A 53,045-nucleotide genomic window follows, 5' to 3' on the forward strand; every position below is an offset into this window, starting at 1 on the left:
GCGTGGGGCCCCCGCCCCAGAAAACGCTCAACAACGGGGGGGTTGGGGCCGGGGGGGGGGGGGGGGGGGCCGCCCCGCGGGGGGGGGGGGGCCCCCGCCCCCGGGGGGGGCGCCCCCCCCCCCCCGGGGCCCCACGCCTGCTCAGAGCCTGTCTTTGAACCCCCGTCGTCCGCCCGGAGGGCGCAGCCACCCGTCCTGTGCACACCGCACGCGTGCGTGCCGGGTGTCGGGGCGCAGACGGGGTGCAAGGGCGGGCTTTCACGTCCCGGTGGCCGCCGTCGCTCGGCAGACGGGGCAGCGGTCCCTGCCGTCCCACCCGCGCCAGCCGAAGTCGGCGGGGGAGAGGGACTGGCCCTCCAACCCCTCGCGCACGGCGACCCGGTAGGCCCACTCACGCGGGGCGGCCCGGGTGGCGGCCTCCAGATCGGGCTCCGGCCCGGCGGTCTGCGCGAGGTGACGCATCTGTGTGAAGCACGCCTCGGCGGCGGAGACGAACTCCAGATACACCGCCCGCCGCCGCGCTCCCACCCCCCGCTCGCCCTCCCGGCGGAGCCGCAGGGAGTCCGCGAGCAGCGTCCCGGAAATCGCGATCGACCCACCGCTGAGCGTCGCGACGAGCGTGCCCCAGTCCACCTCGGCCCCCCGCCTCCGCCTGCGCGCCCGCCCTTTCTCAGGCACCCGTGGCCGCGTGGTACTGCTCCGCCGTGAGGAGTTCCCGCGTCGACTCGCCCTCGGCGGGGGAGAGTTTGAAGAGCCAGACGCCGTACGGGTCGGTGTTGACCGTCTGCGGGGTGGCGACCGCGTCCGCGTTGGTCTCCACGATCTCGCCGGCCAGGGGCGCGTAGATGTCGTTCGCGGCCTTCACCGACTCCACCGTGCCGACCGCCTCCTTGCGGGAGACGCTCTTTCCGGCGTCGGGCAGGTCGAGGAACTCGATGTCGCCGAGGGCCTGGCGGGCATAGTCGGTGAGGCCCACCGCGAACACGCCGTCGCCCTCATCTCGGACCCACTGGTGGAACAGGGTGTAGCGCAGGTCGGCGGGGATGTTCGACATGCTCGGGCTCCATTCGGCACACACGGCACATGTAGGTGTCGTCCGCTGCGGACGATCACTGAGAAGCTTGCCGGGCCGGTGGCCCGGAGGAGACGCTTTTGAGACACCGGATTGCACCGCGTCCACACGCGGGGGTGCCCGGCGCGGAGGACCGCACCGGACACCGTCGCGTCAACCGCGCTGTGCTCAGCAGGTCCCCAGGTCCTGCCAGACACCCCACTCACCGGTGGTGCCGGGCTCCTCGCCCTGGGTCCACCACTTGGCCTTCCAGGTGTGGCCCTTGTGCGACACCTGCGTACCGCCGGTGTACACGGAGGTGCGGTTCCACGGCGTCGCCGTGCACTGCTGGCCGCTGCCGCCGGTGATGGTCAGGGTGTACGTCGCCGAGTGGCTCGCGGAGGCGTTGGAGCCGGTCACCGTGAGGGTGTACGTGCCCGAGACGGCCGCCGAGGTCGTGGTCACGGTCAGGGTGGAGGAGCCGCCCGCCGTCACCGAGGTGGGGCTGAGCGAGGCCGTCACCCCGGCCGGGGCGCCGCTGACGCCGAGGTTCACCGACTGCGCCTGACCGGCCGTCACCGCGGTCTTGACCGTCGTCGTGGCCGAACCGCCGGCCGTCACCGACCCGGTGGCGGGCGAGGCCGTCACCGAGAAGTCGTTGGCGGGAGCGGTGCTGCCCGAGGTGAAGGGCTCGAAGATGTGGCTGAAGTCCCAGGTGTTCTGCTGGATGCCGGAGCAGTTGTCCGCGGCGGCGCCGCCGGGGCAGCCGCCGTTGTCGCGCTGGAGCGCCCAGAAGGAGAGGGTGTTGATGCCTTTGGAGACCGCCCAGTTGTACACCTGGGTGGCGTTGGCGAGTGTGAACGTCTCGGCGGGGCCGAAGTCGTCGACGCCCGGCATCTCGGTGACGCCGATCATGCCCCACAGCTGGGCCGGGGTCTTGCCCGGGTAGAGCTGGGCGAGCTGGTTGTACAGCCCCTGGGCCGCCGTCTGCGTGTCGTTGGCCATGTTGTGGGCGGCGTTGTCGTAGTAGTCGAACGTCATGAGGTTGACGACGTCCACACGCGCCCCGTTGCTCACCGCGTTGCGCAGCACGGCGAGGCCGCTGGGGGCCAGGCCCGAGGTGGTGGTGGGGAGGGTGTAGGAGATCTCCACCTTGCGGCCGCCCGCCGCCGCCCAGTCCTGGACCTGCTTGATCGCCTTGTTGCGCCGGTCGATGCCCGCGCTGTTGTCCAGCGAGTCGACCTCGATGTCCATGTCGAGCCGGGAGACGTCGTAGGTCGTGATGACCTTCTCGTACGCGGCGGCGATCTGGTTGACGTCGGTGCAGCTGTCGGCGATCTCGGTGCCGGTGGTGTCCGCGGTGTAGCCGCCGAACGAAGGGATGACGTCCCCGCCGCGCGACTGGATGGTCTTGATGTCGGCGCCGAACGTGGAGGAGGCGATCGGCATACCGCTGTCGCCGTTCCAGTACGGCGTGCAGGAGCCCTTGGACGCCGTCTGGATGAACGCCATCGTCAGGTGCTTCGCGCCGGACTGGGCGGCCAGGGCGGCGGGGCTCTCGCCGGTCCAGGCCTCGAAGTAGGGAGCGAAGACATGGGCCGGCAGGGGGGTGGCGGCCTGGGCGGAGCCGCCGCCGAGCACGGCGAGGCCCGCCGTGGCCACGGCGGTGACGGTCGCGGTGACAACCGCGCGGAGGGTACGCATGCGTCTCATGTCTGTCCAAGGTGTGAGGGGAGGGCCCGCCAATTCCCGTGGGGCGCAGCGGTGTTGGGTATGGGATATCCCCGTGATCAGAGGCATGTCAATGGACTGGACCAAAACAGGACTAGACCAATTGTGGGCAGAGGGCGGGTACGGCATGGGTCACCGGGGGTGGTGCGCACTGGACCACTGCCCCGGGAAAATCGCGGGGCGTGAGCGGTCCCGCGCCCGGCGCCGAGACCGGCACCGCCCCGAAGCGGCTCGCCCCATCACCCGGACGGTCCATGCCGTTCGCGGCCCTCCACGGTCCTGGTTACGTTCGGAGCGTCGTTCGTTCCCCCGCCCCGCCCGCCCGAGGAGAAGCGCCCATGGCCGGTCTCGTACGCAAGAGTTTCGAAGCGCCGGAAGAGGTCCGTCCGTTCGAGGACGGCAAGGGGCGTCTGGAGCTGATCAACCTCGGCGGGGGACAGGTCGGCAGGGCGACGTTCGAGCCGGGCTGGCGCTGGTCCGAACACGTCAAGCCGATCGCGCAGACGGACAGCTGCCTGGTCGCCCACGCGGGGTATGTGATCTCCGGACGGATGAAGGTCGTCATGAACGACGGCCAGGAGGAGGACTTCGGCCCCGGCGACTACCTGAACGCCGCGCCCGGCCACGACGCCTGGGTCCTCGGCGACGAGCGGTGCGTCATCGTGGACTGGATGGGCTACTCGGACTACGCGCAGCGGTAGCCGTACGCACCGTCCTCCCCGCAAACGCGGACGCACCGTGCCCCCTCCAGCGGGGAGGGGGCACGGTGCGCCGCCGCGGCCGTTCGGTGAACGGCCTGATTCCATCGTTCCGTTACCCCACGGACTCGCGGCGGAAGAGCGCCGTCCACAGGTACGGCTCACCGAATCGGGGTGAGTCCGAAGGCTCGTCGCGCATACGGCGCAGTTCGACCTCCGCGAGGTCGGAGAAGATCCAGCGCAGGGACTGCGGGGTGTACGCGAGGCCGCCGTGGAGCCCGTTCTGGCGGTAGAAGTCGCCGTCGGGCAGCTCGGAGCCCATTTCGCCGGACGCGAAACACGTGAGCGAGAGGTGGCCGCCGGGCGCCAGTACCCGGTCGAGCAGGTCGAGGTAGCTGATACGGCGGTGCGGTGGCAGATGGTGGAAGCAACCGGAGTCGTGGATCAGGTCGTACGGACCGCTCAGCGCCGTGTCGGCGAGCGTGAACGCGTCACCGCGGTGGAAGCGGATGTCGGCCCCCGCCTCCTTGGCCCGCTCCTCGGCCCACTCGATGGCCCCGGGGGAGAGGTCGACGGCGTCCACCTCGAACCCCAGCGAGGCGAGGTGCAGCGCGTTGCGCCCCGGCCCGCACCCCAGATCGAGCGCCCGGCCCGGGCTGATCAGACCGCGGTCGAGATACGTGACGAGGTTCTCGTCGGGCTTGGCCACGAAGAACGGCACCGGTTTGGTGTGGTCCGCGTAGAACTCGTCCCACCAGGACGCCGCACCGGCGGTCCAGCGGTCGGCACCGGGTGCGAACAGGCCGTCCATGAGCCCCAGCACGTCGTCGATGGTGCGGATGTTCCGGTCCATCCGGTCCCCCCTCTGCCTGTCCTGTGATCGTAGGTTTGAACAGCATGAAAGGCCAGATCAGACAGGGTGCGGGGAGGCCGTGGACGGCCGCTTGGGAGCCTTGGGCGGTGGGGGCGGGGACTCCACCCCGGGGTGGGGGCGCGCTGCCGTCCCGCCCCCCGCCCGCGGTCGTCACGGGGGCGGGTGACAGGGAGTTGGAGAGGATTTCTCGACGAAATTGACGAGGTTTACGGGCTTGCGCCCCCGCCCCGGGCTCCGGGGCGCGGCAGGGCTGTTTCAGCGGGTCAGCGGACGGGTCCGGTGGCCCGTCGCCTCGTCGATCTCGGTGTGCGCCTTCTGGAGCAGTTGGGACGCCAGGTCCATCAGGACCCGGGAACCGGCGATCTCCTCCCCGACCCGCACCTGCTCGGGGTCCAGGGGGTGGCGCATGGCGTAGCCGCGCCCCTTCAGCTCGGTGCGGTCGGCGAGTCTGAGCAGGCCCACGGCGCTGGTGCGGTTCCCCACCTCGGAGAACTCCAGCTCCACATGCCACCCGGCGGATGCGGTCATGGCGGTCACCTCCAGGGCTCGCCCACGTACTCCCAGGGTCCCTCCCCGGCGACCCGGAAGCGAGCGGTGACGGCGTGCGGCCGGTCCCGGGCGTTCCTACCCTGGAGGACGCAGCAGCCGCCCCGACGGAGGACGCGATGACCACCGAGCCCGACCCGCATCTGGCCATGATCCGCGACGTGCAGCCCCGCACCCCGGAGGGATGCGAGGACTGTCTGCGCGAGGGATCGCCCTGGGTCCATCTGCGGCTCTGCCTCGTCTGCGGCCACGTCGGCTGCTGCGACTCCTCCCCTCGGCGCCACGCCCGCGCGCACGCCGCGACCGAGGAGCACCCCGTCATGCGCTCCTTCGAACCGGGCGAGGACTGGCGGTGGTGCTTCGTCCATGACGCCCTGGTCTGACCGCCGACCGACCGGGCTGTCCGACCGCCCACCGCCCGGCTCGATGCCGGCCGTCCCACCACGTGGAGAACGGCCGCCGCACGTACCCCCGCCGCCCGGAGGCGGCGAAACCGACTGGCCCGGGCCGTGTTTCCATGACGCGGTGAGAGAAGAGAGCCCCGCCCCGTCCCACGGCCACCCGTGCGTCCGCCCCCGGACCGACCGCGACCTGGACGCGTGTGTCCGGGCGCTCGCCGCCGTCCACGAGCGCGACGGCTACCCCGTCGACTGGCCCGAGCGCCCCGCCGACTGGCTCGCCCAGCCCTCGCTCTCGGCCTGGGTGGCCGAACTGGACGGCCGGGTGGCCGGGCATGTGGGTCTGTCGCTCGGCGGTACGGGCGATGTGGCACCCGGTCTGTGGAGCGCCCGCGCGGGTGCGGACCCCGACGCGACCGCCGTGGTCGGCCGGCTCTTCGTCGCTCCCGGGGCGCGTGGCCACGGCATCGGACGGCTGCTGCTGACCCGCGCGGTGGACGAGGCCCGGGCGCGCGGCCTGCATCCGGTGCTCGACGTGGTGGCCTCGGACACCGCGGCGATCGCCCTGTACGAGCGGATGGGCTGGGAGCTGCTGGCCGAGGTCGAGCAGGAGTGGGGGCCCCGGCGGGCCGTGGTCGTCCGCTGTTACGCGGCGAACCGCTGACGGCGCCGGGGCCCCCGGACCCCGTACGTGCTCAGACCGCCGGGTGCGTCTCCCGCAGGAAGCCGACGAGCAGGGAGTTCACCTCGTCGGGGCGCTCCAGGCTGGGCAGATGGCCCGCCCAGGGCAGCGCGACGTGGCGGGCGTCGGCCAGCAGACCGGTGAGGCGGACGGCGATGTCGTGGAAGTCCGCGAAGTCGTGGTCGCCGGAGACCAGCAGGGCCGGGGCCTTGATCGAGGCGGGGTCGGTCTCCACCCTGATCTGGCCGAACTCCTCCTCGGCGGCGAGCTGGACGTCGAAGGCGTTGCGCTGCATCAGGCGCACCTGCTCGCGGACCGCCGCGTCGGCCTCCGGACCCACCCAGGCGTCCACGTTGAGGTCGGTCGCCCCGGCTATGTCACCCGCCTCGATCAGCGTGTCCTCGCGCTCGCCGAACGCCCGCAGCTCGGCGCCGGGTTCGTGCCCGGCGAGCGCGGTGCAGAGCAGCGCGAGGGAGGCGACCCGCTCGGGCCGGCGGGCCGCGATCTCCAGCGCGACCCGGCCGCCGCCGGAGGACCCGACCAGCGCCGTGCGTTCGATACCGAGGGTGTCCAGGAGGGCGACGACGTCCTCCGCGTTGCTGTACTGCCGGTCGGGCATGGGGGTCTCGCCGAAGCCCCGCAGGTCGCAGCGGACCACCTGGTAGCCGGCGTCGACGAGCGCGGGCACGTTGGGCTCCCACATCCGCCGGTCGCAGACCGTCGAGTGGAGCAGGAGAACCGCCGGGCCGCTTCCGGCCACATCATGGGAAAGAGTCACCGCGCCACAGTAGAGGCCTGTTCCGTTTTACGCATCACCGTTTTCCCGCTGCCAGCGAGTCGGCCGGGTGCTGCGCCTCGGCCCCGTCACCGGCCGCGGGCAGCGTGGCCACCGGCCACCAGAAGTCGTCCAGGATGCCGTCCTCGGTGGCTGCGTCGGTCTCCGGCCGTTCGCCGGTCGGGCGTCGAGTCAGTCGAGTCATACCGGCAAGTGTGCTTCCTGGAGGGGGCGTTGGGGAGTCGATTTCTAGAACAGTCTTCTACAGGTCGGTGGAGATCGCTGCGCTAGGGTTGCCGCCATGGCAGACAGCGTCGCGACCGGTGCCCCCTGGCGCACCCCAAGTGCCCGAGCACGACGGAACGGGCCCGGCGGGCACCGCGCGGAGTGCGGCCGTGTCGCCTAGGCAGCAGCGGGGCGAGGCCACGATCGACCGTCTGCTGACCGCGGCGCTGCGGGTGTTCGCCGAGTCGGGACAGCAGGGGTTCACCGTCAGCGCCGTCACCCGCGCCAGCGGAGTCAGCCTCGGGAGCCTCTACCACCACTTCGGCAGCTTCGACGGCCTCGCCGCCGCCCTCTACACCCGCTGCATGGAGCAGCTGTTCGACGAGATGACCGCCGTGCTCATGCGGGCCCGCACCGCCCGCACCGGCATCCGCGCGCTCGTCCAGTGCTATCTGCGCTTCACCGAGGAGCACCCCGACGTGGCGCTCTTCCTGCACGCCTCCGCCTACTCCGGCTATCTCGCCGCCCACGCCGACGAGATCCGCCGGGTCAAGGCGGACAAGCTGGCCGCGATCGCCGCCTGGCTCGGGCCCCGTATCGAGGCCGGCGAGATCGCGCCGCTGCCGTCGCCCCTCATCGACGTCCTCGTCCTCGGCCCCCCGGCCGAAACCGCTCGCCGGTGGCTGTCGAGTACGTACGACATCGACCTCGCCCAGGCCTACCGGCTCCTGCCGGACCGGGTGTGGCGCTCGCTTCAGCCGGACTGACCGGACGGGACGGTGACCGGGGCCGGGCGGGCGGACACCGCTCGGTGCGCGCCCCGGCGGGCCGCGGGTCCCATCGCGTACGACGCCACCAGGATCAGCGCACCGAGAACGAGCCAGCCGGGGCCGCCCCAGTCCACCAGCAGGGCGGTCAGCAGGAGCGGGCCGAGGGTGCGGGCGATGGTGACGCCGGTGCCGAACAGGCCCTGGTACTCGCCGATCCGGTCGGCGGGGGCCAGGTCGAAGCCGATCTGCCAGGAGCCCGCCGAGTGCAGCATCTCGGCGACGACCAGGAGCACCGAACCGGCGACGAGCGCCGCAGCGGCGGTCCACGGCTTCTCGCCCGTGGCCGACAGGGCGAAGACCGCGCAGGCCGCGAGCATCACCGCGCCGGAGCGGCGCACCGCACGCACGGCGGTCGCGAGGCCCGAGACCCCCCGGGCCGTCCGCACCTGAAAGAGCATCACCGCACCGGTGTTGAGCACGAAGAGCGCCGAGACCAGCCAGGCCGGCGCGGTCGTGCGCTGGGTGATCCACAGCGGGATCCCCAGGCTGAGCAGCGGCATCCGCAGCAGCAGCACCGTGTTCAGAAGGGTGACGACGACGTACGGCCGGTCGCCGAGGACCGACGGGCCGCGCCGCGCGCCCCTGGGCGGCGGCACGGGTACGACGCGGGGCAGGCGGGTCAGCAGCAGCGCGCAGAGGAGGAAGCTCGCCGCGTCCAGGGCGAAGACCGTCAGATACGCACCGGTCGTGCCCGCGTGCAGGGCAAGCCCGCCGAGCGCCGCGCCCACGGCGAGTCCCGCGTTGAGCGTGGCCTGGAGGCGGGCCAGGGTCGCCGTCCGCTCGGCCTCGGCCACCAGGCCCGCGAGCAGCGACTGGCGGGCCGCCGCGAGCCCGGACTGGGCAGTGGCGTAGAGGCAGGCGGCCAGGAGGAACGGGACGAAGGAGCGGACCACCAGGAACGACGCCACCGAGGCGCTGGTCGCCAGGGCCAGCAGCACCGCCGTCCCCCGGGGCCCGCGCCGGTCCGCGAGCCGGCCGAGCGGTACGCCCGCCACCGAGCCGACGGCCCAGGCGAGGGTGAGCCCCAGACCGATCCGCGCCGGGGCAAGCCCGACGACGCGGGTGAAGTACAGGGCGGAGGTCACGAGGTAGGCGCCGTCGCCGACGGAGTTGGTCAGTTGGGCCAGCCCCAGAAGACGGCGGGGGCCCGCGGGGGACACCTGGTGGGTCGTCATGAACAGGACACTATGGCCCGGGTGGCCCCTTGCTCTGGTCCATTTCGCAGGCCGTGGAGTGGGCCATTCGCGGGCCTCCCGCAGGGCGGTGACCACGATGGCCCAGCCAGGAGGTTTTCGATCCGAGGAGCCAGGTAAACGTGTGGTTATGGTGCAAATCGGCTACACGATGATGACCGAGCAGACCGGCCCCCGCGCTCTCGTCTCCGACCTGGTCGCCGCGGAACGTGCCGGCTTCGACTTCTCCGTCACCTCCGACCACTACTTCCCCTGGCTGGAGTCCCAGGGCCACGCCTCGTACGCCTGGAGCGTGCTCGGGGCGGCCGCCCAGGCCACCACGCGCATCCCGCTGATGACGTACGTCACCTGCCCAACGGTCCGCTACCACCCCGTCGTCGTGGCGCAGAAGGCCGCGACGATGCAGCTGCTGTCCGAGGGGCGGTTCCGGCTCGGCCTCGGCTCCGGCGAGAACCTCAACGAACACGTGGTGGGCACCGGATGGCCCTCGCCCCAGGTCCGCCTCGACATGCTGGACGAGGCCGTCGACATCATCCGCGCCCTCTTCGAAGGCGGCAACGTCAACCACCAGGGCACCCACTTCGACGTGTCCAACGCCCGGCTGTGGGACCTGCCGGACGAGCCGCCGCCCATCGGCATCGCCGTCTCGGGCGAGGTCTCCTGCGCGCTGGCGGGCCGGTCCGCCGACCTCGTCATCGCCACCGAACCCAAGGCGGAGCTGCTCCAGTCCTTCGACCGGCACGGCGGCAGCGGCAAGCCCCGGGTGGGGCAGCTGCCGGTCTGCTACGACCCCGACCGGGACGCGGCGATCGCCCGCGCCCACGACCAGTTCCGGTGGTTCGCCTCCGGCTGGCCGGTGAACTCCGAGCTCCCCGGCCCGTCCGGCTTCGAGGGCGCCACCCAGTTCGTCACCCCTCAGGACGTGGCGGAGTCCATCCCGTGCGGCGACGACGTCGACGCCTTCGTGGACGCGGTACGGCCGTACGTCGAGGCGGGGTTCACCGAGGTCGCCCTCGTCCAGATCGGCGGCGAACACCAGCTGCCCTTCATCCAGTGGGCGGAGACGAAACTGCTGCCCGCCCTGCGTGAACTGTGACACCGCCCTCCCCTCCCGGACACCACCCCCTCCCGTGGGTGCGCGGTGGCGCCCGCGCTGCCTGAAGGGCGCGGAGGGCGCGGAGGGCCCGGCTGCCGGCGAACCACAGGACCGGGGGTGGGGCGCTGCTGGGCGTGGTCGGCACCGCCCCGGCCGCCGTCCCGGCGCCGTCCCGGTGGCCATGGCCATCGGCATCGTCCTGGACGAGCGTGTCTTCTCCAGGACTTCTCCGGGACGGACTCGTCCTGGCGTACCGGTCGTACACCGTACGACCGGTACGCCAGCGAGCCCTACCTGGATGCCGACGGCGGGGGAGCCGTCGGGGCGAACGGGGGGCGCGGCGCGGGGCGGCCGAGGGCCAGATAGCGCTCGGCGGCGTGCACGGCCTCGCGTGCGGTGCGCTCGCCCATGAGCACACAGAGCGTGTAGGCGGTGTCCTCGAAGCGTCTGCGCAGGGCAGGCTCATGGGGCTGGACGAGGACCGCGCGTTCGTGCGCCCGGTAGTGCGAGAGCAGCCGCGCGAGGGTCTCCTTGTCGGGCAGCAGCATCATGTCCTCCTGAACATGGGGCGGGCCCAGCCCACCCATCCTGACCGGGTTCGGCGAACCGCGCGAGCCGTAGGGCTGCTCTGTGTGACCGGCCATGGGAACGGGGCCCCGCGAAGTGGCCTTCGCGGGGCCCCGCAGGACCGGGAGCCGGTTACTTCTTGAAAGCGTCCTTCGCCTTCTCCTTGGCCTGCCGGAGGTCACCCTTGGACTTCTCCGTGCGGCCCTCGGCGGTCTTGCTCTCGTTTCCGACCGCGCGGGCCACGGTCTCCTTGACCTTTCCCTTGGCCTGCTCGGCCTTCGCCTTGGCCTTCTCGTTCTTTGCGGTCACGGTACTCACACCCCGATCTCGTGGAATTCGGCGGTCACGTACGAGTGGCCGTGCGGCCGTCCTCGAACGCGTACAGCAACAACGTCTGTCTCACTTCGTCCGTCGCGCCTCGCTGACTGCTCCGGAGTCGTGTCACCACCGGTACCAGCGGCCCCGGCGCCCACGGCCGCCACCGGCGGGACGTGCGACAAAGCCGACGAGCCACAGGACGAGGACGACGAGGGCGACCCACCACAGGACCTGGAGTGCGAAGCCGGCGCCGAAGAGAAGCAGCGCGAGGAGCAGAACGACAAGAAGGGGAACCATGCCATGCACCTCCTTCCCCCCGGGTGCCCCTGCCCGGCGGTGTCATGCACAGCGAATTACGGATTGAATTGCGGACAGGGGCTTTTCCAACGCGTCGCCGCTGGGCGAATGCGCCGCCGGAGAAGGCCGGTTCAGGCGATACGGTCGCCCCGCGCCCGGGCGTTGGCCGTCGGCGCGTCCGTCACGTCGAGGAAGACCTGGTCGGCGTCCGGCCAGATATGGGCCACCGAGGCCTTGATGCGCTCGCTGACCAGTTCGATCTCCTCGCTCTCCATCCCCGGCATCAGGTCCACCCGCGCCGCCACGAGGGCGGAGTCGGTGCCCAGCCGCATGGTGAGCAGCGCCTCCACGCTGTCGATCTCGGGCTGGGCCTCCAGCAGCGCCTGGATGCGGTCGCGCATCTCGGGGTCGACCGCCTCACCGATGAGCTGGTCGCGGGCCTCCTTGCCGAGCCGGTACGCCACGTATCCCAGGAGCAGGCCGATGGCCAGCGAGGCCGAGCCCTCCCAGACCGACTGGCCGGTCGCCATGTGCAGGGCCATCCCGATCATCGCGAGGACGACGCCGAGCACGGCCGTGCCGTCCTCCGCGACCACCGTGCGCAGCGCCGGATCGCTCCCGATCCCGCCCGGCTGTGTCCGCACCTGGTGCAGGGCCCGCCACAGGGACGCGCCCTCGGCGACCAGGGCCACCGCGAGGACGACGAGCCCGGCGATGTAACCGGAGTGCGTCTCGTGGGCGCCCGAGCGCAGGGCCTCGATGCCCTGGAAGACGGAGAAGCAGCCGCCCATCACGAAGATGCCCACCGCCGCGAGCAGGGACCAGAAGAAGCGTTCCTTGCCGTAGCCGAAGGGGTGGCGGCGGTCCGGCGGGCGGCGGCTGCGGCGCAGCGCGGCCAGCAGGAACACCTCGTTCAGGCTGTCCGCCATGGAGTGCGCCGCCTCCGAGAGCAGCGCGGGGGAGCCGGCGAGGACACCGCCCGCCGCCTTCGCCGCCGCGATGAGCAGGTTCGCGCCGAGCGCGACGAAGACCGTGAGCCGGGTACCGGAGTCCTTGCTCCCGCCCGGTCCGGCCGCCCTGCCGTCACCGTTCTCGCTCACCGCCCGCCCTCCTCGTGTCCGCCGTCGCCGGCGGCGGGCTCCACGGGCAGCAGCGGGCCGAGCGGACCCAGGTCGATGTTGAGGTCCTCCGGCCGCAGCCCGAACTTCGACCTGAGCTCGCCCATGCGGTCCTCAAGCAGCATCAGTGTCAGGCCGATGCGCTCCTCCTGGTCCTCCGTGAGCTCACCGGTCTCCACCCGCCGCAGCGCCTGGCGCTCCATCAGCTGGCGGAGCAGCTCGACCACGGTCAGGACCAGCCGCGCCAGATCGCGCTCCACGGTGTCCGGGTCCAGCTCGACCCGCCTGGGCCCGCTCACGCGTCCTCCCCGGGCAGGGGGCGGACACCGGCCGGTGACGGCAGCGCGGACGCGTCGCTTCCGTCACCCTCCTCGAACGGCGAGGGGACCCGCGCGCTCACCGAACTGATCAGGGCGTTCAGGTCGATCCGGACGAGATCCACGTCCGCGATGCGCAGGGTGAGGTCGCCCGCGAGGACCACGCCCCCCGCGAGCAGCCGGTCGAGCAGGTCGACCAGGGCGACCTGCCGCTCGGCGGGTACGCCCTCAGGCGGTACCGTCCGGGTCACCAGTTCCTCCTTCCGCGTCCAGGTCACCCGCGAACGAGTACGGCGCCCAGGGCCCCGTCACCTCGACACGCACGCCCTCGACCCGCGTCTTGTGCCGCTCCACCAGAGCGATGAACTCCGCACTGCGCTCGCGCGGTACCAGATAGGCGGCGTTGAGCACGTTCTCGCCCGGCTGCCCCGACACCTTCGCGCTCTGCGGCCGGTGCAGCCGCTGCGCCTCGGCGTACCCGGACAGCTCCTGGTGCAGCTCGTGGGAGACGATGCCCGCCTGGCGCCAGGTGTCGTCCCGGGCCTGGCGCTGGCCGAGCCTGCGGCGAAGATAGTCCCGCCCAGTCGTGGGCCTGCCCGAGGGTGCCGCCGCGGGTTCGGGGCTCCGGGCGTCCGCGTACACCTTGACCCCCCACTCGACCCGCCCTTCCAGCCGGTCCAGGGCGGCGGTGAAGCTGTCGTACCCGGAGTCGAGGAGCCGGCGCACCCCGCTGGTGTCACGGCACACCGTCGCCAGCCGCAGTGGGACCGCGCACGTCACCGAGGACAGCGCGGCCACCACCGCCTGATGGGTGCGGGCGGTGCCGGAGAGCCAGTCCAGGTCCTCCAGACGCCGACGCAGCGGCGCCGCGTCGAACTCCTCGGCGGGCACCGGGCTCGCCGCGGCGCACAGCCCGCGGTGGTCGATCAGCCGTGGCGGCTCCCCGTCCAGGGCGCGCACGCCGTCGGGCAGCACCCCCTCGAAGGGGCGCACCACCGCGTACACGTACCACAGTGGCTCACTCATCACGCACCGCCTCCGCCCGGTCCTCCCGGGAGCTCTCGCGGCTCTCCAGCTCCGCCACGCGGGCCTGCAACTGCTCGTTCTGCCGGGCGAGTTCGCTGCGGCGGGCGGCGCCGGAGAGCGCCGGGTCGTCCTCCCACCAGTCGATGCCCATCTCCTTCGCCTTGTCGAGGGAGGCCACGATGAGGCGGAGCTTGATGGTGAGCAGCTCGATGTCGAGCAGGTTGATGCGGATGTCCCCGGCTATGACGATTCCCTTGTCGAGAACGCGTTCGAGGATATCGGCGAGGTTCGCGCCGCCGCCGTCCGACGCATACGGATCGGAGAGCCGTCCCGGGGTCGTCATCAGCGCCTCCGCGAACCGGACTTGGCGGGCCGCCGCCCGGATTCCTCGGGCTCGGGCTCGGGTTCTTCGGCCTCGTCCTCGTCGTACTCGTCGGCGTACTCGACGGCGTCGTCCTCGGGAGCCTCCTCGCGGGCGTCCTCCGGAAGGTCCTCGTCCTCCTCGATCTCCTCGGGCTCCTCCGTCTCCTCGTCGTACTCGCCCTCCAGCGGCTCCTCGTCGTCATAGGCCTCCTCGTACTCGTCCTGCGAGGCCTTGCCGCCGCCGTCCGCGTCCTGCTCGCGCGCGTCCCCCTCGTGCGAGGACTCGCGACCCTCCTCCTCGCGCTCCAGAGCGTCCTCGTGGCTCAGGACGACCTCGCCGTCGCGGATCTCACCGCGCCAGCCGTCCGGGGCCTCGCCGCGCAGGGCGATGTGGCGGGCGAAGTTCTTCAGGTCCAGACGGGCCCGGCGGCCCTGGGCGCGCCAGATGTTGCCGGTCTTCTCGACCAGGCCCTTGGGGTAGTACTCGATCACCAGCAGCACCCGGGTGAGCGAGGCGCCCAGCGGGTGGAAGGTGACCACACCCTTGAGGGTGCCCTTGGCGCCCTCCGAGGTCCACGCGATCCGCGAGTCCGGTATCTGCTCGGTGGTGTGCGCCTTCCAGCTGCGGGTGGACCAGAAGACCTTCAGCTTCCAGTCGGTGGTGGTGTCGTCCGTGCTCTCCGCGCTGCGCACGCCCTTGGCGAAGTGGGAGAACTCCTGGTACTGCGTCCACTGGTCGTAGGCGTCGCGGACCGGCACGCCGACGTCCACCGACTCCATGATGACCGTCGGCTTGCGGCCGCCGCCGCCGCTCTTGCCGCTCTTGCCGCGCTTGCCGCCCAGGTTCTTGAACGCGTCCGTGACATTCTCCTTGAGGTGGTCGGCGCCCAGCTCCAGGGCGGCGCGCATCGGCTTCTTTCCCTCCGTGAGCTTGCGCCCGCCCTTCAGGGCCAGCTCGGCGAAGCCGGTGCTGCGCCCCTCGGCGATGTCGTTCAGCTTCACCGTGGACTCGCCGAGCTTGCGCCCGATGCCGACCAGGGCCCGTTCCAGCTGGGCGAGCGCCAGGGACTGCAGTTCGGCCTTGAGGCGGTCGGTGACCTCGCTGTCCACCAGGCCCGTCCCCTGCTTCTTGGCGTTCTCAGTCACGGTCGCGGCCCTCCTTCGCCTCGGCGCGCTCCGAGGAGCGGGACTTGGTGCCCGAGGTCCGGCGAGCCGCGGTCTTCTTCGCGCCGACGGCGCGGCGGGCCGGCTCGGACTTCTTCGCCGTCGACTCCGCCTTCTTCGCGGGTGCGGACCGCTTCGCCCGGTCGGCGGTCTTCCTGGCGGGGGCGGAGGCCTTATCGGCCTTGTCCGCCCCGTCCTCCGCCGCCCCGGAGATACGGTCCTGGACGTCGAGGGTGCGGTCGTGCAGCCGGTCCGCGAGCCCCTCCAGACGCCGGTTCACCATGGCACCGGTCGCCGCCTTGCCCACTCCGCGCAGATCCTGGCGCAGTTGGTCGCCGATCTCCTTGAACTGGGGGTTGTTCTCCAGTTGCCCGGCCGCGAACTGTGCGAGCGCCCCGGGGCTGAGCTTGAGGCGCTTGCCGAGCACCATCGTGCCGATGCCGAAAGCGAGCTTGGCCTTCTTGGTGCGACCGAGCACATAGCCCGCGCCTACCGCGAGCCCTACTGCCAGCCGGTTGTTCATCGTGAGGGATTCCTGTTCTCCAGCCGGTCGAGGAGCTCGTCCTCGCGGCGGTCGAACTCGGCCTCGTCGATCTCACCCGCCATCAACTTCTCTTCCAAGGCGGCGAGTTCGTTACGTATGGCCGAGGGGTCGTAGTACTGCTGCTCCGCCTGCGCCACCACCTGCTCCAGCACCCAGAAGGTGCCGCGCACGGGTGCCGCGGGGAGCAGCAGCAGCTCTTTGATCAGGCCCACGCGGGCCTCCCGTCGGTCGGCTCGTCACTCCGTGAAGCTGTACGGGGGCAGCGGGCCGTGTACCTGGACGACGAGGTGCGGCGCCTCCTTGCGGAGCGTCTCCACCGCCGCGACGAACTCGTCGGCGCGATCACGGGCGACCAGGAACGAGAGATTGGCCAGCCAGCCGGTGGACTGCGGGCCGGGCCGGTGCTCCTCGGCGGCGCCCTCCAGGGCCTGCTGGAGCAGGGTGGCGTCGCGGGACTCGCGCTGCTGGACGGCCGCGGCGATGCGCTCGCCCAACTGCAGCTTCTGCTCGTAGGTGCCGCCGCCCGCCTTGCGGTTGGCCTCGCTCATGGCGCGCAGCTCGGGACTGTCCGCGAGCACCTGGTGCAGCACGGCCTCTTCGTCGTGGGCGGCCTTGACGTTGTACTCGACCTTGCCCTCCAGGGCCTTCAGGCGCTCCAGATACCGCTCACCGTGCTCGGCGAGCGCGGCCCGTACGGCCTCGTCGTCGGGCGAGACGCCGCCGAAGCGCATCGGCAGGACCGCGCCGCCCGCGCCCGCCTCGGCGAGCACGTTCTGATGGGCCATCAGGTCACGTCGCTTGGGCCGCAGGTCCTCGGGCGCGTCGCTCACCAGGGCCACCAGCTCGCCCTCGGCCACGGTCCGCACCGGGCGCGGCGGGTCCCCGACACCGCCCATATCCTCGGGCAGCCGCGTGTGCGTGCGGTGGGCGATCCCGTAGACGTACGTGGTCATTCCTGCTCCTCCTTACGGCGCGCGGCGGTCCGCCGGCTGCGGGGTCGCTGTTCCGGCTCGGCTTCCTCACGCGCCTGCTGGAAGGCGTCGGAGATGGTCTGCGCGGCGCCCGAGAGCGCGCCCTTGGACTTGCCGCGTGCGCCGGATTCGGTGATCTCGCCGACCAGGTCGGGCAGACCCGGGCTCTTGCGCGGGCCGGCCTCCAGGTCGAGGCGGTTGCACGCTTCCGCGAAGCGCAGATAGGTGTCGACGCTCGCCACGACCACGCGGACGTCGATCTTGAGTATCTCGATGCCGACCAGGGAGACGCGCACGAACGCGTCGATCACGAGCCCTCGGTCCAGTACCAGTTCAAGGACGTCGTAGAGACCACTGGTCCCGCCGCTGCCGCCCTGTTGTGCCGGGACAACCGTCATGGTGTCCGGTCCTCCTTCGCTCTCAGTGGTGTGCGGTCGGATGGAGCCGTGCGGCCCCGGGAGAAGGCGTTCCGCCCGGGATCACGTGTTGCGGTCGGCCCGTCCCCGCTCGTACCGGCGCAGTCGCCGGTATCCGGTCAACTCGCCCTGCGGGTCCAGCTCCACCTCGTACGAGGCGAGCAGGCTCATGGTGTCCGGGACCCGGGCGAGTTCCAGGACCTCGACGCGCAACAGCCAGCCGTCCTCGGAGCGCTCGAAGGAGGAGACCGACTCCGCCTCCATGCCGGTGAGTTCGGCGAGCTGGGCCCGGGCGCCGCGCAGCACGTCCATCGCGCCGGGCAGGTCCTCCTGGGCCTTGCGCTTGTTTCCGGAATGGTTCTCTGATGTGTTCGCCATGGCTCCTCGCGTGTGATGCCTTTCGGGTTGCCGCGCAACAGCGGAGCAAACCCGCCGATCAGCTCGTGACGACGCGTTCGTACAGCACGCGGACCGTCGCGGTGACGGAGGCCGCGTCGATGCCGGCCTCGGCCAGCTGCTCCTCGGGGGTGGCGGAGCCCGGCATGTTCTCGACGGCGAGCCGGACGAGCCGGGGCATGGGGCGGCCGTCGGCGAAGCACTCCGCGACCGCGTCGCCGATGCCGCCCTGGGAGTGGTGGTCCTCGACGGTGACCAGACACCCCGTCAGGGCGGCCGCCTCCTGGAGCACCTGCTCGTCGACCGGCTTGACCGAGTACAGGTCGATCACCCGTACCGGGATACCGCCCGCCTCCAGCGCGTCCGCGGCCTCCAGCGCCTCGTGGACGGTGGCGCCCGCCGCGACCAGGGTCACCTTGTCGTGCGGGGAGGCACGCAGCACCTTGGCGCCGCCGACCGGGAACTCCTCGTCGGGCCCGTAGATGACCGGGCTGTCGCCCCGGGTGGTGCGCAGATAGCGGATGCCCTCGCCGTCCGCCGTCGCCGCCACCAGCTTCGCCGTCTGGTTGGCGTCGCACGGGTAGAGCACCGTACTGCCGTGCACCGCACGGAACATCGCCAGGTCCTCCAGGCCCATCTGCGAGGGCCCGTCCTGGCCGATGGCGACCCCGGCGTGCGAGCCCGCCACGGTCAGCGAGGCCCGGCTGATCGCGGCCATCCGCAGGAAGTCGTGGCCGCGCGTCAGGAACGCGGCGAAGGTGCACGCGTACGGCCGCCAGCCACGCCTCGCCATGCCCACGGCCGCCGCCAGCATCTGCTGCTCCGCGATGTAGCACTCGAAGTACCGCTCCGGGTGCTCCTTGGCGAAGAGCTCCGCCTTGGTCGAGTCGCCCACCTCGCCGTCGAGCACCACCACGTCGCCGCGGGCCGTGCCCAGCGCGGTGAGCGCCTGCCCGTACGCCGTGCGGGTGGCGACCTTCTCGCCCACCTCGTAGCGGGGCAGCTCCAGCCGGCCGGAGGAGGGCCGGGGCGCGCGGGCGGAGGGCGGGGCCTGGACGTCCACGCGGATGAAGCGGGGGCCGCCCAGCTCCTCGACGGCCGCCACGGCGTCCGGCAGCGGCTTGCCGTGCAGACCCTCGCGGTCCTCGACGGAGGCGACGCCCTTGCCCTTCACGGTGCCCGCGAGGATCGCGGTGGGCCTGCGCGACGTCTGCGCCGCCTCCCGGTACGCCGCGTCGACCGCCTCCACGTCGTGGCCGTCCACCTCGATGGTGTGCCAGTCGAAGGCGCGGAACCTGCGCGCGTACGCGGCGAGATCGCGCTGGTGGCGGGTCGGGCCGCGCTGGCCCAGCCGGTTGACGTCGACGACCAGCGTCAGATTGTCCAGGTGCTGGTCCCCGGCGTGCTCGGCCGCCTCCCACACCGCCCCCTCCGCCAGCTCGCTGTCGCCGCACAGCACCCAGACGCGATATGGGAGGCGGTCGAGGTGCTTGCCCGCCAGCGCCATCCCGACGCCGACCGGCAGGCCTTGGCCGAGTGAGCCGGTGGCCACGTCCACCCACGGCAGGCGCGGCGTGGGATGCCCTTCCAGCCGGCTGCCCAGCTTGCGGAAGGTCAGCAGCTCCTCGTCGTCCACGACGCCGACCGCGCGGTACATCGCGTACAGCAGCGGGGAGGCGTGGCCCTTGGAGAGGATCAGCCGGTCGTTGGCGGGATGCTCGGGCTTGTCGAAGTCGTAGCGCAGATGACCCGACAGGAGCACGGCCGCCAGATCGGCCGCGGACATCGAGGAGGTGGGGTGGCCGGAGCCGGCGGCGTCGGCGGCGCGGACCGCGTCGACCCGCAACTGCTGTCCCAGCTCGGCGAGTCGGTCCCGGTCTGCCCTGCGGTCGCTCTTCATGGTCAGTCCTTTCGGGTCGTGGGTGCGGGGCCGCCCGGGACACGGGCCAGCTCCGGCGTCTCCGTGTCCAGCGGGACCGACCAGGACCGCACGAGGCCCAGCTGGACGCCCTGGCGGGGGAGTACGGCGTCCAGCAGCCAGTCGGCCGCGACGCGCACCCGGTTGCCGGGCATGGCGGCGAGGTGGTAGCCGCGGGTGACGGCACCGGCGAGCGGGCCCGACAGCGGCACGCCGAGCGGGTTGGCCGCGGCCTGCACCCCGCCGAGGTCCACCACGAACCCCAAGTCGTTGTGCTTGTACGGCTGTTGCTCGCCGTGTCCCAGCGAGGCGGCCACGTTGAGTGCGGCCCTCTTGCCCTGCCGGGCGGCGTGCTGCGCGGTCATCGGGGTGAACTCGCCCGGCCGGGTCAGATCGGGCACGGCCGCCGCGTCCCCGCAGGCGAACACCTCGGGCCGGCCCGGTACGCTCAGCTGCGGCTCCACGAGCAGCCGTCCGCGCTCCACGGACAGTCCGAGCTCGGAGACCAGCGGATCGGGCCGCACGCCCACGCACCAGATCAGGGTGCGGGTCGGGATGAACTCCCCGTCGTCCAGCAGCACCCCGTCCTCGGTCGCCTCCTTGACGGAGGTCCCGGTGCGGACGTCGACACCCCGGCGGTGCAGCACCCGCTCCGCGGTGGTGGACATCCTGCGGTCGAGTTCGGGCAGCAGCCGGTCGGCGATGTCGAGCAGGACCCAGCGGGCCGGCAGGCGCCGGTCGAGCGCGTCGGTGAACAGCTTCCCCTGCGCGGCCACCTCGGTGCCGGTGTAGCCCCCGCCGACCACGACGAAGGTACGCCGCGCGCCCTGCTCCTGCGGGGTGTCGGTGCCCTGCGCGGCCAACTCCATCTGCCGGGTGATGTGGTCGCGCAGGTAGAGCGCCTCCGGCATCCCGCGGAAGCCGTGCGCGTGCTCGGTGACGCCGGGCACCGGCAGCAGCTTGTTGACACTGCCGACGGCGAGCACCAGCCGGTCGTACTCCAGCTCGCCCGGCTCGCCCTCGGGCCCGGTGTAGTGCACGGTCGAGGCGTCCAGGTCGACACGCCCGGCCTCGCCGAGGACGAGCCGTACGCCCGGCAGGGTGCCGCTGAGCGAGACGGTGACGCGGCGCGGCTCCAGGATCCCGGCGGAGACCTGGGGGAGCAGCGGGAGGTAGAGGAAGTAGTCCGTGGGGTTGAGCAGGGTGATCCGGGCACGGCCGCGCATGCGGCGGGAGAGGGTGCGAGCGGCCTGGTACCCGGCGAACCCGGCCCCGACGATGAGGATGCGGGGGCGGTCCGGCGTAGGGGTGGTCACGTTCGGCTCCCGTGGGCTGGGTGCGGGCGGACAGGGTTCCCGCGTGCCCGGGGTGGGCGGCGCCAAACGCCGTGCGGTGTGCGCCGCGTCACGGGAAGGCCGCCGCACCGGAGAAGGGCCGGAAGCCGTCTGAGCGGAGAAGGGCCGGAAGCCGCCTCATGGGGGAAGCGCGGAGGGCCCCCTCACCGGAGAAGTCCCGGCCGATCCTTTCCCCGCGCCTGGCCGAATCTCCGTGCCCGGCCGATCTCTTCCCCGCCTGGGGTCCGCTCCGGGGCCGGACCCCGGATCAGAAGGCCGAGTTGGTGAACCAGCGCCGGAGCAGTTCCTCGTTCCCACCGGTCCGCACCGATCCGGCCGAGCGGTCGAGACGGCCGTAGACGAGGAGCAGCAGGTCGGCGGCGCGGGCCCGGACGGTGGCGTCGGCGGACGCGCCGTCCTGGCTCGGAGCGTCCGGGGCGTCCACGACACCGAAGCCGTCGGGCCGCAGCCGGACGAGCCAGTCGTCGCCCGTGTCCGTACTGGTGAACCGGATGTGCTGGACGGCCCCCGGCGAGCGCAACTCGGCGACCCCGGGCGCGAAGAACGCGGCGAAGGGGAGGTTGACCAGGAACTCGTCGACGCCGTCCCGGGCGAGCGCCGGGTCGATCTCCGAAGTCAGCCCGAGGGTCCGTTCCGCGTCTACGCGGTGCACCAGCGTTTCGAAGAGCATCCGGCGCACCCAGAAGCGGGCGTGGCCGTCCGCGCCCCAGACCCACATCGGCGCGCCCGGGTCGGTGCTGGCGAACACCCGCTCCGCCTCGCCCGCGCCCGCGGTCAGCCAGTCGGCCCAGCCGTCCTCCCGCTTCGGCGGCCGCAGCTCTTCGGGGCGGCTCGCGGGCCGCTCCTGGACGAGGGCGCGCACCAGCGCGGTGAACATGCGCTGCGCGCCCCCGGTGTGCTTCACGAGGTCGGCCAGGGTCCAGCCCGGGCAGGTGGGCACGGCGAGCGACAGGTCGGCGCCCTGGAGCAGGCCCGCGAACCGGGTGGTCTCCGCGGCGACGGCCGCGCGGTGGTCGAGCGGTTCGGCTGTGTTCATGGTGTCGCGCCTCCTGGCGGTCCCGGTGCTCCTCCGGGGCAGCCTGTCACAGCCGCCGGGTCCGGCGGCGGGCGGAGTCGCTGCCGTACGGTGTGGCTCCCGTACGGAGTCGCTACCGTACGGCGGCGTCGGCCAGCACCGCGTCCACCTCGCGGCTCTCGGGCGACTCGGGTGCTTCGGTGATACCGAGGAGGAAGGCCGACCTGTCCCGGTCGCGCGCGACGATGGTCAGGCGCAGCCGTCCCGCCCTGCCGTTCTCGTCCTGGGTGCGCAGCAGCACCGTGTGGGCGGGACGGCCGCTGACCTTCGTGGCCCGGGACTCCTCCACGCTGGACCTGCCGTCCGGGTAGAAGAACTCCGCGTTGGACCGGGCCGCGGTCTCGGTGCGCGCCCGGAGGGCGGACTCGTCGAGGGGAGCGCCCCGTCCGGCGAGCACGGCGGCCCCGCCGTGGCCGTCGGCGCCCTTGGTGGTGATCGAGGAGGTGAAGGCCTGGATCAGGTCCTTGCCCTCGTTGCTCTTCCAGCCTTCGGGCACGGCGTACGAGAGTCCGGCCGCGGTGTCGGTGACGCGCGGCCGCCCGGCCAGCGGCGAGTCGTCCGCGTCCCGCGTCAGCCACCACGCCGCCCCGGCGGCGAGCGCCAGGACCAGCGCGCAGGCGGCGCCGATGATCCAGGCACGCCGGGTGCGCGACCGTCCGGGCGGGAGGGGGAGCGGGGACGCGGGGGGCAGGTGCGGCGGGCTGACGAAGGGCGGCGTTGTCATGGCCCCAGCCTGCCTCCCCGGCCGCGCGCGGACCTGAGCGGTCGTACTCACTTCCGTACTCAGATACTCACCGGGCCGGTTGCTCACCGGATCGTGCCGTGCCGCACGGCGCGGAGGGGACCGAGGCCGTGGCGGCCGTGGCGGCCGTGGCGGCCACCGAGCCGCGGAACTGGCGGCGGGCCGCCGCGGACTGCGGCCGGGCCCGCTGCCGGGGGGTGGGCTGACGCGGTGACGGCGCGGCTTCTGTTTCCATAGAGGCTGATCATCGGAGCTGTCTGCGAGGAGTTGGCCCTGAACACCTGGGGTGCGGAGGTTGTGTCGGCCGGGCTGCTGCTGGCGGTCCTGGTGTGTGCGGTGGTACGGCCGTGGGGCTGGCCCGAAGCGGTCGTGGCGGTCCCGGCCGCGGGGGTGGTCATCGCCTGCGGGGCGATCTCCTGGGGGCACGCGCAGGCCGAGGCCGCCCGGCTCGGTCCCGTCGTCGGCTTCCTGGCGGCGGTGCTGGTCCTCGCCCAGCTCTGCGACGACGAGGGGCTGTTCCAGGCCTGCGGGGCCTGGATGGCCCGGACCGCCGCCGGGAAACCGCGCAGACTCCTCGCGCAGGTGTTCGCCGTCGCCTCGGTCATCACGGCGGTGCTCAGCCTGGACGCCACCGTGGTGCTGCTCACCCCGGTGGTCTTCGCCACCGCCGCGCGGCTCGGGGTCCGTCCCAAGCCCCATGTCTACGCCTGCACCCACCTGTCGAACACGGCGTCACTGCTGCTGCCCGTCTCCAACCTCACCAATCTGCTCGCCTTCACCGCCAGCGGACTGAGCTTCACCCGGTTCGCCGCGCTCATGACGCTGCCGTGGCTGGCGGCCATCGGGGTCGAGTACGTGGTGCTGCGGCGGTTCTTCGCCACCGATCTGGACGCCGGGGCGCCGGTCCCGTCCGGGGGCGAGCCGCCCGAACTGCCGCTGTTCGCCCTCCTGACCGTGGTGGGCACCCTGGCCGGGTTCGTCCTCACCTCGGCGGTCGGGATCGACCCGGCCTGGGCGGCGGCGGCCGGGGCGCTCGTCCTGGCGACGCGTGCGCTGGTACGCCGCCGCACCACGCCCGGCGCGCTCGTCTCGGCCGCGGCACTGCCGTTCCTCGCCTTCGTCCTCGCCCTGGGCGTCGTGGTACGCGCCGTCGTCGACAACGGCCTCGCCTCGGGCCTGGCCCATCTGGTCCCCGGCGGCACCGGCCTGCTCGCGCTGCTGGGCGTCGCGGCGCTGGCCGCGGTCCTGGCCAACGTCATCAACAACCTGCCCGCCGTCCTGGTCCTGCTGCCGCTGACCGCGCCGACCGGCCCCGGCGCCGTGCTCGCGGTGCTCCTCGGGGTGAACATCGGGCCCAACCTCACCTACGCCGGGTCGCTGGCGACCCTGCTGTGGCGGCGGATCGTCCGGGAGCACGACAGCGACGTCGACCTCAGGGAGTTCACCCTGCTCGGCCTTCTCGTCGTGCCCCTCGCGCTGGCGCTCGCCGTACTGGCACTGTGGGGGTCGCTGCACGTGCTCGGAGGCTGATGCACCATGACCGTCGTCGTCTGGATCACCGAGGGTTCCTGGCCCGCGTGCGTCGACGCCGCTCGCGCCCACACGGGCGACGGCGCCGACGTGGTGCTCCTCCACGTCACCGGACACGACGTCCCCGGCGTGGCCCACGGCGCCTTCGCCGGGCTCCTCGGCCGCGGCCACCGCGAGCGCGACCCCGGCACCCGTCTGGAACACCTCGCGGACGCCTCCGCGCACGACCTCCTGGACGCCGCCGCCGAGCGGTTCGGCCTACCGTGCCGGCGCGAGGAGCGCGCCGGGCGCGTGGAGCGGGAGGTCGTGGCCGCCGCCGACGGCGCCGACCTGCTGGTCTTCGCCCGCGACGGCGACCGCTCCCGGCTCGGGCCGAGAAGTCTGGGCCCCGCCTCCCGCTTCGTCCTCGACCACGCCCCCTGCCCGGTCCTGCTCGTCTGGCCCGGATCCGCCCCCGGGGTCACGACGCTCCCCCCGGAACCACCGGTCTGACGGACCCGGCACCTCAGCCTCCGTACACCTCGAACTCGTACAGCGAGTACCCGACGAGGTGCCCCGCTGGGTGCCGTACAGCCGGATGTGGCGTCCGGTCCCGGAGAGCCCCGTGAGGTTCTGGACACTGCCGCCGGCGCTCGTGGTGGAGTACAGCGTGCGCCAGGCGGTGGTGGGGCGGTCGCGGGCGAGGTTGCCGGGCTGGGGCAGGCCCGGCCAGGTGGGGTTGTGGCCGACGGCGGCGACGATCGGGGTGAACGCGGCGTAGGAGGCCACCGGCCTGGGGGAGCCCCAGGTCTGCTGGGCGAGGCCGCGCAGCGGGTACATGACGCCCCCCGCGATCTGGTCCTCCGTCTCCGCGCCGGGGTTGTCGCACCACACGTGGATCAGCGAGCCGGGGTTGCGGCCGGGGTCGCTCAGGGTGGTGCCGCCCTGGAAGAGGTCCGGGGTCCACGTCTCGTACATCCACCGGGTGTCCGGCTTGGCGCCGCCGAGGACGTAGTAGGTGGGCGTCCAGGATTCGTTCGTCACGGTGTGCCCGGCCGCCGCCAGCTGCTGGGCGTGAGGCCGTAGGTGTACCAGTACTCGACGACGATGTCCGCGTTCGGGGTGACGGTGCCGTCGCCGGACTTGATGCCGTCGTTCCACATCCGGGTGGTCTTTCCGGCCGCGCGCACCAGGGCGTCGGCCCAGTTGACGTATCCGTAGTAGGTGTCCTTGGCGGCGGCGCCCGGTCCGAAGTGGGCGCGGGCGTAGGTGAGGAGCTGGGGGTAGCGGCCGTAGTCGGTGACGTATTCGTCCGCGCCGATGTGCCAGTAGCGGGCGGGGAAGAGCGGCAGGTACTCGTCCACCAGGTCCTTGATCAGGGTGTACGAGCCGGGCAGGGAGAGGTCGATGAACTCGGCGCTCGCCGTTCCGGAGCTGTTCTTGAGCCTGAGGTCGGGGTGGGCCGCCAGGATCGCGTTCATGTGCCCGGGGGTGTCGATCTCCGGGACGACGGTGACGTGGTACCGCTGCCCCAGCGCCACCAGAGCGGCGATGTCCTGCTTGGTGTAGTGGTCGGCGGAGACGATCTGCGGATGGGTGGAGCTCTCCAGTCGGAAGCCGAAGGTGTCCGACAGGTGGAAGTGGAAGTAGTTGAGTTTGAGGTAGGCGAGTTCCTTGATGTGCTGCCTGATCCAGGCGACGGTGAAGAACTTCCGCCCCTGGTCGATCATGAGCCCGCGCTCGGGCTTGGTGGGCCAGTCCACCGCCGTCCCGGCGGGTACCGAGGCGGACTGGTGCAGCAGTTGCAGGAGCGTGCGGGTGCCGTGGAAGGCGCCGGTGTCGGTCCCGGCGCGGATGGTGACGGCCGCGCCCATGGCATCCGGCTCGAAAGGCCGCTGTGGCGAACGCGATCGCGCAGCCGGTGCCGCCCCGCCGCTGCCGGGTCGTGCGGCTCAGGTCCGCGCGGGTGTGAACACCCCCGCGCGTGCGGCGGCGGCCGCCGCCTCGGCGGCGCGGTCGGCGGCCGCCTCTTCCAGGGGGGCGGCGGTGGTCAGGAGGCGGTAGTAGAGGGGGGCCGAGACGGCGCGGATCACCTCGCGTGTGTCGGTACCTTCTGCCAACTCGCCCCGTTCGACGGCCTGTTGGACACACGGAGCCCACTCCTCGACGCGTGTCTCGTAGAAGCGGTGCAGGGCGGCGGCCGTCTGCTCGTCCCAGGTCGCCGCGGCGATCACCGCCTTGAAGAGGGCCCCTTGGCGGGCGTCGGCCAGGGTGCGCTGGACGAGCCTGGCGTTGGCGCGCAGATCCCCCAGGAGCGTCCCCGTCTCCGTACGCGGCAGCGACTGCTCGGCCATCTCCGCGAGCAGGTCCGCGACGAGACCGGCCGGAGTGCCCCAGCGCCGGTAGACCGTGGTCTTGCCGACCGCGGCGCGGCGGGCCACATCGGCGAGGTCCAGACGGGCGAGGCCGCCCTGGGCCAGCGCGTCACCGGCGGCGCCGAGGACCGCCGCCCGGACGCGGGCGGTCCGGCCGCCGGGTCGGACGGTCCCTGGGTCCGCGTCTGCTGAGGATGTCATAACGGGACTCCTGTTCCATTAACTGGTCATGCTCTGCTACGGTGAAGGCACATCCTAACGGAACAGCAGAACCGTTAGTGGCTGCCGACCGGTGGCCGCGCCGGTGTGCACGGAGAGGAATCTGTCATGGAGTACAGGAGGCTGGGCGCGTCGGGAATGCTGGTTCCGGCACTGAGCTTCGGCGCCGGGACGTTCGGCGGCCGGGGCGAGCTCTTCGGCGCCTGGGGCGACACCGACGCGGAGCAGGCCCGCCGACTGGTGGACATCTGCCTGGAGGCCGGAGTCACCATGTTCGACACCGCCGACGTCTACTCCGCCGGTGCCTCCGAGGAGGTGCTGGGCGCCGCGATCAAGGGGCGGCGCGACGAGGTGATCATCTCCACCAAGGCCGGACTGCCGATGGGCGAGGGGCCGGGCGACGCCGGTACCTCGCGCTCACGCCTCATCCGCGGCGTCGAGGACGCGCTGCGCCGTCTTGGCACGGACCACATCGACCTCTTCCAGCTGCACGCCTTCGACGCGGGAACGCCGGTCGAGGAGGTCCTGTCCACCTTGGACGACCTCGTACGGGCCGGAAAGATCCGCTACACCGGAGTCTCCAACTTCTCCGGCTGGCAGCTGATGAAGTCACAGGCCACGGCCGACCGGTACGGCTACCCGCGGTACGCGGCCCACCAGGTCTACTACTCCCTGGTGGGCCGGGACTACGAATGGGAGCTGATGCCGCTCGCCGCCGACCAGGGCGTCGGCGCGGTGGTGTGGAGCCCGCTCGGCTGGGGCCGGCTCACCGGCAGAATCCGCCGCGGGCAGCCGCTGCCGGAGCAGAGCCGGCTCCACACCACCGCGGACTACGGCCCGCCCGTCGAGGACGAGCTGCTGTACCGGGTGGTCGACACGCTCGACGAGCTGGCCGCGGAGACCGGCAGGACGATCCCGCAGATCGCCCTCAACTGGCTGCTGCGCCGCCCCACCGTCTCCTCCGTCATCATCGGCGCCCGCAACGAGGAGCAGCTCCGGCAGAACCTCGGCGCGCTCGGCTGGAGCCTGACCGACGACCAGGTCGCCCGCCTCGACGCGGCGAGCGCCCGGACCGCGCCCTACCCGTACTTCCCCTACGAGCGCCAGGAGGGTTTCGCCCGGCTCAACCCTCCGCTGACCGGCCGGGCACCGGGCGGGCAGGCGTAGGCGGCCGGGCCGGGTCAGACGGCGTACTCGGGGATGTTCGCCCCCGCCCAGGCGGCGAGGACCCGGGCGCACTCCGCCACCGACTCGCGCCACGTCCTGGCCGCGCCCGCGCCCGCCTCGTCGCTGACGTGCTTGACCATCTGGAGGGGGAGTCCGGCCCGCTGGGCGACCGAGGCCAGTGCGTAGCCCTCCATGTCGACGAGATGGGCGCGCAGCGCCAGCCGGGCGCGCGTCTGCTCGTCCGCGATGAAGGTGTCGCCGGTCGCCAGCGTCGGGCCGCCCGGCTCGGACCCGTCGAGAGGCGGGCCGTACAGCTCGCCGGTCAGCGCGGCCAGTACGTCACTGTCCAGGTCGTGCTGGAGCACCGAGCCTATGACGTGGGTGCCGGTCCACCCCGGGCGCAGCGCCCCGGCCGTGCCCAGGTTGACGATGCGGGAGGGGTGCGGGCCGCGTGCCAGGACGGTCGCCAGCGCGCTCGCCGCGTTCACCTTGCCGATGCCGGTGAGGAGGACGGGCAGATCCGTGTCGAGGAACTGCGCCTCTTCCTTGACGGCCAGCACGAGCAGCGGGCGATCGGTGGCGATGTGTCCTGAGAGCTCCATGGGGACCAGGGTATTTCCGCGGGCTCCGGGCCCGGGCGGCGGGGGCGGGCGTGCATGGCGGATGTGCACGGGTGGGACAGGCGGTGCGTCGTTCGATGGGGGCCGTCGGCCTTCGCCCGGTTTGATCCTCGCGTTTCAAGGAAGGCGCAGCGATGGGACGGCACAACACGCCTCCCGCACACCTCCCGCACACCGGGACCAGTATTTGAGGAATGGAGAACGCCATGGCTGCCGTGAAGAGCTCGCTGCCGGATGCCGACCTGAAGGTCGTGGGGAACGCGCTGCAGGGCGCCCTGGTGGATCTGGTGGATCTGTCGCTGGCTGCCAAGCAGGTCCACTGGAACGTGGTGGGCCCCCGCTTCCGCTCGGTCCACCTCCAGCTCGACGAGGTGGTCACCACGGCGCGTACGCACTCCGACATCGTGGCCGAGCGCGCCTCCGCACTCGGCATCGCCCCGGACGGCCGGGTCGCCACCGTCGCGGAGACCTCCGCGATCAGCACCGTCCCCGTGGGCTGGATCAAGGACAACGAGGCCGTGCAGGTGCTGGTGGACGCCCTCGGCAGGGTCGTCGAGCGCATGCGCGAGCGGATCGCCGCGACCGAGAAGCCGGACCCCGTCACCCAGGACCTGCTCATCTCCCTCACGGGGGAGCTGGAGAAGCACGCCTGGATGTTCCAGGCGGAGAACGCCTGACACCGGCACCCCGGCGGCCGCGCGGGCCGTTGGATGTTCTAGATGTGGTGGTCGTGCTCCGGGGCGTCCGGTCCCTGCGGATGCCCCGGAGGCGCCTCGCCGTCCGGGGTCTGCCAGGAGTCCGAGCGCGGCTGGGGCTCCTGCGGGGGCGCCGGACGTCGCGATGCCCGGCGGCTGCCGTACCAGAAGGCCCCGAGCAGGACGGCCACGATGAGGACGCCCACGATCACGAACAGCCAGGACGACGAGGTGTTGGCGGCGAGGGTCTGGGACAGCGTGACGGTGTTCATGGGTGGCTCCTAAACGTGCGGGTGGTCCTGGGCGGCCCCGGCGTACTACGCCAGTCGCGGCAGGACCTCGGTGCGGTAGAAGTCGAAGAAGCCGCGTTGCTCCTTGCCGATCTGGTTGACGTACACGGTGTCGAAGCCGGCGTCGGCGTACTCGCGCACCGCGGCGACATGCTGGTCCACGTCGTTCCCGCAGGTCACATTGGCGGCCACCCGTTCGGGCGTCACCAGCTCCGACGCCTGCTCGAAGTGGCGGGGCGTCGGCAGTACCTGCGGCAGCTCGCCCGGCAGCTGCTCGTTGGCCCACAGCCGGTGCGCCTCGCGGACCGCCTCCTCGCGGTCGGGGCCCCAGCACACCTTCAGCCCGGCGGACACCGGCTTGCCGCCGCCTCCGGCGCGCCGGAAGCGCTCGATCAGCGCGGTGTCCGGTGCCATGGCGACCAGCCCGTCCCCGGCGCGGCCCGCCAGCTCCCCGGCCAGCGGGCCGAAGGCGGACACGTCGATGGGCACGGGCTCGTCCGGGACGGTGTACAGCCGGGCGTTCTCCACGGTGTAGTGCTTGCCCCGATGGCTGACCTGGTCACCCGTGAACAGCAGGCGCATCACCTGGATGGCCTCCTCCAGCATCTCCAGGCGCACCGCGGCCCGAGGCCAGACGTCGCCGAGGATGTGCTCGTTGAGGGCCTCACCCGATCCCACCCCGAGCCGGAAGCGGCCACCGAGCTGTACGGCGCTGGTGGCTGCGGCCTGCGCCACGACCGCCGGGTGCGTCCGCACGGTCGGGCATGTCACCGCGGTCCCGACCGGCAGGGACACGGCCTGCGACAGCGCCCCCACCACCGACCAGACGAACGGGGCCTGGCCCTGGCTGTCGTTCCAGGGGTGGTAGTGGTCGGATATCCACAGTGAGGTGAATCCCGCCTGCTCGGCCATCCGGGCCTGCTCGACCAGCTCGGCGGGTGTGTGCTCCTCGCTCGACAGGAAGTAGCCGTACTCGGTCATCGCCGCTCCTCGGGGACGCGCTCGTGCACGCCGGGTGACCGGTGAGCGGGAAAGGAAACCTCGCCCGGGCACCCGTGTGAGGCGTCCTCGCGGGGGTACCGGGCCAACGCGCCCGGTCGGGCCCACGGCGGCCGGGCCGGTGCCGAGAGGTGTCGACGGAGAGGGTGTGCCATGGGCGCGACCGGCGGGACGGCTCCACGCGACGGTCAACGGCGCGAAGAACGCCCCTTGCCGGAGCGGGCGCTGCGCGACCGGGTGGACGCCGAGGTCCGCCCCGACGCGGGCAGCCGCGCGGCCCACGCCACCGACGGGTCGACTTCCGTTTCTCCACCCCGAAAGGTCATCCCATGTCGATGAAAGTCTCCGACTACGTGCTTCAGCGGCTGCGGCAGTGGGAGGTCGAGCACGTCTTCGCCTACGCGGGCGACGGCATCAACGGCCTGCTCGCCGCGTGGGGCCGGGCCGACGACGAGCCCCGGTTCATCCAGGCGCGGCACGAGGAGATGGCCGCGTTCGAGGCGGTGGGCTACGCCAAGTTCTCCGGGAAGGTGGGGGTGTGCGCGGCCACCTCCGGCCCCGGCGCGATCCACCTGCTCAACGGCCTCTATGACGCCAAGCTCGACCATGTGCCGATCGTGGCGATCGTCGGGCAGACCAACCGCAGCGCCATGGGCGGCTCCTACCAGCAGGAGGTCGACCTGCTGAGTCTGTACAAGGACGTGGCGTCCGAGTACTGCGAGATGGTGACCGTCCCCGAGCAACTGCCCAACGTCATCGACCGGGCCATGCGCACCGCCGCCGCCCGGCGGACCGTGACCGCGGTGATCATCCCGGCGGATGTGCAGGAGCTGGAGTACGAACCGCCCGGCCACGCCTTCAAGATGGTGCCCTCCAGCCTCGGCGCCCCCCGATACGCACCCGTGCCCGTGGACGACGAGATCGCCCGGGCCGCCGAGGTGCTGAACGCGGGCGAGAAGGTGGCCGTGCTGATCGGGCAGGGCGCGCGGGGCGCCCGGGCCGAGATCGAGCAGCTCGCGGACGTGCTCGGCGCCGGCGTCGCCAAGGCGCTCCTCGGCAAGGACGCGCTCCCCGACGACCTGCCGTACGTCACCGGCGCCATCGGTCTGCTGGGCACCCGGCCCTCGTACGAGCTCATGCGGGACTGCGACACCCTGCTCGTGGTGGGATCCAGCTTCCCGTACTCGCAGTTCCTGCCCGAGTTCGGCAAGGCGCGGGCGGTGCAGATCGACATCGACCCGTTCATGGTCGGACTGCGCTATCCGTTCGAGGTCAACCTCGTCGGTGACGCCCGCGAGACGCTGACGCGGCTGCTGCCCCGGCTCAAGCGCAAGAAGCACGACAAGTGGCGCAAGAAGATCGAGAAGGACACCGCCCGGTGGTGGGAGGTGATGGAGCGGCGCGCGGCGGTCGACGCGGACCCGATCAACCCCGAGTACGTGGTGCACTCGCTCGACGCGCTGCTGCCCGACGACGTCATCCTCGCCGCGGACTCCGGCTCGGCCGCCAACTGGTACGCCCGGCACCTGCGGATGCGCGGCACGATGCGCGGTTCGCTCTCCGGCACGCTGGCCACGATGGGGCCCGGTGTCCCGTACGTGATCGGCGCCAAGTTCGCCCATCCGCGCCGCCCGGCCCTCGCGATCGTCGGTGACGGGGCCATGCAGATGAACGGGCTGGCGGAGCTGATCACCGTGGCGAAGTACTGGCAGGAGTGGGAGGACCCGCGCCTGGTCGTCGCCGTGCTCAACAACCAGGATCTCAACCAGGTCACCTGGGAGATGCGGGCCATGTCCGGCGCCCCGCAGTTCCTGCCGTCGCAGCAGCTGCCCGACGTGCCGTACGCGGACTTCGCGCGCTCGATCGGGCTCGACGGCGTACGGGTGGAGAAGCCCGAGGAGGTCGAGGGCGCCTGGCGGCGGGCGCTGGCCGCGGACCGGCCGTGCGTCGTGGAGTTCCTCACCGACCCCGCCGTGCCGCCGATCCCGCCGCACGCCTCGCTGGACCAGATCGAGGCCGCCGTCGCGTCGGTCGCCAAGGGCGACAGTGACCGCGTCGGCATGATCCGGCAGGGGCTGAAGGCGAAGGTGCAGGAGATGCTGCCGGGCGGCAGGCACCGGGAGGACCGGCCCGGCGCGGACGGAGGCTCCTGACCCGATCGGACCGGGTGCCGCACCCGATCGCGCCGGGTGCCGTTGAAGAGGCGGCGACCGGGGAAGGCGGGCAGAGTGGCAGCGGCGGGTTCCGGCGCCCGGGCACGGGCGCCTCGGCCCGCCGGCGCCGGCCGCCGTGATCGGCCCACAGGCCGCGCGCGATGACCGAAGAGGGCCTCGGACGGCCGACGCGGGCCGACAGTGACCGAAGCAGACCCGAAGTGAACGAAGCAGGAGGAGTTCTCCCATGAAGCCCACCGCCGCATCCCAGGCGCCGCCGGAACAGCGCGTAGAGGTGGTGCTCAGCGCGTGTTCGGCCGCCGACGCCGAGACGGTGCTGGGCGCGCTGCGCCGGTACTTCTCGACGGACACCGCCGGAGGCGCGATCCACGGCCCCACGACCCCCGACCCGGCCCGCCCCACCGTGTGGACCGCGACCTTCGACACCTCCCAGGTGCCCGAGGACGTCAGCCCGACCGAGCTGGGCGACAAGGTGACCGTCGACGTCCAGGGCGGCCCCGTCGCGGTCGCCCGCCTCCGCGACGTCCTGCACCGGACCTTCGAGGTGGAGGACGCCGGGACGGCCTCGGGCGACCAGGAAGTGGATCTCCAGCTGACGCTCCGGGGCCGGTAGGAGCCCTCACCACCGACGGCGGACGCGGACGGAGCCCCAGGGGCCCGTCCGCGTCCGCCGTTCCGCTTTCCCCGCTCAGCCGTGTCGTTCGAGCTCCGCCACCGGGCTGTCGTCGAGCGCCGCCAGCAGGTCCGCCGGGTCGCCGTAGACGGCCTGCGCCCCCGACTCCTCCAGGTCGCGCCGCGGGATACCGCCCGCCAGCACCGCCACCGGGCGCACCCCGGCCTTGGCCGCGGCCTTCATGTCCCAGACGGTGTCGCCGACGAACACCGACGAGGCGGCGTCCGCGCCGACCAGCTCCAGTGCCTGGTGAACCGGGTCGGGAGCCGGTTTCCCGGAGTCGACGTCGTCCGCGCTGGCCACTCCGGCGATCACGTCGTCGGCGTCGATGGCCTTGCGCAGGGCGCCCAGTTCGGCGCCGCCCGCCGAGGTGGCGAGGACGACCCGCCAGCCCCGTCGGTCCAGCGCCCGCAGGAGGTCCGCGGCGCCCGCGAGAGGCGCAAGCCGCTCGAAGTAGGTGGCGTACAGGGTGGTGTGGGCCGAACTGAGCTCGGAGTCCTGGTCCTTGTCGCGGTCCTCGCCCAGCAGATGGGCGATCAGGTCCTCCGAGGGCAGTCCGACGGCCCGGTGGATGTCATGGGTCGCCACCCGGTGTCCTGCCTGGCGGAACGCCTCCCACCAGCACACCACGTGCAGGTGGTTGGTGTCGACGAGCGTCCCGTCGACATCGAAGATCGCCGCGCGTGTCATTCCGGCTGCCTTTCGCCTAGCTCTGCCTTGATCCGACCGTACGGGGTGGGGGCCTCAGCCGCCCCCGCGCCGCGCCCTCGCCCACCGCAGCACGGCCGCGCCCGCCACCAGGACGCCCGCCCCGGCCGTGAGCGCGGGGTGGCGCGCCAGGGCCGCCTGGGGCGAGCGGGCGGTCGCGCTGTCGTCGAAGACGCCGTGGGCGCCGTGGTCGTCGCCCGGGCGGTCGTCGAGGGGCCGCCACAGGTTGCCCGGACCGCCGACGGGCGGGAGCGCGTCGGTCTGCTGCGACGAGTAGCCCGTACGGGCCAGATAGCGGTCGAGCACCGCGGGCGCGAACCGGTTGGCCCAGAGCGTGGCGACCGTGGAGGCGCCGACGTAGTACTGCTTGCGGCGCGGGTGGTCCGCCGCGTACGCGATGGTCTCCGCGACGACCTCCGGCTGGTAGATCGGCGGCACCGGCCGCGGGTGCTCGGGCAGCCGGGAGCGCACCCAGGAGAACTGCGGGGTGTTGACCGCCGGGAGCTGCACCACGGTGATGCGCACCTGGCTGCCCCGGTGCAGGAGCTCGGTGCGCACCGACGAGGTGAAGCCGTTGACGGCGTGCTTGGCGCCGCAGTAGGCCGACTGGAGCGGGATGGAGCGCTCGCCGAGGGCGGAGCCGACCTGGACGACGGCGCCCCGGTCGCGCGGGACCATCCGGGCCAGGGCGGCGCGGGTGCCATTGGCGAAGCCCAGGTAGGCCACGTCCGTCACGCGCTGGAACTCCTCGGGGCCGATCTCGGTGAAGGGCGCGAAGACGGAGGTGAAGGCGACGTTCACCCATACGTCGATCGGGCCGAACTCGGCCTCGGCCAGCTCGGCCGCCTTCTCCACCTCCTCGTGGTGGGCGACGTCGGTGGGCACCACCAGCGCGCGGCCCCCGGCCTCCTCCACCTCGGCGGCGGCGGCGTCGAGCCCCGCCCTGCCGCGTGCGAGGAGGACGACGTTGGCGCCGCGCCGCGCGAACCGGCGGGCGGTGGCGCGGCCGACCCCGGCGCTGGCACCGGTGATCACAACGGTCTGCGGCATGATCTCGTCCTGCCTTCTTCCTTCTCGCCCTGTCTGCGGGCCCACGGGTCCCGCGGAGGGGTACCCCGCACAAGCTTTCTCATTCTCTTCGGTCAGGACCGTTTGAACCCCCGAAAAGCGGCCACCGATAAATCGTCTCCCTGAATGTGTGTGCCCCGCCAATGAGGGCACACGAAGAGCTGGAGGTTGATTTCCATGGTCCCGTTGCTCCTCGTTCTCCTGCTGGCCCTGATCCTTTTCGGCGCCGGCTTCGCCATCAAGATCCTGTGGTGGGTCGCGATCGCCGTACTGGTGCTGTGGCTCATCGGCTTCGTCGCCCGTCCCAAGGGCGGATCCGGCCGCTGGTATCGCTGGTAGCAGCCCTTCCACGCGGAAGGTTCCGGCGCGCCCAGAACACCCTGTGTCGGCCGGGAGAAGTTGGGCACCCGGCCCGTCGAAGAGAGCGTCACCGAAGGACGTACGCGGTGACATGACGTACACGGCGACGCTCTTGCGGCGCACGAACGACACGAACGAAAGGAATCACGTTTCATGACGGAGAACATCTGGGGCTACCCGGACACCAGCGGCCACCTCGCCGGCGCGGACCTGCGGGGATGGAGCGTCGAGGCGACCGACGGCAGCATCGGCAAGATCGACAAGCACTCCGACGAAGCCGGTTCCGCGTACATCGTGGTCGACACCGGTGTGTGGATCTTCGGTAAGCACGTGCTGCTGCCCGCCGGAACGGTGACGCAGCTCGACGCGGAGGAGAAGAAGGTCTACGTGAACCGCACGAAGGCCGAGATCAAGGCCGCCCCCGAGTTCGACAGGGAGAAGCATCTCGGCGACGCCGGGTATCACGACCAGGTCGGTGGCTATTACAGCGGTCGTCCGCCGGTAGTCTGACACCGGCTTCAGGACCGTCCAGCGAGACCGAGTCCTGCCTCAGCGGGGCCGCCCGGACCACGAGTCCGGGCGGCCCCGCTGTGTGCGTACGGGAATTCAGCAACTCCTCGCCGCGTGAGCGGATATGACGGATGATTCTCGCGAGACAAAGGATTTCTCCGTCGAAGGGAATGACGCGGATTTCCCTGGAACGGTCCTTGTGCGCGCGGCCAAGTCGAACGCGGAGTACGTGGTGGTGGGAGTCGGGCGCGCACGGGGCGCGAACCGGGGAATACCCCGGGCGTCGGGCCCCCCGCCGTCGTCGAAGAGGGCGACGCCGTCGGCCGGAACTGGTTAGATCGGTCCAGCGCGATCCCGGCGCAGATCGCCGAAGGCGCTCCGGACGGCAGAGGGAGACACGATGGGCACGGCCAGGAGGACGGACACGGGCTCGTCCGGGCCACGGGGCGGCGACAGCCACGACCTGCTCCGCGTGCACGGCGCGCGCGTGAACAATCTCAAGGACGTCAGCGTCGAGATCCCCAAGCGCCGGCTGACGGTGTTCACCGGCGTCTCCGGCTCCGGCAAGAGCTCGCTCGTCTTCGACACGATCGCCGCGGAGTCGCAGCGGCTGATCAACGAGACGTACAGCGCCTTCATCCAGGGCTTCATGCCCACGCTGGCCCGCCCCGAGGTCGACGTCCTCGAAGGACTGACGACCGCGATCGTCGTCGACCAGCAGCGCATCGGCGCCGACCCCCGCTCCACCGTCGGCACCGCCACCGACGCCAACGCGATGCTGCGCATCCTCTTCAGCAGGCTCGGCGCCCCGCACATCGGCCCGCCCAACGCCTACTCCTTCAACGTCCCCTCGGTCCGGGCCAGCGGCTCGATCACGGTCGAACGGGGTGCCGGGAAGACCCAGGCCGTGAAGGCGACCTTCAACCGCACGGGCGGTATGTGCACCCGCTGCGAGGGCCGGGGCTCGGTCTCCGACATCGACCTCACCCAGCTCTACGACGCCTCCAAATCCCTTGCCGAGGGCGCGTTCACCATCCCCGGATGGAAGTCGGACAGCTTCTGGACCGTACGGGTCTACGCCGAGTCGGGCATCCTCGACCCCCACAAGCCGATCGCCCGTTTCACCAAGAAGGAGATGCACGACTTCCTCTACGGGGAGCCGACCAAGGTCAAGGTCGAGGGCGTCAACCTCACCTACGAGGGGCTGATCCCGAAGATCCAGAAGTCGATGCTCTCCAAGGACCGGGAGGCGCTCCAGCCGCACATCCGGGAGTTCGTGGACCGGGCGGTCACCTTCACCACCTGCCCCGAGTGCGAGGGCACCCGGCTGAGCGAGGCGGCCCGCTCCTCGAAGATCGCGGGCATCAGCATCGCCGACGCCTGCGCGATGCAGATCAGCGACCTGGCCGTATGGGTCCGGGGGCTGGACGAGCCCACCGTGGCGCCGCTGCTCGCGAGTCTGCGGCGCACGCTGGACTCGTTCGTGGAGATCGGCCTGGGCTATGTGGCGCTCGAGCGGCCCTCGGGCACGCTCTCCGGCGGCGAGGCGCAGCGCGTCAAGATGATCCGCCACCTCGGCTCCGCGCTCACCGACATCACCTACGTCTTCGACGAGCCCACCACCGGTCTGCACCCCCACGACATCGCCCGGATGAACGACCTGCTGCTGCGGCTGCGCGACAAGGGCAACACGGTGCTGGTGGTGGAGCACAAACCGCAGACCATCGCGATCGCCGACCACGTCGTCGACCTCGGGCCGGGCGCCGGTACGGAAGGCGGCACCGTCTGCTTCGAGGGCACCGTCGAGGGGCTGCGGGCGGGCGACACCGTCACCGGCCGCCACCTCGACGACCGCGCCTCGCTCAAGGAGAAGCCGCGCACACCGAGCGGCACCCTGGAGATCCGTGGCGCGAAGGCGCACAACCTGCGCGATGTCGACGTCGACCTGCCGCTGGGTGTGCTCTGTGTGGTCACCGGTGTGGCGGGCTCCGGCAAGAGCTCCCTGGTGCACGGCTCGATCCCGCCCGGGGCGGGCGTCGTCCCGGTCGACCAGGGACCCATCAAGGGCTCCCGGCGCAGCAACCCGGCCACGTACACCGGGCTGCTGGACCCCATCCGCAAGGCGTTCGCGAAGGCCAACGGCGTCAAGCCCGCGCTGTTCAGCGCCAACTCCGAGGGCGCCTGCCCGGGGTGCAACGGCGCCGGAGTCGTCTACACCGACCTGGCCATGATGGCCGGGGTCGCCACCACCTGCGAGGAGTGCGACGGAAAGCGGTTCGACGCCTCGGTCCTCGCCTACCGCCTGGGCGGGCGCGACATCAGTGAGGTGCTGGCGATGCCGGTGAACGAGGCCGAGGCGTTCTTCGCCGACGGCGAGGCGCGCACCCCGGCGGCGCACAAGGTCCTCACCCGGCTCTCGGACGTCGGGCTCGGCTACCTCACCCTCGGCCAGCCGCTCACCACGCTCTCCGGCGGAGAGCGCCAGCGGCTGAAGCTGGCCACCCATATGGCCGAGAAGGGCGGGGTGTACGTCCTGGACGAGCCGACCACGGGGCTGCACCTGGCCGATGTCGAGCAGTTGCTGGGCCTGCTCGACCGCCTGGTCGACTCCGGCAAGTCCGTCATCGTCGTCGAACACCACCCGGCGGTCATGGCGCACGCCGACTGGATCGTCGACCTGGGCCCGGGCGCCGGTCACGACGGCGGGCGGATCGTCTTCGAGGGCACCCCGGCCGACCTGGTGGCCGCCCGCTCCACCCTGACCGGCGAGTACCTCGCGGCCTACGTGGGCGCGTGAGCCGCACGCACGCCGGCTGCGGTGAAAAGCACGGGGCCCCGAGGGGGCCCGGGGGCTCGGGTCCGGCGGCTCAGACCGTCAGACTCTGGCTCGTGACCAGGTCCATCACCGCCGGAATGCCCCCTTCGGCGAAGGCCCGGTGCTGCCGGTCGGCGCCGGTGCCGCGCCGCAGCAGCCGCTGCATCAGCGAGTTCACCTCCAGCCCGTCGCCCGCCGCCTCCAGGGCGGGGCCGATGTGCCGGGCCAGCCGGCACAGCACCTCGCCGCAGCTGCGCCGCTGCCCGTCGGGGTCGAGGAGGACGCCGTTCAGCCCCTCCCGGGCCGCGCGCCAGGTCGCGGCCTGAAGCAGTTCGAGCGGGCACTCCGGAACCGGGTCGCCGTCCTTGTGCTCGCGGATGGCGGTGGCGACCAGGCCCCGGATGATCCCGGCGAGCATCACCGCCTCGTCCACCCGCACCTGCACGTCCAGACAGCGCACCTCGATGGTGGGGTAGCGCTCGGACAGGCGCGCGTGCCAGTAGAGCTGCCCGCTGTCGCAGGCCGCCCCGGCCGCGATCAGGGCCTCCGCCCGGCTCTCGTAGTCGTCCAGGTCGGCGAAGCGCGGCGGTGGCCCGCTGACGGGCCAGCGGCCGAAGACCAGGGTGCGCCAGCTCGCGAACCCGGTGTCGCCGCCGTGCCACAGGGGCGAGTTGGCCGACATGGCCAGCAGTGTGGGCAGCCAGACCCGGATCCGGTTGAGCACGGCGACGCCGACCTCGCGGTCGGGGACGCCCACATGCACGTGCATCCCGTTGATGAGCTGTTCGTCGACCAGCTGCCGCGCGTTCGTCCGCATCGCCAGATAGCGGGGCCGGGGGGTGACGGGGACGGGTCCCGCGCCGTTGACGGGGGCGGCCCCCACGGCGGCGACCCGGCAGCCCAGCCGCTCGGCCGCGCTCCCCACCAGGTGCCGCAGCCGCACCAGATGGCCGCCCAGCTCCGCCAGGGTCAGGCAGACCGGGGTCGCCACCTCCACCTGAGCCTGGAGCAGCTCCAGCTGCACCTCCGGCTCCCCGACCGCATCCGGCCCGGTCAGCGCCCGTAGCTCTTCCGCATGGGGCAGAGGCCGGCCGGTCACGGGGTCCACCAGCAAATACTCTTCTTCGACCCCAAAGGTGAGCATGACAGGTGGTTACCCGTCCGCGGACCGCGCGAACCGGCATGGGTTTGCGCCACCCGGCCGGTACGGGGCCGGTGTACCGCCGCACGGGCGGCGTTCGGATCAGCCGGACGCGCCCGAGATGCCGGAGCGCGTCGGCTGTACGAGGGTGGAGACTCCGCCGACCCGTCGGACCGAGGAGCCGTGAGGATGGAAGCAAGCGATGGCCCGCGTGACCCCAACCCCCAACCCGGCTCCGGACCGGCCGAGCGCGGAGCCCTGCTCCCGCCGACGCACTCGCGCGTGACCCTGCGCGTGAACGACACCGTCCACGTCCTCGAACTCGACCACCGCACCACGCTGCTGGACCTGCTGCGCGAGCACCTCGCCCTGACCGGCTCGAAGAAGGGCTGCGACCAGGGGCAGTGCGGGGCGTGCACGGTGCTCCTCGACGGCCGGCGGGTCAACAGCTGTCTGCTGCTGGCCGTGGCCCAGGAGGGCCGCGAGGTGGTCACCGTGGAGGGGCTGGCCGCCGCGGCGGGCTCCGACGGTGAGCTGCACCCCCTCCAGCAGGCATTTCTCGACCGCGACGCGCTCCAGTGCGGCTACTGCACCCCGGGCCAGCTCTGCTCGGCCGTGGGCATGCTGGAGGAGGCCAGGTCCGGCCAGCCCTCGGTCGTCACCGACACCGAACGGCCGCCCGGCGACGGCCCGGTGCGGCTGACCGCCGACGAGATCCGGGAGCGCCTGAGCGGCAACCTGTGCCGGTGCGGGGCGTATCCGCACATCGTGGAGGCCGTCCAGGAGGTCGTCGTACGGGACCTGGCGGAACGGGAGGTGACGGCGTGAAACCACTGAACTACGTACGCGCCCGGAGCGTCGAGGAGGCCGCCGCCGCCCACGCGGGCCGCCCCGACGCCAAGTACCTGGGCGGCGGCACCAACCTCGTCGACCTGATGAAGCTCGGCGTGGAACGCCCCGAGGTGCTCATCGACATCACCCGCCTCCCCCTCGACGGGGTGGAGGAGCTGCCCGACGGGGCCCTGCGGATCGGGGCGACCGTACGCAACACGGATCTGGCCGTGCACCCGCTGGTCCGCGAGCGGTATCCGGTGCTCTCGCAGGCGGTGCTCAGTGGTGCCTCGGGGCAGTTGCGCAATGTGGCCACCACGGCCGGAAACCTCCTCCAGCGCACCCGCTGCGCCTACTTCCAGGACCTGGGCAAGCCGTGCAACAAACGGGTGCCGGGCAGCGGCTGCGGCGCCCTGGACGGCGTCAACCGCGACCACGCGGTGCTCGGCCACTCCCCGCACTGCGTCGCCACCCACCCCTCCGACCTCGCCGTCGCGCTCGCGGCCCTGGACGCGGTGGTCGAGATGGCCGGGCCGGGTGGGGGTCGGACGGTCGAGCTGACCGAATTCCACCGGCTGCCCGAGGACACCCCCGACCAGGAGACCGTGATGCGCCCCGGCGAACTCATCACGGGCGTACTGCTGCCTGCCCTGCCCCACGGCACCGTCTCCCGCTACCGCAAGGCGCGCGACCGCGCGTCCTTCGCCTTCGCGCTCGCCTCCGTCGCCGCCGCCGTCACAGTGGAGCGGGGGGTCGTGCGGCACATCGGGGTCGCCTTCGGGGGAGTGGCCCACCGCCCCTGGCGCGCCCGGCGGACGGAGGCCGCGCTGCTGGGTGGCCCGGCCACCGACGACGCGATCGCCCGGGCCGTGGACGCCGAACTCGCCGCCGCCGTCCCGCTGCGGGACAACGCGTACAAGGTGACGCTCGCCCGCGACCTCGCCCGTGAGGTGCTCGGCTCGCTGATCGCCCGGTCCTGAACACCCCGAGAGGAGAGCCGCCGTGGGATCGAGCCTGAGCCCCCTGGGCGCGCCGGTCGAGCGCCGCGAAGGCCGCGCGAAGGTGACCGGCGCCGCCAAGTACGCGACGGAGTACGCGCCGCCCGGACGGGTTTACGCCTGGCCGGTGCCCGCCACCGTCGCGCGCGGCAAGGTCACCTCACTCGACACCTCGGCCGCCCTCGCGCTGCCCGGCGTCCTGGCCGTCCTCACCCCCGAGACCGCGCCCCGGCTCGCCGAGGGGGACGACCCGACGCTGGCCGTGCTCCAGGACGCCCGGGTGCCGCACCACGGCTGGCCGGTGGCGCTGGCCGTCGCCGAGACCCTGGAGACGGCGCGCGAGGCCGCCCGGGCCGTACGGGTCGGTTACGCGAGCGAGCCGCACGACACCACCCTGGCCTGGGACCATCCGGACGCCTACGCGCCCGACGAGGTCAACGGGGGATACCCGGGGGAGCGCAGACAGGGCGATCCGGACGGCGCGTTCGCCGAGGCGGCGGTGCGGGTGGACGTGTCGTACGCGGTCCCTCCGCTGCACAACCACCCCATGGAGCCGCACGGCGCCACCGCGATGTGGCAGGACGACTCCCTCACCGTGTTCGACTCCAGCCAGGGTTCCGACACCGTGCGCCAGGTGCTGGCGCGGCTCTTCTCGCTGCCCGAGGAGCGGGTCAGCGTCGTCAGCGAGCACGTCGGCGGCGGCTTCGGCTCCAAGGGCACGCCCCGCCCCCATGTCGTCCTGGCCGCGCTGGCCGCCCGGCACACCGGCCGCCCTGTCCAACTCACCCTTCCCCGGAGGGAGTTGACGGAACTCGTCGGTCACCGCGCCCCGACCCTGCACCGCCTGCGGCTCGGCGCCCGGCCGGACGGCACCCTCACCTCGCTGATCCACGAGGTGACCACCCACACCTCCCGGGTCAAGGAGTTCGTCGAGCAGGCGGCGGTGCCCGCCCGGGTGATGTACGCCAGCGGGAGCAGCCGCACCGGCCACCGGGCGGTGGCCCTGGACGTGCCCACCCCGTCCTGGATGCGCGCACCGGGTGAAACCCCCGGGATGTACGCCCTGGAGTCGGCCGTCGACGAACTGGCGAGCGCCCTCGGGATGGACCCGGTGGAGCTGAGGGTGTGCAACGAGCCCCCGGCCGAGCCGGACAGCGGGCACCCCTTCAGCAGCCGGCACCTCGTCGAGTGTCTGCGCGAGGGCGCGGCGCGCTTCGGCTGGGCCGAGCGCGACCCCCGGCCCGGCGTGCGCCGTTCGGGGCCGTGGCTGACCGGCACCGGGGTCGCGGCCGCCACCTATCCGGTCCTGATCTCACCGAGCCGCGCGACGGTGACCGCCCACACCGACGGGCTGTACGTCGTACGGATCAACGCCACCGACATCGGCACCGGCGCCCGTACCGTGCTCGCCCAGGTCGCCGCCGAGGCGCTGGGCGTCGGCGTGGACTCGGTCCGTACCGAGATCGGACTCACCGGACTGCCCAGGGCCCCGCTGGCGGGCGGTTCCTCCGGCACGTCGTCCTGGGGCTGGGCCGTGCACGAGGCGTGCCGGGACCTGACCCGGCAGCTGGCGGCCCGCCCCGGCCCGCTGCCGCCCGGCGGGCTGACGGCGTCCGCCGACACCGAGGGCACGGCGGACGCGGAGTCCCCGTACGCGCGGCACGCGTTCGGCGCCCACTTCGCCGAGGCCGCCGTCGACACCGACACCGGCGAGGTACGGGTGCGCAGGCTGCTCGGGGTCTACGCGGCAGGGCGCATCCTCAACGCGCGCACCGCCCGCTCCCAGTTCATCGGCGGCATGGTCATGGGCCTGGGGATGGCGCTCACCGAGGGCGGCAGTGTGGATCCGGCCTCCGGCGCCTTCATCGGCAGCGATCTGGCGGGCTACCACGTGCCCGCCCACGCGGACGTGCCCGCGATCGAGGCGCACTGGATCGACGAGGAGGACCCCCACCTCAACCCGATGGGCAGCAAGGGCATCGGGGAGATCGGGATCGTCGGGACGGCCGCCGCGATCGGCAACGCCGTCCACCACGCCACCGGGATCCGCTTCCGCGAACTGCCGCTCACCCCGGACCGTGTCCACGCCGCCTGCCGCTGAGCCTCAGACGCGGCGGCGGTGGCTGGTGTCGCACCAGGGGTAGGTCCGGCTGCGGCGGCAGGTGCACAGCGCCACCACACAGCGGTCGGAGAACGCGCTGCTGCCGTCCTCAAGGACGACCTCCACGGGCCCCTCCACCAGGACGGGCCCCTCGCGCCGCACGCGGATGCGGCGCGGCTCCTCACTCGGGTCGTTCGGCACGGATGACCACCAGCTCTTCCGTCGTCTCGTCGTCCTCGATCAGACCCTGCGCGCCGAGCCAGCTCCGGCGCTCGCGCAGCACCGGCCCGAAGGGGATGAACCGGCGGGCGATGACGGCCGCCTTCAGCCCTTCGGCGCGCAGCTCCCGCAGGGTCGTGTCCGGGTCGCTGAGCGCGGAGTGGACCATCAGCAGGGCGCCGCCGGGGCGCAGCAGGGGCGGTGCCTCGCCGCAGATGCGGCGCACCAGCAGCCGCCCGTCGTACCCGGCGTCCCACGCCCGTGCGGCGCCGCGCCGGGGAGCGGTGGCGGTGCGCGCGGGAACGTAGGGCGGATTGCTCAGGATGAGGTCGTAGGCGCCGCCCACGACCGGTGTCAGCAGGTCCCCGCGCAGTACGCGGACCGGCAGCCGGGCCAGCCGGGCGTTGACCCGCGCGGTCAGCACGGCGCGCCGGGAGATGTCGATCGCGGTCACCTCGGCCCCGTGCAGGGCGGCGGCCAGGGCCAGCGCGCCGGTGCCGGTGCCCACGTCGAGGACCCGGGCGCCCGGGGCCAGTCGCTCCTCGTACAGAGCCTCGGCCAGCAGGGCGGTGTCGGCCTGCGGGGCGTAGACGCCAGGTGGGGCGAGAAGAGTCATGTGCGCCGAGTGCCCGGGAATCCGAAAAACATCCCACTAAATCCTGGTTTATCCGTCCGAGCCCTGCTCAGGCCCGCCGTCGAGGGGCACACGCAGCGAGGAACGCCCCGCCCGCCAGTGGCCGAGCAGCTCCTCGCCGAAGCGGTCCTCCACGAACATCGTGGCGTCGATGCCGAACACCACATCGGCCCTCAGCTGCGGTTCCTCCTCCAGCAGGCCGCCGATCACCTCGTGCCGCACCACCTGCTCGTGCACCGCGTCGGCCTCCACGTGCTCGGTGTAGAAGAGCTCCGCGGCGGCTCCCGCACCCGCCCGCTTCATCGCCAGCGCCATCCGCCGGGAACCCGGCGACGAGGTGATCTCCAGGGTGGCGAAGTGGCCGACGAGGGCGCCCCGCAGACTCCGGTGCAGCCCCAGCAGCGACATGAGGTTGACCGTGGCGAGCATCCCGGCGGAACCGGCGTCCAGATAGCGGCCGTACGCAGTGTCGAGGCCGAGGTCCGTCATGAGGTCGGCGAAGAGCCGGGCGTGCACCCGCTCGGCGCGCCCGCCGCCGAACTCGTCGAACTCCACCGCCGCCATCCCCGCCTTCGCCCGGCCCCACAGCCGGGGCAGCACCCAGGCGTGCGGATCGGCCTCCTTCAGGTGGTACAGCGAGCGCTGGGCGGCGTACTCGCGCAGCTGCCACAGCCGGCCCTCCTCCTGGAGGTAGTGCGAGACCCCCTCGCCGTGGACGGGCTCCACGAGCAGTTCGCCCAGGGCGTCGTCCAGGTCGTGCTCACGGGCCGCGTCCCGGCGCAGGGCCGTCAGGAAGCGTCCCTCCAGCAGGGCGCGCGCGGTCAGCAGCGCGGGATCCCACTCGCAGGCGTCGTCCACCCCGGCGAAGCCGCGGTAGTGCGGCTCGTAGCAGACGTACAGCGCGAGCTGGAGGTCGTCACCGTAGGGGTCGGCGCGGCCGACCGCCCGCTCGTCGGGAAGGGGGGTGCCCTCGCCGCGCAGGTGGCCGATCACCGCGGCGGAGAGCTCGCCGCGGGCATCCGGCAGGGCGGGGCCTCGTTGATCGATGGTCATGATCTGTGGGTACCCGTTCAACGCCGTCCGCAACGGGTGCCCCAGCAGTCCCGGCGCGTCATACGCACCGGATTGCGATCCGGGAAGCCGGGTACCGATGCGTGACCACCCGTTCGGCGGGCGGTGGTTCGACGGCAACAGCGGCAGGAGGATGTCATGGGCAGCGGTGACGGCGCGCGGCGCGTGGACGACGGGCGCGACGAGAGCGCGGCGGACCGCGCGGACCGCAAATGGGGCGACCTCCTCCAGGAGATCCGCGTCGCCCAGACCGGTGTGCAGATCCTCTTCGGCTTCCTCCTCACGGTCGCCTTCACCCCGCTCTTCCACCAGCTGGGAGACGTCGAGAAGGGGATCTACATCTGCACGGTCGTCCTGGGCTCGCTGACCACGGGCGCCCTGGTGGCGCCGGTCTCCTTCCACCGGATCCTCTCCGGCCGCAACATCAAGCCGACCGCCGTCGTCTGGGCGTCCCGGCTGACCTTCATAGGCCTGGTGCTGCTGTTCGCCACGATGACCTGCTCGCTGGTGCTGGTGCTGCGGGTGGCCTCGCACGGCGGTTACTGGCCGTGGCTGGTGGGCGGCGTGGTGACCTGGTACCTGGTGTGCTGGTTCGTCCTGCCCCTGTGGGTACGGCACCGGCACACCACGGACGACTGAGGTCCACCGGGCCCGGGTCTGCTGCCCGAGAGCCGGGGGCGCCGCACGCGTAAAATCCCCAGAGAACACGTTGGCCCGCTCTCCGACCGCTCGGGACGGGAGATGCCGTGATCAAGCCGGTGCCGGACACCTCGGGGGCGGCGGGCGCGCAGACCGCCACCACCATCGCCGCGCTCTGGGCCGAGACCGAGCGGCTCCGCGCGGACCGCGCCCGGCGGCATCTGCTCGACCTGGCGACCGGCGTCCTCGCCGCGCAGCTCCGGCTCGGCCCCGCCCAGGCGCGGGAGCACCTGGAGAAACTGTCCGCGGACACCGGCGTCGGCCCGCAGGACCTGGCCGCGGACGTACTGAACGGCGTCGCGGGCGATCCCGGAGCCGTCCCGGCCGCCGGGAGCCCGCAGCCGCCGGAGGAAGCCCGCAGGACCCGCCGCGCCCTGGCGGCGGCCGAGACGCAGGAGAGCGTCGACGAGGCGGCCCGGGCCCTGCTGGAGGGCGGTCTGGCACCCCTGGGCGCCCAGAGCCTGTGGCTGTGGCGGCGTACGGAGACGGGCTGTCTGCGGCTCGCCGGCCACGCGGGGGTCGGCGCCGCCGAAGCGGTGGTGTGGCAGTGGATCCCGCCGGGAGCCCCGGCGGTCTTCCGGGCGGCCCTGGCGGACGGCGCCCCCTGCTGGCTCGGCTCCGGCCCGCCGCCGGGCGAGCCGCTGCCGGGCCCCGGGAGGGCGGCGGGCCGGGCGCTGCTGCCGCTGAGCACCCAGGGCACGGTCGTGGGACTGGCACTCGTCGTCTGGCCCGACGAGGTGGACTTCGAGCCCCGGCTGCGCCGCGCCCTCACCGGCCTCACCGAGGTGGCCGCGACCGTACTCGCCGGCGCCGAGGGCGAGCCGTCCGAGGTGCCGGTGCTGATGGACGTCCTGGACGCGCTCGGCCACCCCGCGATGGTGCTGCGGGGCGCGCCCGACTTCTCCGCGCTGTCGGTCGAGTACACCAACGGGCCCGCGATCCGCGGCCTGGGCGGCTCCGCGCCCCCCGTGGGCCAGCCGCTCGCCCTCGCCTTCCCGTACGTCCACGCCGACCTGGCCCGGCTCGCCCGGGGCGCCCACGGCTCGGCCCGGCGGCAGAGCGTGGCCCGGCTGCCCCGGATCGCGGGCGAGGCGGCGACGCCCCCGCTCCTGGACGTACGCGTACTGCCCGCGGGCAGTGACCGGACCGTGGTGCTCTGGCATGCCAGCAGCGACCCCGAGATGTCCGCGGCCCGGGCCGTCGGCCACCTCGAAGGGGTGGCGCTGTTCCGCGACAGTGTGGTGGGCGGCGACTCGGTGTGGTCCGCGCCCGCCTACCGCATCTTCGGCATCGACCGGGGCGCGGCCCCCGTCCCGCTGCTCGCCATGCGCTCCTGGCTGCACCCGGACGACGGCGACGCCCTCACCCACCTGCTCACCACCCTCACCGAACACCAGCGGGGCGCGCTCGCGGTGCTGCGGATCATCCGCGCCGACGGCACGATGCGCCATGTCCGCGTCGCGGCGGAGCCGCTCGTCGACGACGGCGTGGTCACCGGCATCAGCGGCGTCTACCAGGACGTCTCCGCCAGCCGGCGCACCGAGGCCGCGCTGACCGCGACCTTCGACCAGCTCACGGCCGTCCAGAAGCAGGCGGCCATCCGCGCCGAGACGGCCCTGCGGCTCCAGCAGGCCATCGTGCCCGAGACACCGGGCACCCAGGAGCTGCCCGGGCTCTCGGTCGCGGCCCGCTACCGGCCCGCCGCGCAGGAGTACCGGGTGGGCGGCGACTGGTACGACGCGCTGCCGCTGCCCAGCGGCCAGGTGCTGCTGGCGGTCGGCGACATCGCCGGACACGGCATCGACGCCGCGACGGGCATGGTGGCCCTGCGCAACGCGCTGCGGGGACTGGCCTTCAGCGGCCAGACCGCGGGGCGCCTGATGGAGTGGCTGAACGAGGTCACGCTCCGCACGAGCGGCGGCCCGACCGCCACCGCCCTGTGCGCCCTCTACGACCCCGGCGACCGTTCCCTGCGGTGGGCGAGCGCGGGCCACCTGCCGCTGTTGTTGCTGCGCGACGGCCGCGCCCGCCTGCTCGACGGGCCGCACGACCTGCTGCTCGGCGCGGTCCCCTCCGTGACGTACCGCGAGATCCACACACCGCTGCGCCCCGGAGACACCCTGCTGCTCTACACGGACGGTCTGATCGAGCGCCGCCACGACGCACTCGACCAGGGCCTCAAGACGCTGGTCGGCCTCGCGGAGCGGTGGAGCGGCTGCGAGGTCGACGAACAGGTGGAGCGGCTGCTCGAAGCGGCGACCGGTGACACGGACGACGACACCAGTGTCGTCGCGATACGAGTACGGCCCTGAACGCACCTTGCACGAAAGGCAGTCGGCCTTCCCGGGTGCTCACTGCCTCGTGAGGTGGTCGCGGACGACGGACAGCAGCCGGTCCGCGTCCACGGGCTTGGCGACGTACTCGTCGACCCCCGCGGCCAGCGCCTTGGCGCGCTCTCCGGGCATGGCCTTCGCGGTCACCGCGATGATGGGGAGGCGGGCGAAGCGGGGCTGGCGCCGGATCGCCGCGGTGGCCGCGTAGCCGTCCATCCCGGCCATCATCACGTCCATCACCACCAGGTCCACGTCGTCGCGCGAGGCGAGCAGGTCGATCCCGGCCTGGCCGCCGGCCGCCGTCAGCACCACCATCCCGGCGTTCTCCAGGATCTGGGTGAGCGCGAAGACGTTGCGGGCGTCGTCGTCGACGACCAGGACGGTGTGCCCGGACGGCTCCGGCGGCGCGCCCGCCGCCGCCCGAGGTACGGGCCGCTCCTCGGCGAGAGGGTCCTCGGCCCGGCCGGACGGACCGCCGAGCGGCATGTAGAGCGTGAAGGTGCTGCCCCGGCCCACCGTGCTCTCCGCGACGATCGCCCCGCCGAGCAGCCGGGCCACCTCACGGCTGATGGACAGCCCGAGCCCCGTGCCCCCGTAGCGCCGGGCGGCGGTGCCGTCGCCCTGCTGGAACGCGCCGAAGACGCTCTCCAGGCGGTCCTCGGGGATGCCCACCCCGGTGTCGGTCACCCGGAAGGCGAGCGAGGGGCCCGACGAGCGCAGGGCCTGCGGGAGTTCATCGGCGGCGGCGTTGTGGATGTCGAGCTGGACATGGCCGGTCTCGGTGAACTTCAGGGCGTTGGAGAGCAGGTTGCGCAGGATCTGGCGCAGCCGGGCCTCGTCGGTGGTGAGCTCGTCCGGGACGCCGGGAGCGGCCACGATGCGGAAGTCCAGCGCGCGTTCGGCGGCCACCGGGCGGAACGTCGCCTCCAGGTGGTCGAGCAACTGCGCCAGCGCGAACGGCTCGGGCCGGATGTCCATCTTCCCGGCCTCGACCTTGGACAGATCCAGGATGTCGTTGATGAGCTGGAGCAGGTCGGAGCCCGCGGAGTGGATGACCTCGGCGTAGTCGACCTGCTTCTCCGTCAGGTTCCCCTCCGGGTTCTGGGCCAGCAGCCGGGCCAGGATGAGCAGGCTGTTGAGCGGGGTACGCAGTTCATGGCTCATGTTGGCGAGGAACTGCGACTTGTACATCGAGGTGCGCGACAGCTGCTGGGCCCGGACCTCCAGCTCCTGGCGGGCCTGCTCGATCTCCAGGTTCTTGCCCTCGATGTCACGGTTGCGGTCGGCGAGCAGTGCCGCCTTCTCCTTCAGTTCGGCGTTGGAGCGCTGGAGCTCCCGCTGCTGTTCCTGCAACTCCTGCGAGCGGGCGCGCAGTTCGGCGGTGAGCCGCTGCGACTTGCCCAGCAGCTGGTCGGTGCGGACGCTGGCGATGAGTGCGCCGACGTTGACGCCGACGGTCTCGATGAACTGGTCGAGGAAGTCCCGGTGCAGCTCGCTGAAGGGGCGCAGCGCCGCCAGTTCCACCACGCCGAGCACCTGCTCCTCGACGACCACCGGCAGGATGATCAGCTGTCCGGGGTCGCCGTGCCCGGTGCCGGAGGCGATCGTGGCGTAACCGGGCGGGACCTCGTCGACGACGACCGTACGCCGTCGGCGGGCGGCCTCACCCACCAGCGACTGGCCCAGGAGGAAGCGGCGGGGGCCCGCTGCCGGGTCGTCGGGAGAGGCGTACGAGGCGGTCATGACCAGCTCGGTGCCGTGCTGGCTCTCGTGGGTCAGGAAGAAGGCGCCGTACTCCGCACCCACCAGCGGCGGCACCTCGCTCATGATCAGCTCGGCGAGTTCGGGCAGGCCCGCCGTGCCCTGCGCCAGCCCGGAGACCCGGGCGAGGTTGGTCTTGAGCCAGTCCTGGGCCTCGTTGGCGCGGGTGGTGGCCCGCAGGGACTCGACCATCGCGTTGATGTTGTCCTTCAGCTCACCCACCTCGCCGGGGGCCTCGACCGTGATCGAGCGGGTGAGGTCGCCCTCGGCCACCGCGCTGGTCACCTCGGCGATCGCGCGGACCTGCCGGGTGAGGTTCCCGGCCAGTTCGTTGACGTTCTCGGTGAGCCGCTTCCAGGTGCCGGAGACCCCCTCGACCTCCGCCTGCCCGCCGAGCCGCCCCTCGCTGCCCACCTCCCGGGCGACGCGGGTGACCTCGGCGGCGAACGACGACAACTGCTCGACCATCGTGTTGATGGTGGTCTTGAGCTCCAGGATCTCCCCGCGCGCGTCCACGTCGATCCTGCGGGTGAGGTCGCCGCCCGCCACGGCCGTGGTGACCTGGGCGATGTTGCGCACCTGGCTGGTCAGATTGCCCGCCATGGAGTTGACGTTGTCGGTGAGGTCCTTCCAGGTGCCCGACACCCCGCGCACGGTTGCCTGGCCGCCGAGTTTGCCCTCGGTGCCCACCTCCCGGGCCACCCGGGTGACCTCCTCCGCGAAGGAGGAGAGGCGGTCGACCATCGTGTTGATGGTCTCCTTCAGCTCCAGGATCTCGCCCCGCGCGTCCACCCGGATCTTCCGGGTGAGGTCGCCGCGCGCCACCGCCGTGGCGACCTGCGCGATGGAACGCACCTGGGAGGTGAGGTTGTCGGCCATGGTGTTCACACCGGAGGTCAGCTCCAGCCACACCCCCCGTACCCGCGGCTCCCTGGCGTGGCCGCCGAGCAGCCCCTGTCCGCCGACCTCCCGGGCCACCCGGGTGACCTCGGAGGTGACCAGGGACAGCTGTTCCACCATCCCGTTGTAGATGGTCGCGATCTCCCCCAGGAGGCCGCCGTCCTCAGCGGGCAGACGCGCGGAGAGATCCCCGTCCCGTACGGCCGTGAGCCCGGCGAGGAGTCTGCGCAGGGCGTCCTCGGCCGGGCCCGCCGGGGTGTCCGGGGTGCCGTCGCCGGGGGCGGGGACGTCCATCGCAACCTCGCATCGAGCCGTCGTCGCGCACGGCCCGTCAGTGGCGCGCGGGCGGGGGTTCGCGCGTGCGGCGAACTCGACGGGCGCCTCCACTCTGGCACGACCGGCCCGCGCCGACATCCCGGGCGCTGGCCACGTCACCCGCGGCGGTCGGCCTCAGGCGTCCGTCGCGGCGGTCGGCCTCAGAGGGCCATACCGTGCGGGCGGGGCACCGGCATCTCGAACCACACGGTCTTCCCGCGCCCGCGAGGCACCCAGCCCCAGGCCGACGACAGCCTCTTCAGCACATAGAGGCCGTGGCCCGAGGCCCTGGCGGGCCGGTGTCTGCCCTGGGGCCGCGGCTGGTCGGGGCTGTTGTCGCTGACCCGCACCCATACCTTGTCGTCCGTGTGGTCGATCCGGAGTTCATAGGGTCCGTCACCGTGCGTACACGCGTTGGTGACCACTTCGGAGACCAGCAGCAGCACGTCGTCCACGGCTGCGCGCTCCCGCGCGCCACGGGGACGGAGCCACTGCTCCAGGACTTGGCGGGTGAGATCGCGGCACTGGCCCACTACGCCGGGGCCCTTGTCCAGGCTGAACCGGCGACTCTCCGTCACGCGTTCCTCGGCTTGCCCACGATGCATACCGGGCGGGTGCCCCGCCTTGCGGTGAATCAATCGCCATCGGCATCAAACTGCTGCAAAACGGGCATCACCCAGTCAGGACGCTCGGCCGACGAACCCGCCGCCACCCGGCGCGGGCCCGCCCCGTCGAAGGAGCACCATGCGCACCGCAGCCGAAGACATCACCCGCACGCGGCCGCCGGCCGCGGCACCCGCGTCGGCGGTGCGGCGCCGCGCGCTGGACGGCATACCCGAGACCGTCCGGCCCCAGGAGCTCAGCACCCATGACGCGCAGTCCCTCTCCGAGACGATGTTCCGCCGCCTCGCCGAGCTCGACGAGGGCACACCGGAGCACGCGTACGTACGCAACACCCTGGTCGAACTCAACCTCAGCCTGGTCAGGTTCGCGGCGCGCCGGTTCCGCAACCGGGCCGAGCCGATGGAGGACATCGTCCAGGTCGGCACCATCGGCCTGATCAAGGCGATCAACCGCTTCGACGTGGAGCGGGGGGTGGAGTTCTCCTCGTTCGCGCTGCCCACCATCACCGGGGAGATGAAGCGGTTCTTCCGGGACACCACCTGGGCCGTCC

At 72.5% G+C, this 53,045-nt stretch carries 60 protein-coding genes and 1 pseudogene (1 of these 61 running past the window's edge); 21 read left to right on the forward strand and 40 right to left on the reverse strand.

Going from position 1 to position 53,045, the window contains the following annotated elements; all coding sequences use genetic code 11:
* Positions 1-258 precede the first annotated feature (258 nt).
* The 3 genes from ACZ4MU_RS21070 to ACZ4MU_RS21080 form a co-directional block, all read right to left on the reverse strand.
* Complete coding sequence (locus ACZ4MU_RS21070; RefSeq protein ID WP_467878699.1) at positions 259-633, reverse strand: hypothetical protein; 375 nt, start codon at positions 631-633, stop codon at positions 259-261.
* Between the two features lie 37 nt (positions 634-670).
* Positions 671-1,054, reverse strand: a complete 384-nt coding sequence (gcvH, locus tag ACZ4MU_RS21075) for a glycine cleavage system protein GcvH (RefSeq protein WP_467878702.1) — start codon at positions 1,052-1,054, stop codon at positions 671-673.
* A gap of 186 nt (positions 1,055-1,240) precedes the next feature.
* Complete coding sequence (locus ACZ4MU_RS21080) at positions 1,241-2,764, reverse strand: chitinase (protein WP_467878704.1); 1,524 nt, start codon at positions 2,762-2,764, stop codon at positions 1,241-1,243.
* Between the two features lie 356 nt (positions 2,765-3,120).
* Here ACZ4MU_RS21080 and ACZ4MU_RS21085 point away from each other — a divergent pair, with 356 nt between their 5' ends.
* On the forward strand, positions 3,121-3,483 hold the full coding sequence (locus tag ACZ4MU_RS21085; protein ID WP_467878706.1) for a cupin domain-containing protein: 363 nt from the start codon (positions 3,121-3,123) through the stop codon (positions 3,481-3,483).
* Between the two features lie 112 nt (positions 3,484-3,595).
* Here the strand turns inward: ACZ4MU_RS21085 and ACZ4MU_RS21090 are convergent, their stop codons facing one another.
* Both ACZ4MU_RS21090 and ACZ4MU_RS21095 read right to left on the reverse strand, forming a co-directional pair.
* The gene (locus tag ACZ4MU_RS21090; RefSeq protein ID WP_467878709.1) at positions 3,596-4,333 is read right to left on the reverse strand and encodes a class I SAM-dependent methyltransferase; all 738 of its coding nucleotides are present in this window, start codon (positions 4,331-4,333) and stop codon (positions 3,596-3,598) included.
* Positions 4,334-4,609: 276 nt separating this feature from the next.
* Positions 4,610-4,882 carry a DUF1876 domain-containing protein gene (locus ACZ4MU_RS21095; protein ID WP_467878712.1) on the reverse strand — a complete coding sequence of 91 codons (273 nt, stop codon included), beginning with the start codon at positions 4,880-4,882 and terminating at the stop codon, positions 4,610-4,612.
* 137 nt (positions 4,883-5,019) lie between these two features.
* On the opposite strand from ACZ4MU_RS21095, the gene ACZ4MU_RS21100 reads away from it, so the two are divergent.
* Positions 5,020-5,283: a UBP-type zinc finger domain-containing protein gene (locus tag ACZ4MU_RS21100; RefSeq protein WP_467878715.1), complete on the forward strand. Its 264-nt coding sequence runs from the start codon at positions 5,020-5,022 to the stop codon at positions 5,281-5,283.
* Between the two features lie 142 nt (positions 5,284-5,425).
* Positions 5,426-5,962, forward strand: a complete 537-nt coding sequence (locus ACZ4MU_RS21105) for a GNAT family N-acetyltransferase (protein ID WP_467878718.1) — start codon at positions 5,426-5,428, stop codon at positions 5,960-5,962.
* Positions 5,963-5,993: 31 nt separating this feature from the next.
* On the opposite strand, the gene ACZ4MU_RS21110 is transcribed toward ACZ4MU_RS21105, so the two are convergent.
* Entirely contained in the window at positions 5,994-6,758 is a 765-nt protein-coding gene (locus ACZ4MU_RS21110) for an alpha/beta fold hydrolase (protein WP_467878721.1), read from the reverse strand.
* Positions 6,759-6,792: 34 nt separating this feature from the next.
* Positions 6,793-6,960: a hypothetical protein gene (locus tag ACZ4MU_RS21115; RefSeq protein ID WP_467878724.1), complete on the reverse strand. Its 168-nt coding sequence runs from the start codon at positions 6,958-6,960 to the stop codon at positions 6,793-6,795.
* A gap of 190 nt (positions 6,961-7,150) precedes the next feature.
* On the opposite strand from ACZ4MU_RS21115, the gene ACZ4MU_RS21120 reads away from it, so the two are divergent.
* A complete protein-coding gene (locus ACZ4MU_RS21120) occupies positions 7,151-7,747 on the forward strand; it encodes a TetR/AcrR family transcriptional regulator (protein ID WP_467878726.1) in 597 nt (198 codons plus the stop codon).
* Here the strand turns inward: ACZ4MU_RS21120 and ACZ4MU_RS21125 are convergent.
* Positions 7,735-8,985: an MFS transporter gene (locus ACZ4MU_RS21125; RefSeq protein ID WP_467878729.1), complete on the reverse strand. Its 1,251-nt coding sequence runs from the start codon at positions 8,983-8,985 to the stop codon at positions 7,735-7,737. The genes ACZ4MU_RS21120 and ACZ4MU_RS21125 overlap by 13 nt on opposite strands.
* A 148-nt stretch (positions 8,986-9,133) precedes the next feature.
* Here ACZ4MU_RS21125 and ACZ4MU_RS21130 point away from each other — a divergent pair, with 148 nt between their 5' ends.
* A complete protein-coding gene (locus tag ACZ4MU_RS21130; RefSeq protein ID WP_467879332.1) occupies positions 9,134-10,099 on the forward strand; it encodes an LLM class F420-dependent oxidoreductase in 966 nt (321 codons plus the stop codon).
* A gap of 290 nt (positions 10,100-10,389) precedes the next feature.
* Here the strand turns inward: ACZ4MU_RS21130 and ACZ4MU_RS21135 are convergent, their stop codons facing one another.
* The 19 genes and pseudogenes from ACZ4MU_RS21135 to ACZ4MU_RS21225 all read right to left on the reverse strand — a co-directional run bounded on the left by ACZ4MU_RS21135 (position 10,390) and on the right by ACZ4MU_RS21225 (position 22,921).
* Entirely contained in the window at positions 10,390-10,743 is a 354-nt protein-coding gene (locus tag ACZ4MU_RS21135) for a DUF5133 domain-containing protein (RefSeq protein ID WP_467878731.1), read from the reverse strand.
* A 55-nt stretch (positions 10,744-10,798) separates the two neighbouring features.
* On the reverse strand, positions 10,799-10,975 hold the full coding sequence (locus ACZ4MU_RS21140) for a CsbD family protein (RefSeq protein ID WP_406555088.1): 177 nt from the start codon (positions 10,973-10,975) through the stop codon (positions 10,799-10,801).
* A 132-nt stretch (positions 10,976-11,107) separates the two neighbouring features.
* Entirely contained in the window at positions 11,108-11,281 is a 174-nt protein-coding gene (locus tag ACZ4MU_RS21145; protein WP_467878734.1) for a hydrophobic protein, read from the reverse strand.
* A 131-nt stretch (positions 11,282-11,412) separates the two neighbouring features.
* The gene (locus ACZ4MU_RS21150) at positions 11,413-12,381 is read right to left on the reverse strand and encodes a cation diffusion facilitator family transporter (RefSeq protein ID WP_467878737.1); all 969 of its coding nucleotides are present in this window, start codon (positions 12,379-12,381) and stop codon (positions 11,413-11,415) included.
* On the reverse strand, positions 12,378-12,698 hold the full coding sequence (locus ACZ4MU_RS21155; protein ID WP_467878740.1) for a gas vesicle protein K: 321 nt from the start codon (positions 12,696-12,698) through the stop codon (positions 12,378-12,380). Before ACZ4MU_RS21155 ends, ACZ4MU_RS21150 begins: the two co-directional genes overlap by 4 nt.
* A gap of 68 nt (positions 12,699-12,766) precedes the next feature.
* Positions 12,767-12,967 (reverse strand): annotated as a pseudogene (locus ACZ4MU_RS21160) (gas vesicle protein); the annotation flags it as partial.
* Entirely contained in the window at positions 12,945-13,742 is a 798-nt protein-coding gene (locus ACZ4MU_RS21165) for a GvpL/GvpF family gas vesicle protein (RefSeq protein ID WP_467878743.1), read from the reverse strand. The pseudogene ACZ4MU_RS21160 and the gene ACZ4MU_RS21165, both read right to left, overlap by 23 nt.
* Positions 13,735-14,085: a gas vesicle protein gene (locus ACZ4MU_RS21170; protein ID WP_467878746.1), complete on the reverse strand. Its 351-nt coding sequence runs from the start codon at positions 14,083-14,085 to the stop codon at positions 13,735-13,737. Before ACZ4MU_RS21170 ends, ACZ4MU_RS21165 begins: the two co-directional genes overlap by 8 nt.
* The gene (locus ACZ4MU_RS21175; RefSeq protein ID WP_467878748.1) at positions 14,085-15,251 is read right to left on the reverse strand and encodes an SRPBCC family protein; all 1,167 of its coding nucleotides are present in this window, start codon (positions 15,249-15,251) and stop codon (positions 14,085-14,087) included. The genes ACZ4MU_RS21170 and ACZ4MU_RS21175 overlap by 1 nt, the downstream gene beginning before the upstream one ends.
* Positions 15,244-15,792, reverse strand: a complete 549-nt coding sequence (locus tag ACZ4MU_RS21180; protein WP_467878751.1) for a DNA primase — start codon at positions 15,790-15,792, stop codon at positions 15,244-15,246. Before ACZ4MU_RS21180 ends, ACZ4MU_RS21175 begins: the two co-directional genes overlap by 8 nt.
* Positions 15,789-16,025: a gas vesicle protein GvpG gene (locus ACZ4MU_RS21185; protein ID WP_406555079.1), complete on the reverse strand. Its 237-nt coding sequence runs from the start codon at positions 16,023-16,025 to the stop codon at positions 15,789-15,791. The genes ACZ4MU_RS21180 and ACZ4MU_RS21185 overlap by 4 nt, the downstream gene beginning before the upstream one ends.
* 24 nt (positions 16,026-16,049) lie before the next feature.
* Positions 16,050-16,766 (reverse strand): GvpL/GvpF family gas vesicle protein, encoded by a 717-nt coding sequence (locus tag ACZ4MU_RS21190; RefSeq protein ID WP_467878754.1) that lies wholly within the window; start codon positions 16,764-16,766, stop codon positions 16,050-16,052.
* Positions 16,763-17,182 (reverse strand): gas vesicle structural protein GvpA, encoded by a 420-nt coding sequence (locus tag ACZ4MU_RS21195; RefSeq protein WP_467878756.1) that lies wholly within the window; start codon positions 17,180-17,182, stop codon positions 16,763-16,765. The genes ACZ4MU_RS21190 and ACZ4MU_RS21195 overlap by 4 nt, the downstream gene beginning before the upstream one ends.
* 81 nt (positions 17,183-17,263) lie before the next feature.
* Positions 17,264-17,578, reverse strand: coding sequence for a gas vesicle protein GvpO (locus ACZ4MU_RS21200; protein ID WP_467878759.1), 315 nt, complete (start codon positions 17,576-17,578; stop codon positions 17,264-17,266).
* Positions 17,579-17,636: 58 nt separating this feature from the next.
* Positions 17,637-19,496 carry a transketolase gene (locus ACZ4MU_RS21205; RefSeq protein ID WP_467878762.1) on the reverse strand — a complete coding sequence of 620 codons (1,860 nt, stop codon included), beginning with the start codon at positions 19,494-19,496 and terminating at the stop codon, positions 17,637-17,639.
* A 2-nt stretch (positions 19,497-19,498) separates the two neighbouring features.
* Entirely contained in the window at positions 19,499-20,830 is a 1,332-nt protein-coding gene (locus tag ACZ4MU_RS21210; RefSeq protein WP_467878765.1) for an NAD(P)/FAD-dependent oxidoreductase, read from the reverse strand.
* A gap of 286 nt (positions 20,831-21,116) precedes the next feature.
* Positions 21,117-21,905: a maleylpyruvate isomerase family mycothiol-dependent enzyme gene (locus ACZ4MU_RS21215; protein ID WP_467878768.1), complete on the reverse strand. Its 789-nt coding sequence runs from the start codon at positions 21,903-21,905 to the stop codon at positions 21,117-21,119.
* A gap of 112 nt (positions 21,906-22,017) precedes the next feature.
* Positions 22,018-22,668, reverse strand: a complete 651-nt coding sequence (locus ACZ4MU_RS21220; protein WP_467878771.1) for a hypothetical protein — start codon at positions 22,666-22,668, stop codon at positions 22,018-22,020.
* Positions 22,669-22,735: 67 nt separating this feature from the next.
* Positions 22,736-22,921 (reverse strand): hypothetical protein, encoded by a 186-nt coding sequence (locus ACZ4MU_RS21225; RefSeq protein ID WP_467878774.1) that lies wholly within the window; start codon positions 22,919-22,921, stop codon positions 22,736-22,738.
* A gap of 38 nt (positions 22,922-22,959) precedes the next feature.
* Here ACZ4MU_RS21225 and ACZ4MU_RS21230 point away from each other — a divergent pair, with 38 nt between their 5' ends.
* From ACZ4MU_RS21230 to ACZ4MU_RS21240, 3 genes are all read left to right on the forward strand, one after another.
* Entirely contained in the window at positions 22,960-24,216 is a 1,257-nt protein-coding gene (locus tag ACZ4MU_RS21230) for an SLC13 family permease (protein ID WP_467879334.1), read from the forward strand.
* A 6-nt stretch (positions 24,217-24,222) separates the two neighbouring features.
* Complete coding sequence (locus ACZ4MU_RS21235) at positions 24,223-24,708, forward strand: universal stress protein (RefSeq protein ID WP_467878777.1); 486 nt, start codon at positions 24,223-24,225, stop codon at positions 24,706-24,708.
* Positions 24,709-24,820: 112 nt separating this feature from the next.
* Positions 24,821-24,976 carry a hypothetical protein gene (locus tag ACZ4MU_RS21240; protein ID WP_467878780.1) on the forward strand — a complete coding sequence of 52 codons (156 nt, stop codon included), beginning with the start codon at positions 24,821-24,823 and terminating at the stop codon, positions 24,974-24,976.
* Between the two features lie 259 nt (positions 24,977-25,235).
* Here ACZ4MU_RS21240 and ACZ4MU_RS21245 read toward each other — a convergent pair whose 3' ends face one another.
* Positions 25,236-26,069, reverse strand: a complete 834-nt coding sequence (locus ACZ4MU_RS21245) for a family 20 glycosylhydrolase (protein ID WP_467878783.1) — start codon at positions 26,067-26,069, stop codon at positions 25,236-25,238.
* A gap of 78 nt (positions 26,070-26,147) precedes the next feature.
* Positions 26,148-26,771 carry a TetR/AcrR family transcriptional regulator gene (locus ACZ4MU_RS21250; protein WP_467878785.1) on the reverse strand — a complete coding sequence of 208 codons (624 nt, stop codon included), beginning with the start codon at positions 26,769-26,771 and terminating at the stop codon, positions 26,148-26,150.
* Between the two features lie 126 nt (positions 26,772-26,897).
* Between ACZ4MU_RS21250 and ACZ4MU_RS21255 the strand changes: the two genes are divergently transcribed.
* Positions 26,898-27,956 (forward strand): aldo/keto reductase, encoded by a 1,059-nt coding sequence (locus ACZ4MU_RS21255; RefSeq protein ID WP_467878788.1) that lies wholly within the window; start codon positions 26,898-26,900, stop codon positions 27,954-27,956.
* Positions 27,957-27,970: 14 nt separating this feature from the next.
* Here ACZ4MU_RS21255 and ACZ4MU_RS21260 read toward each other — a convergent pair whose 3' ends face one another.
* Positions 27,971-28,558, reverse strand: coding sequence for a nucleosidase (locus tag ACZ4MU_RS21260; RefSeq protein ID WP_467878790.1), 588 nt, complete (start codon positions 28,556-28,558; stop codon positions 27,971-27,973).
* A gap of 224 nt (positions 28,559-28,782) precedes the next feature.
* On the opposite strand from ACZ4MU_RS21260, the gene ACZ4MU_RS21265 reads away from it, so the two are divergent.
* Positions 28,783-29,253, forward strand: a complete 471-nt coding sequence (locus ACZ4MU_RS21265) for a Dps family protein (protein WP_467878792.1) — start codon at positions 28,783-28,785, stop codon at positions 29,251-29,253.
* A gap of 38 nt (positions 29,254-29,291) precedes the next feature.
* Here the strand turns inward: ACZ4MU_RS21265 and ACZ4MU_RS21270 are convergent, their stop codons facing one another.
* Together ACZ4MU_RS21270 and ACZ4MU_RS21275 are read right to left on the reverse strand one after the other, a co-directional pair.
* Positions 29,292-29,543 (reverse strand): DUF6479 family protein, encoded by a 252-nt coding sequence (locus ACZ4MU_RS21270; protein WP_467878794.1) that lies wholly within the window; start codon positions 29,541-29,543, stop codon positions 29,292-29,294.
* A gap of 45 nt (positions 29,544-29,588) precedes the next feature.
* Positions 29,589-30,542 carry an LLM class F420-dependent oxidoreductase gene (locus ACZ4MU_RS21275; RefSeq protein WP_467878797.1) on the reverse strand — a complete coding sequence of 318 codons (954 nt, stop codon included), beginning with the start codon at positions 30,540-30,542 and terminating at the stop codon, positions 29,589-29,591.
* Positions 30,543-30,889: 347 nt separating this feature from the next.
* Between ACZ4MU_RS21275 and ACZ4MU_RS21280 the strand changes: the two genes are divergently transcribed.
* Both ACZ4MU_RS21280 and ACZ4MU_RS21285 read left to right on the forward strand, forming a co-directional pair.
* Positions 30,890-32,713 (forward strand): thiamine pyrophosphate-requiring protein, encoded by a 1,824-nt coding sequence (locus ACZ4MU_RS21280; RefSeq protein WP_467878799.1) that lies wholly within the window; start codon positions 30,890-30,892, stop codon positions 32,711-32,713.
* Between the two features lie 247 nt (positions 32,714-32,960).
* Positions 32,961-33,347: a hypothetical protein gene (locus tag ACZ4MU_RS21285; protein WP_467878802.1), complete on the forward strand. Its 387-nt coding sequence runs from the start codon at positions 32,961-32,963 to the stop codon at positions 33,345-33,347.
* A gap of 75 nt (positions 33,348-33,422) precedes the next feature.
* Here the strand turns inward: ACZ4MU_RS21285 and ACZ4MU_RS21290 are convergent, their stop codons facing one another.
* On the reverse strand, positions 33,423-34,097 hold the full coding sequence (locus ACZ4MU_RS21290) for an HAD family hydrolase (protein ID WP_467878805.1): 675 nt from the start codon (positions 34,095-34,097) through the stop codon (positions 33,423-33,425).
* Positions 34,098-34,151: 54 nt separating this feature from the next.
* Entirely contained in the window at positions 34,152-35,165 is a 1,014-nt protein-coding gene (locus ACZ4MU_RS21295; protein WP_467878808.1) for an SDR family oxidoreductase, read from the reverse strand.
* A 195-nt stretch (positions 35,166-35,360) separates the two neighbouring features.
* Between ACZ4MU_RS21295 and ACZ4MU_RS21300 the strand changes: the two genes are divergently transcribed.
* The 3 genes from ACZ4MU_RS21300 (at position 35,361) to ACZ4MU_RS21310 (ending at position 38,850) form a co-directional block, all read left to right on the forward strand.
* Positions 35,361-35,522, forward strand: coding sequence for a hydrophobic protein (locus ACZ4MU_RS21300; RefSeq protein ID WP_406552196.1), 162 nt, complete (start codon positions 35,361-35,363; stop codon positions 35,520-35,522).
* Positions 35,523-35,696: 174 nt separating this feature from the next.
* Complete coding sequence (locus ACZ4MU_RS21305) at positions 35,697-36,053, forward strand: PRC-barrel domain-containing protein (protein ID WP_467878811.1); 357 nt, start codon at positions 35,697-35,699, stop codon at positions 36,051-36,053.
* Positions 36,054-36,453: 400 nt separating this feature from the next.
* Positions 36,454-38,850: an ATP-binding cassette domain-containing protein gene (locus tag ACZ4MU_RS21310; protein ID WP_467878814.1), complete on the forward strand. Its 2,397-nt coding sequence runs from the start codon at positions 36,454-36,456 to the stop codon at positions 38,848-38,850.
* Positions 38,851-38,920: 70 nt separating this feature from the next.
* Here the strand turns inward: ACZ4MU_RS21310 and ACZ4MU_RS21315 are convergent, their stop codons facing one another.
* A complete protein-coding gene (locus tag ACZ4MU_RS21315) occupies positions 38,921-40,012 on the reverse strand; it encodes a carboxylate-amine ligase (protein WP_467878817.1) in 1,092 nt (363 codons plus the stop codon).
* Positions 40,013-40,198: 186 nt separating this feature from the next.
* Between ACZ4MU_RS21315 and ACZ4MU_RS21320 the strand changes: the two genes are divergently transcribed.
* The 3 genes from ACZ4MU_RS21320 to ACZ4MU_RS21330 are packed head-to-tail and all read left to right on the forward strand — an operon-like array spanning position 40,199 to position 43,939.
* The gene (locus ACZ4MU_RS21320) at positions 40,199-40,837 is read left to right on the forward strand and encodes a 2Fe-2S iron-sulfur cluster-binding protein (RefSeq protein WP_467878819.1); all 639 of its coding nucleotides are present in this window, start codon (positions 40,199-40,201) and stop codon (positions 40,835-40,837) included.
* On the forward strand, positions 40,834-41,820 hold the full coding sequence (locus ACZ4MU_RS21325) for an FAD binding domain-containing protein (RefSeq protein WP_467878821.1): 987 nt from the start codon (positions 40,834-40,836) through the stop codon (positions 41,818-41,820). The genes ACZ4MU_RS21320 and ACZ4MU_RS21325 overlap by 4 nt, the downstream gene beginning before the upstream one ends.
* Positions 41,821-41,842: 22 nt before the next feature.
* Complete coding sequence (locus ACZ4MU_RS21330; RefSeq protein WP_467878824.1) at positions 41,843-43,939, forward strand: xanthine dehydrogenase family protein molybdopterin-binding subunit; 2,097 nt, start codon at positions 41,843-41,845, stop codon at positions 43,937-43,939.
* 3 nt (positions 43,940-43,942) lie between these two features.
* Here ACZ4MU_RS21330 and ACZ4MU_RS21335 read toward each other — a convergent pair whose 3' ends face one another.
* Genes ACZ4MU_RS21335 through ACZ4MU_RS21345 form a run of 3 tightly spaced genes read right to left on the reverse strand, consistent with a single transcriptional unit; the run spans position 43,943 to position 45,845 of the window.
* Complete coding sequence (locus tag ACZ4MU_RS21335; RefSeq protein ID WP_467878826.1) at positions 43,943-44,140, reverse strand: CDGSH iron-sulfur domain-containing protein; 198 nt, start codon at positions 44,138-44,140, stop codon at positions 43,943-43,945.
* On the reverse strand, positions 44,121-44,774 hold the full coding sequence (locus ACZ4MU_RS21340; RefSeq protein WP_467878828.1) for a HemK2/MTQ2 family protein methyltransferase: 654 nt from the start codon (positions 44,772-44,774) through the stop codon (positions 44,121-44,123). The genes ACZ4MU_RS21335 and ACZ4MU_RS21340 overlap by 20 nt, the downstream gene beginning before the upstream one ends.
* Before the next feature lie 48 nt (positions 44,775-44,822).
* The gene (locus ACZ4MU_RS21345; protein ID WP_467878830.1) at positions 44,823-45,845 is read right to left on the reverse strand and encodes an iron-containing redox enzyme family protein; all 1,023 of its coding nucleotides are present in this window, start codon (positions 45,843-45,845) and stop codon (positions 44,823-44,825) included.
* A gap of 156 nt (positions 45,846-46,001) precedes the next feature.
* On the opposite strand from ACZ4MU_RS21345, the gene ACZ4MU_RS21350 reads away from it, so the two are divergent.
* Positions 46,002-46,502: a DUF6328 family protein gene (locus tag ACZ4MU_RS21350; RefSeq protein WP_467878833.1), complete on the forward strand. Its 501-nt coding sequence runs from the start codon at positions 46,002-46,004 to the stop codon at positions 46,500-46,502.
* Positions 46,503-46,609: 107 nt separating this feature from the next.
* The gene (locus ACZ4MU_RS21355) at positions 46,610-48,874 is read left to right on the forward strand and encodes a SpoIIE family protein phosphatase (protein ID WP_467878836.1); all 2,265 of its coding nucleotides are present in this window, start codon (positions 46,610-46,612) and stop codon (positions 48,872-48,874) included.
* 39 nt (positions 48,875-48,913) lie between these two features.
* Here the strand turns inward: ACZ4MU_RS21355 and ACZ4MU_RS21360 are convergent, their stop codons facing one another.
* Together ACZ4MU_RS21360 and ACZ4MU_RS21365 are read right to left on the reverse strand one after the other, a co-directional pair.
* Positions 48,914-51,850, reverse strand: a complete 2,937-nt coding sequence (locus ACZ4MU_RS21360) for a hybrid sensor histidine kinase/response regulator (protein ID WP_467878839.1) — start codon at positions 51,848-51,850, stop codon at positions 48,914-48,916.
* Positions 51,851-52,032: 182 nt separating this feature from the next.
* The gene (locus ACZ4MU_RS21365; protein ID WP_467878841.1) at positions 52,033-52,449 is read right to left on the reverse strand and encodes an ATP-binding protein; all 417 of its coding nucleotides are present in this window, start codon (positions 52,447-52,449) and stop codon (positions 52,033-52,035) included.
* Between the two features lie 166 nt (positions 52,450-52,615).
* On the opposite strand from ACZ4MU_RS21365, the gene ACZ4MU_RS21370 reads away from it, so the two are divergent.
* On the forward strand, positions 52,616-53,045 hold the 5' end (the start) of the coding sequence (locus ACZ4MU_RS21370; protein WP_467878843.1) for a SigB/SigF/SigG family RNA polymerase sigma factor. 473 nt of this gene lie beyond the right edge of the window; 430 of the gene's 903 nt are visible here — the first part of the coding sequence; the start codon lies at positions 52,616-52,618; the stop codon falls past the right edge of the window.

The sequence above is a fragment of the Streptomyces sp. NPDC026377 genome (assembly GCF_055567715.1).

Coding starts and splice junctions, on each gene's coding strand:
- ACZ4MU_RS21315 (WP_467878817.1), bottom strand. CDS start 40,012: ATGCTCACCTTTGGGGTCGAAGAAGAGTATTTGCTGGTGGACCCCGTG.
- ACZ4MU_RS21145 (WP_467878734.1), bottom strand. CDS start 11,281: ATGGTTCCCCTTCTTGTCGTTCTGCTCCTCGCGCTGCTTCTCTTCGGC.
- ACZ4MU_RS21235 (WP_467878777.1), top strand. CDS start 24,223: ATGACCGTCGTCGTCTGGATCACCGAGGGTTCCTGGCCCGCGTGCGTC.
- gcvH (WP_467878702.1), bottom strand. CDS start 1,054: ATGTCGAACATCCCCGCCGACCTGCGCTACACCCTGTTCCACCAGTGG.
- ACZ4MU_RS21320 (WP_467878819.1), top strand. CDS start 40,199: ATGGAAGCAAGCGATGGCCCGCGTGACCCCAACCCCCAACCCGGCTCC.
- ACZ4MU_RS21115 (WP_467878724.1), bottom strand. CDS start 6,960: ATGACTCGACTGACTCGACGCCCGACCGGCGAACGGCCGGAGACCGAC.
- ACZ4MU_RS21100 (WP_467878715.1), top strand. CDS start 5,020: ATGACCACCGAGCCCGACCCGCATCTGGCCATGATCCGCGACGTGCAG.
- ACZ4MU_RS21090 (WP_467878709.1), bottom strand. CDS start 4,333: ATGGACCGGAACATCCGCACCATCGACGACGTGCTGGGGCTCATGGAC.
- ACZ4MU_RS21165 (WP_467878743.1), bottom strand. CDS start 13,742: ATGAGTGAGCCACTGTGGTACGTGTACGCGGTGGTGCGCCCCTTCGAG.
- ACZ4MU_RS21345 (WP_467878830.1), bottom strand. CDS start 45,845: ATGACCATCGATCAACGAGGCCCCGCCCTGCCGGATGCCCGCGGCGAG.
- ACZ4MU_RS21275 (WP_467878797.1), bottom strand. CDS start 30,542: ATGACCGAGTACGGCTACTTCCTGTCGAGCGAGGAGCACACACCCGCC.
- ACZ4MU_RS21285 (WP_467878802.1), top strand. CDS start 32,961: ATGAAGCCCACCGCCGCATCCCAGGCGCCGCCGGAACAGCGCGTAGAG.
- ACZ4MU_RS21265 (WP_467878792.1), top strand. CDS start 28,783: ATGGCTGCCGTGAAGAGCTCGCTGCCGGATGCCGACCTGAAGGTCGTG.
- ACZ4MU_RS21260 (WP_467878790.1), bottom strand. CDS start 28,558: ATGGAGCTCTCAGGACACATCGCCACCGATCGCCCGCTGCTCGTGCTG.
- ACZ4MU_RS21290 (WP_467878805.1), bottom strand. CDS start 34,097: ATGACACGCGCGGCGATCTTCGATGTCGACGGGACGCTCGTCGACACC.
- ACZ4MU_RS21170 (WP_467878746.1), bottom strand. CDS start 14,085: ATGACGACCCCGGGACGGCTCTCCGATCCGTATGCGTCGGACGGCGGC.
- ACZ4MU_RS21130 (WP_467879332.1), top strand. CDS start 9,134: ATGGTGCAAATCGGCTACACGATGATGACCGAGCAGACCGGCCCCCGC.
- ACZ4MU_RS21200 (WP_467878759.1), bottom strand. CDS start 17,578: ATGGCGAACACATCAGAGAACCATTCCGGAAACAAGCGCAAGGCCCAG.
- ACZ4MU_RS21095 (WP_467878712.1), bottom strand. CDS start 4,882: ATGACCGCATCCGCCGGGTGGCATGTGGAGCTGGAGTTCTCCGAGGTG.
- ACZ4MU_RS21310 (WP_467878814.1), top strand. CDS start 36,454: ATGGGCACGGCCAGGAGGACGGACACGGGCTCGTCCGGGCCACGGGGC.
- ACZ4MU_RS21085 (WP_467878706.1), top strand. CDS start 3,121: ATGGCCGGTCTCGTACGCAAGAGTTTCGAAGCGCCGGAAGAGGTCCGT.
- ACZ4MU_RS21255 (WP_467878788.1), top strand. CDS start 26,898: ATGGAGTACAGGAGGCTGGGCGCGTCGGGAATGCTGGTTCCGGCACTG.
- ACZ4MU_RS21190 (WP_467878754.1), bottom strand. CDS start 16,766: ATGACCACGTACGTCTACGGGATCGCCCACCGCACGCACACGCGGCTG.
- ACZ4MU_RS21215 (WP_467878768.1), bottom strand. CDS start 21,905: ATGAACACAGCCGAACCGCTCGACCACCGCGCGGCCGTCGCCGCGGAG.
- ACZ4MU_RS21360 (WP_467878839.1), bottom strand. CDS start 51,850: ATGGACGTCCCCGCCCCCGGCGACGGCACCCCGGACACCCCGGCGGGC.
- ACZ4MU_RS21220 (WP_467878771.1), bottom strand. CDS start 22,668: ATGACAACGCCGCCCTTCGTCAGCCCGCCGCACCTGCCCCCCGCGTCC.
- ACZ4MU_RS21295 (WP_467878808.1), bottom strand. CDS start 35,165: ATGCCGCAGACCGTTGTGATCACCGGTGCCAGCGCCGGGGTCGGCCGC.
- ACZ4MU_RS21225 (WP_467878774.1), bottom strand. CDS start 22,921: ATGGAAACAGAAGCCGCGCCGTCACCGCGTCAGCCCACCCCCCGGCAG.
- ACZ4MU_RS21250 (WP_467878785.1), bottom strand. CDS start 26,771: ATGACATCCTCAGCAGACGCGGACCCAGGGACCGTCCGACCCGGCGGC.
- ACZ4MU_RS21270 (WP_467878794.1), bottom strand. CDS start 29,543: ATGAACACCGTCACGCTGTCCCAGACCCTCGCCGCCAACACCTCGTCG.
- ACZ4MU_RS21205 (WP_467878762.1), bottom strand. CDS start 19,496: ATGAAGAGCGACCGCAGGGCAGACCGGGACCGACTCGCCGAGCTGGGA.
- ACZ4MU_RS21135 (WP_467878731.1), bottom strand. CDS start 10,743: ATGGCCGGTCACACAGAGCAGCCCTACGGCTCGCGCGGTTCGCCGAAC.
- ACZ4MU_RS21340 (WP_467878828.1), bottom strand. CDS start 44,774: ATGACTCTTCTCGCCCCACCTGGCGTCTACGCCCCGCAGGCCGACACC.
- ACZ4MU_RS21280 (WP_467878799.1), top strand. CDS start 30,890: ATGTCGATGAAAGTCTCCGACTACGTGCTTCAGCGGCTGCGGCAGTGG.
- ACZ4MU_RS21350 (WP_467878833.1), top strand. CDS start 46,002: ATGGGCAGCGGTGACGGCGCGCGGCGCGTGGACGACGGGCGCGACGAG.
- ACZ4MU_RS21245 (WP_467878783.1), bottom strand. CDS start 26,069: ATGGGCGCGGCCGTCACCATCCGCGCCGGGACCGACACCGGCGCCTTC.
- ACZ4MU_RS21180 (WP_467878751.1), bottom strand. CDS start 15,792: ATGAACAACCGGCTGGCAGTAGGGCTCGCGGTAGGCGCGGGCTATGTG.
- ACZ4MU_RS21195 (WP_467878756.1), bottom strand. CDS start 17,182: ATGACGGTTGTCCCGGCACAACAGGGCGGCAGCGGCGGGACCAGTGGT.
- ACZ4MU_RS21080 (WP_467878704.1), bottom strand. CDS start 2,764: ATGAGACGCATGCGTACCCTCCGCGCGGTTGTCACCGCGACCGTCACC.
- ACZ4MU_RS21125 (WP_467878729.1), bottom strand. CDS start 8,985: ATGACGACCCACCAGGTGTCCCCCGCGGGCCCCCGCCGTCTTCTGGGG.
- ACZ4MU_RS21300 (WP_406552196.1), top strand. CDS start 35,361: ATGGTCCCGTTGCTCCTCGTTCTCCTGCTGGCCCTGATCCTTTTCGGC.
- ACZ4MU_RS21305 (WP_467878811.1), top strand. CDS start 35,697: ATGACGGAGAACATCTGGGGCTACCCGGACACCAGCGGCCACCTCGCC.